At 55.5% G+C, this 43,752-nt stretch carries 46 protein-coding genes; 33 read left to right on the top strand and 13 right to left on the bottom strand.

Annotated elements, in window-relative coordinates:
• Nucleotides 1-405: 405 nt before the first annotated feature.
• The 28 genes from VB780_RS13175 (at nucleotide 406) to VB780_RS13310 (ending at nucleotide 24,116) form a co-directional block, all read left to right on the top strand.
• Nucleotides 406-600 (top strand): hypothetical protein, encoded by a 195-nt coding sequence (locus VB780_RS13175; protein ID WP_323351619.1) that lies wholly within the window; start codon nucleotides 406-408, stop codon nucleotides 598-600.
• 244 nt (nucleotides 601-844) lie between these two features.
• Nucleotides 845-1,789 carry a metallophosphoesterase gene (locus tag VB780_RS13180; RefSeq protein ID WP_323351620.1) on the top strand — a complete coding sequence of 315 codons (945 nt, stop codon included), beginning with the start codon at nucleotides 845-847 and terminating at the stop codon, nucleotides 1,787-1,789.
• Nucleotides 1,790-1,819: 30 nt separating this feature from the next.
• Nucleotides 1,820-1,987: an SDR family oxidoreductase gene (locus VB780_RS13185; RefSeq protein ID WP_323351621.1), complete on the top strand. Its 168-nt coding sequence runs from the start codon at nucleotides 1,820-1,822 to the stop codon at nucleotides 1,985-1,987.
• Nucleotides 1,988-2,733: 746 nt separating this feature from the next.
• A complete protein-coding gene (locus VB780_RS13190; RefSeq protein WP_323351622.1) occupies nucleotides 2,734-3,777 on the top strand; it encodes an aldo/keto reductase in 1,044 nt (347 codons plus the stop codon).
• 102 nt (nucleotides 3,778-3,879) lie between these two features.
• Nucleotides 3,880-4,575 carry a type 1 glutamine amidotransferase domain-containing protein gene (locus VB780_RS13195; RefSeq protein WP_323351623.1) on the top strand — a complete coding sequence of 232 codons (696 nt, stop codon included), beginning with the start codon at nucleotides 3,880-3,882 and terminating at the stop codon, nucleotides 4,573-4,575.
• A 3-nt stretch (nucleotides 4,576-4,578) separates the two neighbouring features.
• Entirely contained in the window at nucleotides 4,579-5,286 is a 708-nt protein-coding gene (locus VB780_RS13200; RefSeq protein ID WP_323351624.1) for an SDR family oxidoreductase, read from the top strand.
• 86 nt (nucleotides 5,287-5,372) lie between these two features.
• The gene (locus VB780_RS13205; RefSeq protein ID WP_323351625.1) at nucleotides 5,373-6,209 is read left to right on the top strand and encodes an alpha/beta hydrolase; all 837 of its coding nucleotides are present in this window, start codon (nucleotides 5,373-5,375) and stop codon (nucleotides 6,207-6,209) included.
• Between the two features lie 123 nt (nucleotides 6,210-6,332).
• A complete protein-coding gene (locus VB780_RS13210) occupies nucleotides 6,333-7,226 on the top strand; it encodes an AraC family transcriptional regulator (RefSeq protein ID WP_323351626.1) in 894 nt (297 codons plus the stop codon).
• Between the two features lie 234 nt (nucleotides 7,227-7,460).
• Nucleotides 7,461-8,225: an SDR family NAD(P)-dependent oxidoreductase gene (locus VB780_RS13215; protein ID WP_323351627.1), complete on the top strand. Its 765-nt coding sequence runs from the start codon at nucleotides 7,461-7,463 to the stop codon at nucleotides 8,223-8,225.
• 33 nt (nucleotides 8,226-8,258) lie between these two features.
• Nucleotides 8,259-8,993 (top strand): SDR family oxidoreductase, encoded by a 735-nt coding sequence (locus tag VB780_RS13220; RefSeq protein WP_323351628.1) that lies wholly within the window; start codon nucleotides 8,259-8,261, stop codon nucleotides 8,991-8,993.
• A 29-nt stretch (nucleotides 8,994-9,022) separates the two neighbouring features.
• Complete coding sequence (locus VB780_RS13225) at nucleotides 9,023-9,901, top strand: NmrA family NAD(P)-binding protein (RefSeq protein ID WP_323351629.1); 879 nt, start codon at nucleotides 9,023-9,025, stop codon at nucleotides 9,899-9,901.
• 32 nt (nucleotides 9,902-9,933) lie between these two features.
• On the top strand, nucleotides 9,934-10,677 hold the full coding sequence (locus VB780_RS13230) for a 3-oxoacyl-ACP reductase family protein (RefSeq protein WP_323351630.1): 744 nt from the start codon (nucleotides 9,934-9,936) through the stop codon (nucleotides 10,675-10,677).
• A gap of 171 nt (nucleotides 10,678-10,848) precedes the next feature.
• Nucleotides 10,849-11,247 (top strand): RidA family protein, encoded by a 399-nt coding sequence (locus tag VB780_RS13235; RefSeq protein ID WP_323351631.1) that lies wholly within the window; start codon nucleotides 10,849-10,851, stop codon nucleotides 11,245-11,247.
• Nucleotides 11,248-11,460: 213 nt separating this feature from the next.
• Nucleotides 11,461-11,835 carry an ester cyclase gene (locus tag VB780_RS13240; RefSeq protein ID WP_323351632.1) on the top strand — a complete coding sequence of 125 codons (375 nt, stop codon included), beginning with the start codon at nucleotides 11,461-11,463 and terminating at the stop codon, nucleotides 11,833-11,835.
• A 46-nt stretch (nucleotides 11,836-11,881) separates the two neighbouring features.
• Nucleotides 11,882-12,229, top strand: a complete 348-nt coding sequence (locus VB780_RS13245; RefSeq protein ID WP_323351633.1) for a nuclear transport factor 2 family protein — start codon at nucleotides 11,882-11,884, stop codon at nucleotides 12,227-12,229.
• Between the two features lie 373 nt (nucleotides 12,230-12,602).
• A complete protein-coding gene (locus tag VB780_RS13250) occupies nucleotides 12,603-12,806 on the top strand; it encodes a hypothetical protein (protein WP_323351634.1) in 204 nt (67 codons plus the stop codon).
• Between the two features lie 178 nt (nucleotides 12,807-12,984).
• Nucleotides 12,985-13,872 carry an AraC family transcriptional regulator gene (locus VB780_RS13255; RefSeq protein WP_323351635.1) on the top strand — a complete coding sequence of 296 codons (888 nt, stop codon included), beginning with the start codon at nucleotides 12,985-12,987 and terminating at the stop codon, nucleotides 13,870-13,872.
• 406 nt (nucleotides 13,873-14,278) lie between these two features.
• Entirely contained in the window at nucleotides 14,279-15,019 is a 741-nt protein-coding gene (locus VB780_RS13260) for a type II CAAX endopeptidase family protein (RefSeq protein WP_323351636.1), read from the top strand.
• 85 nt (nucleotides 15,020-15,104) lie between these two features.
• On the top strand, nucleotides 15,105-16,058 hold the full coding sequence (locus tag VB780_RS13265) for a type II CAAX endopeptidase family protein (RefSeq protein ID WP_323351637.1): 954 nt from the start codon (nucleotides 15,105-15,107) through the stop codon (nucleotides 16,056-16,058).
• Between the two features lie 106 nt (nucleotides 16,059-16,164).
• Nucleotides 16,165-17,097, top strand: coding sequence for a zinc-binding dehydrogenase (locus VB780_RS13270; RefSeq protein ID WP_323351638.1), 933 nt, complete (start codon nucleotides 16,165-16,167; stop codon nucleotides 17,095-17,097).
• A gap of 246 nt (nucleotides 17,098-17,343) precedes the next feature.
• Nucleotides 17,344-18,084: a CPBP family intramembrane glutamic endopeptidase gene (locus tag VB780_RS13275; RefSeq protein WP_323351639.1), complete on the top strand. Its 741-nt coding sequence runs from the start codon at nucleotides 17,344-17,346 to the stop codon at nucleotides 18,082-18,084.
• A 187-nt stretch (nucleotides 18,085-18,271) separates the two neighbouring features.
• Nucleotides 18,272-19,363: an alpha/beta hydrolase family esterase gene (locus VB780_RS13280; RefSeq protein ID WP_323351640.1), complete on the top strand. Its 1,092-nt coding sequence runs from the start codon at nucleotides 18,272-18,274 to the stop codon at nucleotides 19,361-19,363.
• Between the two features lie 122 nt (nucleotides 19,364-19,485).
• A complete protein-coding gene (locus tag VB780_RS13285) occupies nucleotides 19,486-21,054 on the top strand; it encodes an alpha/beta hydrolase (RefSeq protein WP_323351641.1) in 1,569 nt (522 codons plus the stop codon).
• Nucleotides 21,055-21,450: 396 nt separating this feature from the next.
• Nucleotides 21,451-21,867: an NAD(+)--rifampin ADP-ribosyltransferase gene (gene arr, locus VB780_RS13290; protein WP_416349231.1), complete on the top strand. Its 417-nt coding sequence runs from the start codon at nucleotides 21,451-21,453 to the stop codon at nucleotides 21,865-21,867.
• Between the two features lie 439 nt (nucleotides 21,868-22,306).
• Entirely contained in the window at nucleotides 22,307-22,723 is a 417-nt protein-coding gene (locus VB780_RS13295) for a YciI family protein (RefSeq protein ID WP_323351643.1), read from the top strand.
• 130 nt (nucleotides 22,724-22,853) lie between these two features.
• A complete protein-coding gene (locus tag VB780_RS13300) occupies nucleotides 22,854-23,312 on the top strand; it encodes a hypothetical protein (RefSeq protein ID WP_323351644.1) in 459 nt (152 codons plus the stop codon).
• Nucleotides 23,313-23,427: 115 nt separating this feature from the next.
• A complete protein-coding gene (locus VB780_RS13305; protein ID WP_323351645.1) occupies nucleotides 23,428-23,976 on the top strand; it encodes a PLD nuclease N-terminal domain-containing protein in 549 nt (182 codons plus the stop codon).
• Nucleotides 23,976-24,116 carry a hypothetical protein gene (locus VB780_RS13310; RefSeq protein WP_323351646.1) on the top strand — a complete coding sequence of 47 codons (141 nt, stop codon included), beginning with the start codon at nucleotides 23,976-23,978 and terminating at the stop codon, nucleotides 24,114-24,116. The genes VB780_RS13305 and VB780_RS13310 overlap by 1 nt, the downstream gene beginning before the upstream one ends.
• 130 nt (nucleotides 24,117-24,246) lie before the next feature.
• On the opposite strand, the gene VB780_RS13315 is transcribed toward VB780_RS13310, so the two are convergent.
• From VB780_RS13315 to VB780_RS13375, 13 genes are all read right to left on the bottom strand, one after another.
• Nucleotides 24,247-24,636: a VOC family protein gene (locus VB780_RS13315; RefSeq protein WP_323351647.1), complete on the bottom strand. Its 390-nt coding sequence runs from the start codon at nucleotides 24,634-24,636 to the stop codon at nucleotides 24,247-24,249.
• 54 nt (nucleotides 24,637-24,690) lie between these two features.
• Complete coding sequence (locus VB780_RS13320) at nucleotides 24,691-26,025, bottom strand: MFS transporter (protein WP_323351648.1); 1,335 nt, start codon at nucleotides 26,023-26,025, stop codon at nucleotides 24,691-24,693.
• A 97-nt stretch (nucleotides 26,026-26,122) separates the two neighbouring features.
• Nucleotides 26,123-26,449: a hypothetical protein gene (locus VB780_RS13325; protein WP_323351649.1), complete on the bottom strand. Its 327-nt coding sequence runs from the start codon at nucleotides 26,447-26,449 to the stop codon at nucleotides 26,123-26,125.
• A gap of 509 nt (nucleotides 26,450-26,958) precedes the next feature.
• A complete protein-coding gene (locus VB780_RS13330) occupies nucleotides 26,959-27,351 on the bottom strand; it encodes a VOC family protein (RefSeq protein ID WP_323351650.1) in 393 nt (130 codons plus the stop codon).
• An 18-nt stretch (nucleotides 27,352-27,369) separates the two neighbouring features.
• Nucleotides 27,370-27,780 carry a VOC family protein gene (locus VB780_RS13335; RefSeq protein ID WP_323351651.1) on the bottom strand — a complete coding sequence of 137 codons (411 nt, stop codon included), beginning with the start codon at nucleotides 27,778-27,780 and terminating at the stop codon, nucleotides 27,370-27,372.
• Nucleotides 27,781-27,814: 34 nt separating this feature from the next.
• Nucleotides 27,815-28,594 (bottom strand): helix-turn-helix domain-containing protein, encoded by a 780-nt coding sequence (locus VB780_RS13340; protein ID WP_323351652.1) that lies wholly within the window; start codon nucleotides 28,592-28,594, stop codon nucleotides 27,815-27,817.
• A gap of 372 nt (nucleotides 28,595-28,966) precedes the next feature.
• A complete protein-coding gene (locus VB780_RS13345; protein ID WP_323351653.1) occupies nucleotides 28,967-29,479 on the bottom strand; it encodes a DUF1579 domain-containing protein in 513 nt (170 codons plus the stop codon).
• A 248-nt stretch (nucleotides 29,480-29,727) separates the two neighbouring features.
• Entirely contained in the window at nucleotides 29,728-30,129 is a 402-nt protein-coding gene (locus tag VB780_RS13350) for a VOC family protein (protein ID WP_323351654.1), read from the bottom strand.
• Between the two features lie 181 nt (nucleotides 30,130-30,310).
• On the bottom strand, nucleotides 30,311-30,475 hold the full coding sequence (locus tag VB780_RS13355; protein WP_323351655.1) for a VOC family protein: 165 nt from the start codon (nucleotides 30,473-30,475) through the stop codon (nucleotides 30,311-30,313).
• A complete protein-coding gene (locus VB780_RS13360) occupies nucleotides 30,424-30,753 on the bottom strand; it encodes a hypothetical protein (protein ID WP_323351656.1) in 330 nt (109 codons plus the stop codon). Before VB780_RS13360 ends, VB780_RS13355 begins: the two co-directional genes overlap by 52 nt.
• A gap of 82 nt (nucleotides 30,754-30,835) precedes the next feature.
• A complete protein-coding gene (locus VB780_RS13365; RefSeq protein ID WP_323351657.1) occupies nucleotides 30,836-31,381 on the bottom strand; it encodes a GNAT family N-acetyltransferase in 546 nt (181 codons plus the stop codon).
• A gap of 58 nt (nucleotides 31,382-31,439) precedes the next feature.
• Entirely contained in the window at nucleotides 31,440-31,883 is a 444-nt protein-coding gene (locus VB780_RS13370) for a DUF6463 family protein (RefSeq protein ID WP_323351658.1), read from the bottom strand.
• Nucleotides 31,884-32,000: 117 nt separating this feature from the next.
• On the bottom strand, nucleotides 32,001-32,615 hold the full coding sequence (locus tag VB780_RS13375; protein WP_323351659.1) for a GNAT family N-acetyltransferase: 615 nt from the start codon (nucleotides 32,613-32,615) through the stop codon (nucleotides 32,001-32,003).
• A gap of 584 nt (nucleotides 32,616-33,199) precedes the next feature.
• Here VB780_RS13375 and VB780_RS13380 point away from each other — a divergent pair.
• The 5 genes from VB780_RS13380 to VB780_RS13400 form a co-directional block, all read left to right on the top strand.
• Nucleotides 33,200-33,901: a TetR/AcrR family transcriptional regulator gene (locus VB780_RS13380; RefSeq protein WP_323351660.1), complete on the top strand. Its 702-nt coding sequence runs from the start codon at nucleotides 33,200-33,202 to the stop codon at nucleotides 33,899-33,901.
• Nucleotides 33,902-34,001: 100 nt separating this feature from the next.
• Nucleotides 34,002-35,576, top strand: a complete 1,575-nt coding sequence (locus tag VB780_RS13385; protein WP_323351661.1) for an efflux RND transporter periplasmic adaptor subunit — start codon at nucleotides 34,002-34,004, stop codon at nucleotides 35,574-35,576.
• 2 nt (nucleotides 35,577-35,578) lie between these two features.
• Nucleotides 35,579-38,785, top strand: a complete 3,207-nt coding sequence (locus tag VB780_RS13390; RefSeq protein ID WP_323351662.1) for an efflux RND transporter permease subunit — start codon at nucleotides 35,579-35,581, stop codon at nucleotides 38,783-38,785.
• 220 nt (nucleotides 38,786-39,005) lie between these two features.
• Nucleotides 39,006-43,103: a PAS domain S-box protein gene (locus VB780_RS13395; protein ID WP_323351663.1), complete on the top strand. Its 4,098-nt coding sequence runs from the start codon at nucleotides 39,006-39,008 to the stop codon at nucleotides 43,101-43,103.
• A gap of 15 nt (nucleotides 43,104-43,118) precedes the next feature.
• A partial coding sequence (locus VB780_RS13400) for a response regulator (protein ID WP_323351664.1) occupies nucleotides 43,119-43,752 on the top strand: 634 nt, incomplete at its 3' end.

A 43,752-nucleotide genomic window follows, 5' to 3' on the forward strand; every position in this document is an offset into this window, starting at 1 on the left:
CTGCGGTTAAGCCCGCTTTTCGGATTGAGGACCAGTCGCTACCGAAGGGCTTATGCTGTCACTTCATCACCTGAAGGGAGGGAATCGCACCCTCACCATCCTTGAGTTGTCAGGCTTACCGAGGCAAACCTGCCTCTCATCCCTGGATGCTAGATCCATTTCGAGAGAACGAATCGCACGCTAACCCCGCAAATCTCGACAGCAGATTGCGAGGCTAGGGAGATCGTACCCTAGTCACTCCAGTTTGCACTTCAACTGCGGGTGGCTGGGGTTTTCGCGTTCTGTCTTCCTCAACCCAAAAAAGGAAAACAGAACCGATGTTTGAATATCTTGAACCCGACGCCTCTGGCGCGTCAAACCTGACCCCTTGCCCAGCCCGCCCAGCCCCATCCCCGCCCAGAGCGCTTGCGCCATCTGCTCTACGGCAGCCGGGCAGCCATAGACCGCACCATCAAAATCCTCCACGCCTACGGCTACGCCGACCCCAACGATTGGAGCGATCCCATTCCTGTGCCCTCATCGTCCAGCACAGTCGTTGAGACCGCTGCCCCAACAGGGATGACGTGGATGGTCATTTTGACCAAAACCATCCTGCTGTAAGCCGCCAACTATCCCCGCTCGGCGCTGCGGTTGGGCGGGGCATAGAGCGCTTTTCGCCCCGAGTCTGCTCTAGCACGAGCAAGCTTTTGGCCATGGGGCGATCGCCCTGTCTCAACCGGGGGCCATTAACCCGGCATGAAGAACATGAAGAATAGGAGATCTCTCAAGGATCTCGCTTGACTAAATAGGGTTCTCGCCAGAGCATAGACACTCGATATTGGTAGCGTTAGCGGAGCTAGCAACCTTGAAACGTCGAGCACTATTGGCCTTAGGCCTCGGTGGTTTTACCGCAGCGGTAGGGCGGCGCTATTGGCCTCAAGCCCCTGCGAGCAACTATTTAGCCAACACTGCCGCAGGGAATGATGCCCTGATTAACTTTATGGCGGCAGGGGATGTGGGGACAGGGGAACGAGCACAGCATGCCGTAGCCCAGGCCATGATTCAGCATCAGCGGGTGACCCCTTCTCCCCTCGTTTTGCTCACGGGGGACAACATCTATGAAAATGGAGAAATCGAGAAAGTTGGTCGGGTTTTTGAGCAGCCCTACGCCGAACTGCTGCGGCAAAATACAAAGTTTTATGCCGTCTTAGGCAACCACGACGTGCGCACCAACCACGGGGAAGACCAGCTTAACTATCCCGGCTACAACATGGCCGGGCGATACTACACCTTTACTCAGCAGGCGGTGCAGTTTTTTGCCCTAGACACCACCCAGGCCCTCGATAGCGACGACAAATCGCCCTGGCGCACCCAACTCGCCTGGTTTGAGACTGCACTGCGGCGATCGCAGGCTCCCTGGAAAATTGTGTTTGCCCACCATCCGGTCTATTCTTCGGGCCAGCATGGCTCCCAACAGCCGCTGATTGACGATCTCTCGCCCCTGTTTGCCGAGCACGGCGTACAGCTCTATATCAACGGCCACGACCACAACTACGAAAGAACCGAGCCGATCGACGGCACCACCTACATCACCTCGGGCAACGGCGCGAAGCTGCGCTCGGTGGGCCGCTCTGACTGGACGGCTGCCGCCAGCTCTCAGCTCGGGTTTACCGCCTTTAGCGTCTATGCCGACCGCATTGAGGTCAACGCCATCGACACGAACAATGCCGCCTACGATACAGTCTCGATCGCCATGACCGGGGCCCAGGGGGCTTTTGCGCCGGGGGCGCGATCGCTAAGCCTAGCATGAGCATTGGAGGCCAGCGATTCCCCCACCGGTATGAATCCTGCAGATGGAGACCTTGCTGCAGTCATGACCCAGGCGATTGCCCTCGATCGCTACGGACAGGGCTACGAGGTGGCTGGCATGGTCTCTTATCTCGCCAATCCTGAAGCCGCTTTTGTCACGGGCGCGAGCCTCAACATTAATGGCGGCTTTACCGCTTGAACGAGACGTATTTGTACTTCCTGAACTCGATTAGAAAACCAGACGTTGCTGACTCAATGTATGAACCAAACGCTGTAGATTTTGCAGACTCATTCAGAATTCCGCGCAATCGTACCGCCATTCGGCAACGCCGAAAACCACAGTGGCGCAAAAACTCTCGTACCAAATCCTAACTGAATACCCCCGATTTGTAGGGGCATAGCATGCTACGTCCCTACGGGGTTCCTGATTATGAATCGGGGTTTCCCAACTCAGATTTCGTATCAAACAAAGTTGCGCTTGCCACGGGCGGCACCAGCGAAATCGGCCTTTCCCCAACCAAGCGACTTGTCGCTGAAGGTACCTAAGGCCTTACCACAGGTCGTCGTCAGCCTGAACTTGATGCCGCCGTGAACAAGATCGGTAAAACCGTTACGGGAATGTCAAAGGGTCTACTTTTCACTATGCAGAAGACAATGCGCCGCTTAAGAATCTGATAAATCACCATAAGAATCCGAAAGAAATCGAGTATTGGAATCTATCAAACTTAAGTTAAATCAGACCAGAATCCGACGCAGGATTCATCGGAGATTTCAATGCCCTACGTTACTGTCAGTCAAAACAATTCTGCACCCATTGAACTCTACTCCGAAGATCTTGGGACAGGTCAACGGAGTAAACCATGTGCCTGGCAGGGCCACACGGCGGCTACAGAACTAGCGGCGTGATCGACGTGGCGGGCGGCCTGGGAACCTAGAGGAGAAGACATGACTAATCAGAATCAGATTGGGAAAATGCCCATGCGCAAGCTGGGCGACAGCGGACTGTTCGTATCCGAACTCTGCTTCGGTGCCATGACGTTTGGGGGCACCGATGGAATATGGGGGCAGGTCGGCAAGCTCGGGCAAGACGAGGCTGATGTCTTGGTCAAGTCGGCCCTCGAATTAGGCATCAATTTCTTTGACACAGCCAATGTCTACGCCGACGGTCGAAGCGAGATCATGCTCGGTCAGTCGCTGCGCAATCTCGGCGTGCCGAGGGATGACGTCGTGATCGCCACGAAGGTGGCCTCCGCCATGGGCGAAGGGCCAAACAGGCGCGGCACCTCGCGCCGCCACATCCTGAGCGAGTGCCGTGCCAGCTTGAAACGGCTCGGCCTGGAGCATATTGACCTCTATCAGATCCACGCCTTCGACCCCTCGACGCCGATCGAGGAAACGCTCGAAGCTCTGGATGTCCTTGTTCGCGCCGGTGATGTCCGCTATATCGGCCTGTCGAACTGGGCCGCCTGGCAGGTCATGAAGGCACTTGGGATCGGCAGAGCCAGGGGTCTCGCACCCATCGTCTCGCTGCAGGCGTATTACACGCTGGTAGGCCGAGACCTGGAGCGCGAGATCGCGCCGATGCTGACCTCCGAGCGGGTCGGCCTATTGGTGTGGAGCCCCCTGGCTGGTGGCTACCTGACCGGAAAATATTCCGGGGGCGGTGACGGCACGGGCGGCAGACTCAAGGATCTGGACTTTCCGCCGATCGATCGCGGGCGTGGCGAACCGCTGATCGCGGTTCTCAAGACCATCGCTCAGCGGCATGGTGCCACTACGGGCCAGATCGCCATCGCCTGGCTCCTGCATCAGCCGGTCGTAACCGCAGTCATCCTCGGTGCAAAGCGGGTCGAGCAACTCACCGAGAACGTGCAGGCGACCAGCATCCAGTTGAGCGATGACGACCTCGCACAACTGGATGCCGCCAGCAGGCTACCGGTTGAATACCCCGGGTGGCTGCTGGAGAGTCCAGGCGATCGGCGTTCCTGAGCGCGATCGCATTGCAACACCGGAACCGGTCTATGTCCCCAGGCTTCCGTCGCGGATCTGAGTAGAAAGCACGCCCTAATCACTAGCGAAAGGAAAATGAATATGAAAGTTCTGATGGTTCTGACGTCTCACGACCAGCTTGGCGACACCGGTCGCAAGACCGGCTTCTGGCTCGAAGAGCTGGCCGCTCCCTATTATGTGTTCAAGGAGGCTGGCTACGAGATCACGCTCGCCTCTCCGAAGGGCGGCCAGCCGCCGCTCGATCCGAAGAGCAACGAGCCCGACTTCCAGACCGACGACACCCGTCGATTCGAGGCAGACGCCGAGGCTAGCAAGGCACTGGCAAACACCGTGAAGCTCGCCGACGTCGCTGCGGACGACTTCGACACGGTGTTCTACCCCGGCGGCCATGGTCCGATGTGGGATCTGGCCGAGAGCAAGGACTCGTCCGCCTTGATCGAGAGTTTCATCGTGGCAAATAAGCCAGTCGCGCTGGTCTGCCATGGGCCGGGCGTACTGCGCCACGTGAAAACCGCCGAGGGCCGGCCGCTGGTCGAGGGCAAGCAGGTGACCGGTTTCACCAATACCGAGGAAGCTGCCGTAGGACTGACCGAGGTGGTGCCGTTCCTCGTGGAGGACGAACTGAAGGCCAAGGGCGGCATCTATTCGAGTGGTCCGGACTGGGGCCCCTACGTCGTGGAGGACGGCCTGCTGATCACCGGCCAGAACCCGGCCTCGTCGGCCCCGGCCGCCCAGCGCCTGGTCACCCGCGATCGCCACCCTCAAGAAGTTAAGTAGCTTATGAAGGTCTTCATCATCGGCATCGCTGGCGGCATCGGTCGCCGAGTGGCGAAACAACTTGCCGAGGCGGGCGACGAACCCATCGGTCTCGTGCGGCGACCAGAGCAGGCAGAGGCGCTTGCCTTGGGCGGGATCCAGACGGTGCGGGGCGATCTGGTGGCGATGTCGGTCGAAGACCTGGCTGCAACCATGCGCGGCTGCGATGCGATCGTGTTTAGCGCCGGCGCGGGTGGCAAGGAGAACGACGAGGCGACCACCCGCGTGGACGGCGACGGGCCGAGGAAACTGGCCACCGCAGCGGAACGCGCCGGGGTGCGTCGCTTCATCCTCGTCTCGGTCTTTCCCGAGGCATGGCGCGAGCGGCGCATGGATGCGTCGTTCGAACACTATATGGTCGAGAAGAAGAAGGCTGAGACGCAATTAGTTCTGACCGACCTCGACTGGTTGATCGTGCGCCCGTCCGCACTGACAAACGAGCCTGGGACGGGACGGGTTGACCTGGGCCTCGCCAAGTTCCACACCGAAATCGCCCGCGACGACGTCGCTGCGACCATCGTGGAGCTTCTGCGAACCCCTGGCCTCAACCGGTTGATCTTGGAGCTGACCGGTGGAGGCATGGCGATCAGCGAGGGGATTGGTGCTCTGGCCTTTGACTCGGCTGCGGCAGCTGAGAAACTTATTGCGCGAGATTCTGACAAAACACCCTAAGAATCTGAAAGAAACCAAGCATTAGAACTCACTACGCTCAGGTTGAGTCAGACGAGAATCTAATGCGTTATCCATAGGAGCTTGCAATGCCTTACGTTACTGTCGGCCAAGAAAATTCTGCAACCATCGATCTCTACTACGAAGATCTGGGAGCAGGTCAACCAATTGTTCTCATTCACGGTTTTCCCCTCAGCGGCCATTCCTGGGAAAAGCAGGTCTTAGTGCTGCTGAATGCAGGATATCGAGTGATTACCTACGATCGCCGAGGGTTTGGTGCTTCCAGCCAACCTTCGTCTGGCTACGACTACGATACCTTTGCAGCGGATTTGAACGCGCTGATGACCAAGCTTGACTTGCAGGATACCGTGCTGGTCGGCTTCTCAATGGGAACAGGCGAAGTCACGCGCTATCTTGGCAAATATGGCTCAGAGCGGGTGCAGAAGGCCGTGCTGATGGCCCCAGTGCCGCCCTTTTTGCTGAAGACCGATGATAATCCTGAAGGCGTTGATCAAAGCGTTTTCGACGGCATCATGAAAGCGATTGTTGAAGACCGACCAGCCTACTTTTCTGCATTTTTTAGAGAATTCTTTAATGTGGATGTGCTGCTGGGCGATCGCATCAGCAATGAAGCCATTCAGGCAAGTTGGAATGTGGCCGCAGGGGCTTCTGCTAAAGGGACTTTGGACTGTGTCCCGTCTTGGCTGACCGATTTCCGCGACGATCTGCCCCGCATTGATGTACCAACCCTGATCATTCATGGCGATGCCGATCGCATTTTGCCGCTTGAGTCCACCGCAGCAAGACTGCCAAAGCTGATTAAAAACAGTCAGCTTGTGGTTATTCCTGGCGGGCCGCACGCCATCAATTGGACTCACACTGACCAGGTTAATCCTGCGTTGCTGGACTTTCTTCAGCCGGAATAATCAGTGACTTGGTTCATTTCTAACTTATGGAAAAACTCTGTGATTCATCCGTTGAGTTAGGCTCACACACTAGCCTAGGCAGGATTTTGCAATTCAACGAGTTAAGTTTTAAGGACAAAGCTGATGGCAAGTACCCTGCTTGGAGCGAGCGAACTTATTCAACGGTTGAATCGAACTACGGTGCTATCCAGTCAGCAAATGGGCTGGGATGGCATCTTGGTTGAGCAGCATCAATATTCTTCCCCAGAAAAAACAGAAGAGAAGGAACTTCCTGCCCTGTCTGAGCATTGGCTGATTTTGCCGCTGGGACATCCTACTTATATCAGTCAAAAGTCAGACTATTGTTTGCATGAATCCATCTTTCAACAGGGGGATAGTCTTTTAGTTCCGGCTGGGCAACCAAGCCACTGGTGTTGTCCAAGAAGTGAAGCACGCCAAACAGAACTATATATTCACCTGCAACCGAGACTCGTCAAACAAGTTGCTGAAGCTGCTGAAGTGGATACAGAGCGGCTCGATCTAGTGAACCATTTTGCCAAGCAAGACTTGCAGCTTCAGCAAATCGCCATGCTGCTGCTAGCTGAACTGCGCTCAGATAGCATGATGGGTAAATTGTATGTCGAATCGTTGTCTCAAACGTTGGTGATTCATCTGTTGCGCCACTATTCTGGGGTGGTAAAAATTATCACGCCTGATAATAGAAGCTTAGCTTACAAACAGGTGCAGCAGGCAATCGATTACATTCACACTTACCTCGAACAAGATTTATCGCTAACTGAACTGGCAAGCGTGATCAATATCAGCCCAACTTACTTTGCCAGCTTATTCAAACAGGCGATAGGAACTTCGCCGCACCAGTATGTGATTCAACAGCGGGTAGAACGGGCGAAAATGATGTTGAAGCGAACGGATCTGGCGATCGCAGATATCGCCCTACAAGTCGGCTTCTCTAGTCAAAGTCATCTGACACAACACTTTAAGCGCCTGACTGGACTGACCCCCAAGCAGATTCGCTGACAGCATAAGAATCTGACAAACCGCTGTAAGAATCTGAAAGAACTTGAGTGTTGAAACTTATTACGCTCAAGTTAACTATCGTAGATGGATTTGAAGCATGGTGGAAATAACGGCGCAGTGGAAAAACGGCGCAACCCAAAAAAGTTGGTAAAGCCATCACGGTTCAACGGTCTTTTCCTGCGAGAAACTTCTCCACAGATTCATTGAATTACTAACTTCACAACGAGAATAAGCATGACAAATCATACAAAGATTGCATTGGTCACAGGGGCGAGCCGAGGCCTGGGCAAAAATACGGCTTTGGCCCTTGCCAAAAAAGGAGTCGATGTGATCGTGACCTATCGCAGCAGCGAGGCAGAGGCAATTCGTGTTGTCTCTGAGATTGCAGAAATCGGCGGTAAAGCCGCTGCCTTGCAATTGGATGCTTCTAGCACGAAACCCTTTGATGAATTTGCAGCAGAGGTCAAACAGACGCTTCAAGACAAGTGGCAGACCGAGCAGTTTGATTTTCTGGTAAACAATGCAGGCATTGGTATCCATAAGCCGTTTACTGAAACCACCGAGGACGATTTTGATCAACTGATAAACCTCCAGTTCAAGGGCGTTTTCTTTCTCACCCAAAAGCTGTTGCCACTGCTCAAGGACGGCGGGCGGATTGTGAATCTTTCCTCAGGTCTTGCTCGCTTTACGCTGCCGGGCTACTCAGCTTACGCCAGCATGAAAGGCGCGATCGAGGTGCTGACTCGATATATGGCCAAAGAACTAGGAGACAGACAGATTGCCGTAAATGTTGTGGCTCCGGGCGCGATCGAAACAGATTTTGCGGGCGGTGCAGTCCGTGACAATCCAGAAATCAACGACTTCCTCGCTTCGCAAACCGCGTTAGGTCGTGTAGGTCTTCCCGATGATATTGGAGGTGCGATCGCATCTTTGCTCTCTGAAGATAACCGCTGGGTAAATGCTCAAAGAATTGAAGTCTCTGGCGGCATGTTTCTTTAATTAACACTGACTAAAAAAAAAGGAAAATTCATCATGTTGAATGTAGAAAACAAAGTGATTACTATTACTGGAGCCAGTAGCGGTATTGGCGAAGCCACCGCGAAGCTGCTTGCCCAAAATGGTGCAAAAGTCGTTTTGGGGGCACGGCGGACAGACAAGCTAGAAAAGCTAGTTAAGGAAATTCACGCATCCGGTGGCACAGCAGAATTCAAAGCGGTGGATGTCACCGATCGCGACGATGTGAAAGCATTTGTTGAATTTGCCAAAGACAAATTTGGTCGCGTCGATGTCATTTTTAACAATGCAGGCGTGATGCCCCTATCGCCGATGAATGCCCTGAAAGTCGAGGAATGGGACAACATGATCAATGTAAATATCCAGGGCGTATTGAATGGTATCGCGGCGGGGCTACCGATTATGGAAGCACAAGGTAGCGGGCAAATCATCAATACTGCGTCTATTGGCGCCCATGTGGTCGTGCCCACTGCGGCAGTTTACTGTGCAACCAAGTATGCGGTTTGGGCAATTTCTGAAGGACTGCGGCAGGAATCACAACATATTCGCGTCACCATCATATCTCCAGGTGTCGTTGACACTGAGCTTGGCTCCGATATCACCGATGAGTCATCCAAAGGCTTGTTAAAAGAATTTCGCAAAACTGCACTTCCCTCAGAGGCGATCGCCAGAGCCGTTTTATACGCTGTCTCCCAGTCGGACGATGTTGACGTTAACGAAGTGGTTGTCCGCCCAATCAGCCAGACCATGTAAACCCATCATGGAGTCAAGAGGAAAATCTTGTGTATGTAATTTTCGGTGCGACTGGACAGACGGGTTCTGCGGTTGCTGACGCTTTGCTTGAAAAAAATCAGCTGGTGCGCGTCGTTTTGCGCTCGGACAAAACCGCTGCCGCCTGGCGGGCGAAAGGCGCAGACGTTGCTTTTGCAGACCTAAGCGATTCAGCAGCGATGACCAACGCGATGCGGAACGCGGATGCTGTTTACGCGATGAACCCGCCTGCCTACAACCTCGCTAATATGTTCGCGGTGGCGAGAGGAATCGGTGAGCGTTACGTTACCGCCATCAAAAATTCTGGTGCGCAGAAAGTCGTGTTGCTGTCTTCGGTCGGCTCACAACAGGCTTCAGGCACGGGAAACATTTTGACGACGCATATTTTGGAGATGCTTTTCAGCGACTTGAACATTCCCGTCGCTTTTTTGCGGGCGGCGGCGTTTATGGAAAATTGGAGCAGCGTAGTGAAGGTTGCCGCTGAGCAAGGCATTTTGCCGAGTTTCTACACGCCGCTTGAGCGCAAGATGCCGATGGTTTGCGCCGCAGATATCGGACGTGCCGTGGCCCAGGCGATGACCGAAGATTGGACGGGCAAGCGCATCATCGAACTGCACGGTGCAGCAGACTATTCGCCGAACGATGTTGCTGCCGCATTTGCCGCTGCTCTCAGACGCGACGTGCAGGCGATCGCTGTCCCCGAAAGCGAGTGGCAGGCAACGATTTCCAGATTCGGATTCTCGCCTGAAGCCGTCAGCAGTTACAGCGAAATGATGCGCGGCTTCAATTCTGGTCACGTTGTTTTTGAAGGGGGCAGCCACGTTCAAACAATCCAGGGGCAAACGATGATTGCAGATGCCGTCGGCAAACTGATCGAAGCACAAGCTTGAATCAAAAATTTCACCCATATAAGGAGTACATCATGACAACAACGCTTGCGGGCAAAGTTGCAATGGTTACGGGCGGTTCACGCGGTTTAGGAGCGGCGATCGCTAAACGTCTCGCTCGCGATGGGGCAACCGTTGCGCTCACCTACACCAGTTCACCCCAAAAAGCGGATCAGGTGGTGCGAGATATCGAAGCAGCAGGGGGAAAAGCTCTGGCAATTCGGGCTGACAGTGCTGATGTAGAGGCGGTAAAACATGCCGTCGCTGAGACCGTCAACACCCTCGGTCGTCTCGACATTCTCGTCAACAATGCAGGCGTTGCGGCTCTAGCACCGATCGACCAGTTCTCGATGGAGGAATTTGACCGATTGGTGGCGGTGAATATCAAAGGCGTTTTTGTAGCCACTCAAGAGGCAACTCGCCACATGGGCGAGGGAGGGCGAATCATCATGCTTGGCAGCGTCAGCAGTGATTTCACCCCCTTTGCCGGTCTCTCGGTCTATGCGTTGACGAAGGGAGCGATCGCCAGCTTTACCCATGGTCTTGCCCACGATCTAGGGACTCGCGGCATCACGGTCAACAACATCCAACCTGGGCCGATCGATACCGATATGAGTCCCGCAGATGAGGACTCTGCTCAAGAAATAACTAACATCATTGCTCTTGGTCGCTATGGAAAAGACAGTGAGGTGGCTGGCATGGTTTCCTATCTTGCCAGCCCTGAAGCCGCTTTTGTCACGGGTGCGAGCCTCAAAATTGATGGTGGCATAGCTGCTTGAACTAGACGTAATCAGGTTTGTAATTCCTAAACTCAGCCAGGAAAACACGATGTCACAAAAACTCTCAGAAAAAGTTGCGCTGGTTACGGGTGGCACCAGCGGTATTAGGCTTGCCACTGCCAAGCAATTCGTTCTGAATGCCTCAACTACTTCTATAAGGATTTAGAAACAATGAGAAAGCAACTTGTTAATCCGCCACAACGCTATGATGGCAAACCGCACGGATTGTCCCACGCTGTAAACGATACCGCAGCGGGTGTCGTTTACATTTCTGGTCAAGTTGACTGGGACATGAACTTCCAAGTCTCGTCCCATACCGTCGAGGGGCAACTAAAGAGCGTGCTGAATAACCTGACGATCGTCCTAGATGCAGCGGGAAGCTCTGTAGAAAATTTGCTGAACCTTCGCATCTATATCCGCGGTGAATTTGGAGAATTCTTTGAGGATGTTGCACCCATTCTCGCGCAATATCTGGCAGACTCCCGCCCCGCGATTACTGGCATCGGCGTTGCCTCGCTCGCCTCTCCAGAAACATTAGTTGAGATTGAGGCAATAGCAGCCCTTAAGTAACTGTCTGCTTACTGGGTTAGCGAAATCTCTCCAAGGATGCGTTGGGTTAAACGCACAACTCGTGCGCCACTAGCAAAAGCGACGGGTTCGCTAAACACCATAAGAATGCGAAAAACTACCATAAGAATCTGGGAGAAATCCAGTATGGAGACTTGCTACACTTCAGATTTATGGAACATTACATAACTCGAAGCTACGGATTTATCTCACATTATGGAGCAAACACTGAAGCAGAATAAAACATTTGTTCACAATCATTTTGAAGAGATTGTAAACCGCAAGAATTCTGCCATTGTTTACCAGAACTTCGCACCTGACTTTATAGATCATGAAGAACCTTTTGCAGGAATAGTGAGTTCTGAGCTAGTTAAGCAAACGATGGAGAAGGCATACATAAAGTATCCCGATTTACACGTTATAGTCGAGGACACGATCGCTGAAGAAGACAAGGTTATGGTGCGGTGTCTATGGCGCGGAACTGATTCTTCTACAGGAAAAAAGATGGAGTTTAAGGGCTTTGTACTTTGGAGGCTAGCAGATGGCAAGCTTGCTGAACGTTGGGCAACGATTTCACCGCCACTCATATAAAGTATCCTTTTTACTAACCCAAGGCACAAACGCAGGAGAAACTTAGATGTCAGAGAAAAATAAAGCCATCTTAGAAAAGGCCAATGCGGCGATCGCTAAAGGCAACAATGAAGGATTCTTATCGTTCTGCGCCGACGACATCGAATGGACGTTTGTAGGCGACAAGACCATTAAGGGCAAAGAAGCCGTTCGCCAATGGATGGCAGCGACATACGTAGAGCCACCAAAGTTTAGGGTCGCCAACTTAATCGCTGAGGATGATTTCGTCGCAGCACTCGGCGACATCACAATGAAAGACGAAGATGGGAAGGCGGCTGATTACTCGTACTGCGATGTCTGGCGCTTTCGCGGCGATAAGATTGTCGAACTAAAAGCCTTCGTCGTCAAAACCTAGGCCAAGGATGAAACCATCAGTGCAGCATAAATACTCTGCAAAAGTCACGATGTAGTCTTGCAAAACACGATTGAAATCAAATGGGCAAGATTCACCAGCATCGCATGGATCAAGGACGAATTTGGCTTTTCTGCACCCGTTTCCCTGAGCCGAAACAGGACACCGCATCCCAAGCGGGCCTATTCAACTATGCCGTCTATTTCCACACACTCGGCACACCCCAGGCACAGTATCGGCTGGTCTATACAACCCCAGATCAACCGACTGATGAAGTTCTTCCCCACAACAGCCAGGGACGCGGCGCGCATCAAGGTAGTGACGAGAGATCTTAATCCAGTCGATTACAAATTAGTATTTCATTGAGAATTATCCGATGACGCATTCAATATTGCAACGCGAGAATAATTCTGAGCATGAGATTACACCTCAGACTGATTTTCTCCATGACTCTAACGTTAATTATGCCCTAATTGCGATCGCGCAAGAAGTTGCTGAGTTGCTGAAACAATCCTACCCAGTACAAGTCGATGGAATCGATGGCCTGGAATCAATAGCCGGGAATAGTTCTGCTGAATGATCGGCTCCTGGCGGAGTTGGCAAAGTCTATCTAAGGAGAGAAGTATCGATCGCTAGCCTGTGTTTTTATACTCTGGTCACTATTTTGTGTTCCTGACTGATGAACGCTTTTGCTGCGCCACAACCGGGCTGAAAAGTGTTTGTCTTGCAACGGCAAGCAATCGGTGAGAGCAAGCTCCATGGCCAGCAACCTGCTCAACTCGCTCGAACTCAGCCAACGATTTAATAAACCACTGATGCTCTCCAGTCGTCAAATGAACTGGAATGGCGTTTTGGTTGAGCAGTGTCAAAGCCCTGTTGCAGATTTTGAGGCAGAACTCCCAGCTCTCTCAGACCATTGGCTCAGCTTGCACCTGGGGAATCCTGCCCCTATGATTCAAAAACGGGACGATCGCCTGCATGAATCAATCCTTCACGAAGGGGACAATCTCTTTGTCCCGGCTGGACAACCAAGCTACTGGCGTCGAGATAAAAGTGGTGTCGGCTGCGCTCCGCTATTCATTTGCTTAAAACCGGAATTTATTCAACAAGCTGCTGAAGCCTGTGATGTTGATTCAAACCGGTTCGAGCTTGTACATAGTTTCGGTCAGCAAGATTTGCAACTTCACCAGATTGGCATGCTGCTGTTTGCTGAGTTGCGATCGGGTGGGATGATGGGTCAACTATATGTCGAATCACTCACTCAAGTCCTGGTGATTCATTTACTGCGACACTATTCGACTCTGGCTCAACCGATCGCATCGCAAAACAGCAGCTTCACTCGTATCCAGTTGCAGCAGGCGATCGATTATATTCACACTTACTTGAATCGAGATTTATCTTTGGCGGAACTAGCCAGTGTCGTTAACATCAGCCCAACTTACTTTGCCAGTTTATTTAAGCGAACAATGGGGATTTCGCCCCATCAGTACGTGATTAAGCAGCGCGTTGAACAAGCGAAATTGATGCTGTCAAAAACGGATTTGGCGATCGCAGACATCGCCCTAGAAGTTGGTTTCTCCAGTCAAAGCCACTTAACGCAACAGTTTAAGCGCCACACTGGCTTAACTCCCAAACAGGTTCGCTAACACCATAAGAATTTAACAAATCATCGTAAGAATCTGAAAGCAGTCAAGCATCGGAACTCGCTACACTTTAGATAGTAAGACCAGTGGTTGTGTCGCAAAATTAATAATTTCGGCGTTTGATCGCATTTCTGCGGGAATTTGCAATGAGAGTTTCAGGTACCCCGGAACCTTATCCTTCGCTGCCACAAATACACAGTCAATTCATTGCAAACAGTAAATGAGAGTTCAATTGGACAGTTTTGGGGAGCGTGGCTAGCGATCAAGTCTGCGCTCAACTATCAACTGCATCTCAAGGGCTGGGTCATTTCAAATATTAGTCACAGCGCTGCTTGAGCACCTGCGCACGTTGTTCTTATCTCACTGCGCCGCGATCGCCTTACCCGTTGCCCTAAAGGAGTTTATTGCTATGTCTCAAGTTCCTTCTAACCACCCGCAGGAGTCAGAAAAGACCGCCGCAACGCCCTCATTCCTACCCAACAAGGCTTCACGTCCTCGCTTACCCGAGGGCATTGTTGGCCTTGTCGTCTTTATGGTAGTTGGGTACGGAGTCGGCTCGCAGCTCTCGCGGCTCGGACTCGACCCCGTAGTCTACGGCCTGGTCTTCACCGCGCTCTCCGGCATCGCTGGCATCGCCGGGTTTGCCGCTGCTGTGCTGCTCCGCATCCGATCCCTCAGCCCCTTCGGCGTCCGCCCGGTCTCTCGGCGGTGGCTGCTGATCGGGGTCGGAGCCGGACTCGTTGCCTTTATGGTCAAGGGGCTGGCGGTGCTGGCCTACATCGCCATCACCGGGGATAGCTCCACCCCTCAGACCGTATACGCCGAAGGTGGCAGTGGCGGGGTGCTGTCCTTAATCCTGGCGACGCTGTTTCTTGGTCTCCTCACACCCCTGGGCGAGGAGCTACTCTTCCGGGGCGTCATCGCCAACGTGCTGCTGCGCCACGGGCGGCCGTTTTTTGGGGTCGTGGGCAGTGCCCTGATCTTCGCCTTTATGCACGGCGTCAATATTGTTTTCCCTGCCGCCTTGGTGATGGGTCTCGTTGGTGCCGAACTGCTGCGCCGCAGCGGCTCGGTCTGGCCCGCCGTCGTCGTTCACGTCGTCTTCAACCTGCCCACGGTTCCGGTCATGGTGCTGGCTGGCATGGGCTGACCCGCCGCCAAATCTTGAAACTATCGGCAACTATGATCAGCAACCCGAGCCAAGCACCCCATGCACACCCGTAGAGGAAACGGAGATGAAGATGCAAAATACCGCAAGAACGCAGGAAATCATCGCAGAAGCGAAAAAAGTTACCTACGTGGAGGCTGCCCGGTGGGGTAAGTATCGGGGGTGGCGGTATGTTCTGGGGCTGATGATCATCCTCTTTGCGTGGCTGATCGTCGGTAGTGGTGCCAGCGTACTCGTCGCGTTCGCGCTCGGCGGCCAGGCAGACCCCTCGGAACTCGGGCTTGTGGAATACTACCTGTTTGTCATGGCGAGTTTCCTGTGCTTCCTCGCGGGAGTCCTGATCGCTGTCTCCCTCGTCCACCGCCGCCACCCCCGGACGCTCGTCACAGCGCGGGAGCGGATAAACTGGCATCGAGTCGGTCATGGATTCGTGGCGTGGTTTGTGCCGTACTGCCTGATCGGTGGGCTGGGGCAGTATCTGTTCTACCCGGATACCTTCTCCTTTAACTCCGACCTCTTAACATTCGCTCTCTTCATCCCGATCGCACTGCTTTTCACTGCGATCCAGACGACAACGGAGGAGCTTTTCTTTCGCGGATACGTTGTGCAGGGCGCGAGCCTGGTTTGGTCTAACCGTATCTTTCTGGCGATCGTGCCAGCCGTGATCTTTACCCTGCCGCACCTCCTTAACCCGGAGGTGTCCGCAGGCGGATGGCTTACGGTCTTCGTCACCTACTTCCTCGTTCCGGGTCTGCTGTGGACTGTGGTCTCGTTGATTGACGGCACCACTGAACTCGCCATCGGCGTACACTTCGCGAACAACATCGGCGGGGTACTCCTGTTCAACATCACTGGAACTGCCTTGCCCTCACCCGCTCTGTTCACCATCAGCGAGTATCACGCGACCTACGGGGCGCTAGCGGTGCTGGTTGCAGTACCCGTGTTTCTGGCGATCGCCTACGGAGTGTTCAAGCGTAAGACCCCAACCCGTTTTCCAGAGCCACCGCAAGATCGTGGGTGATCTCGTCAGTTCGCAAACCTATCAGCAAATGAACCCAAGACTGTCTTCATTCACTCGGCGCGTTCAACCGCGTCATTGACTCATACATCTAATGAACGGAGTTGACATGCTTGCACTCATTGTCGATCACTCAACCGCCCACGGTCTTCGATTGGGCGAGATTCCGCCCCCCGAGCCCGGCCCACACGAGGCGCTGGTGCGGGTCGTCGCCGTGTCGGTCAACTTCGGAGATCTACAGGACGGCGTTGCCGGGGCACCCGACGGTACTGTACCGGGGTGGGAAGCAGCCGGCATCGTCGAGCGCGCCGCTCTTGATGGCAGCGGTCCTGCAGTCGGCACGCCGGTTGTCAGCTTGGCACTCAATGGCGGTTGGGCTGAGCTCCGCGCTGTTACGGCCCGTACCCTCGGGGTTGTACCGGACAGTGCTGATCTGGGGGCGGTATCAACGGTGCCCGTGGCTGGGGTGAGCGCTCTGTCCGCGCTCGACCGGATCGGTTCGTTGCTCGGGCGGCGAATCGCCGTGACCGGTGCGACTGGTGGTGTGGGACGGTTTGCGGTTCAGCTGGCGCATCTTGGTGGAGCGGAGGTGATCGCGGTGACTAGCGATCCCAAGCTCTATGGAGAGGCACTTCGGGCGTTGGGCGCTGACCAGGTAGTCGCTCCAGGCGCACTGCCGGATGGGCTGGACGGCGTCGTTGACACCGTCGGTGGGTCATTGCTGGTCGAGGCATTCAGTGCGCTCGCGGGCAACGGCACTCTAGTCTCGGTGGGTCATGTCACCGAAGAGCCCGAGGTGTTCCCCGTCGGTGCGCTGCTCAGTCGTCAGGGTCAGGACAATCGGTCGCTTGCGACGTTCTTCCTACTTGACAGTACCGACATCGATCGCGGCATCTCCTGGCTCGCGGGAAGGGTGGCCGCAGGTGTCATCGACCCTGGGATTGTGTGGCGCGGCAGCTGGCGTGACGTGGACGAGGTTGTAGAAGCCCTGCGAAGCCGTCGACTCCATGGCAAGGCCGTTCTGGATGTCGCCGCACGGTAAGCCGACGCTCTTCAGCCTGCTCCCAATCTTGCCGTGCACGCACAGGGGTTCGATGATCTCGAATCCCTGCCACAGTTTGACGAAGGGACGATCCGCACCCTATGACCACAAGATCTCGAAGGTTTAATAACATCGCAGATCAGTACTTTCATCCACTTGGCACGCTCGACCGCATCATTGACCCGTTCACGCCGATTCTAGAAGGAAGTTGAGAATAGAGTCATGGTTAAACATGAGGATAGAGTCATGGTTGAGCATAAAAACTCTAGGCTGCGACTGTTTGGGCTGCTGTGGTTGGCAGGCATGGCTGGGGTGATATCCCTGGTGTTGCTGCCGTTGCCCTTGCTCCCAGAGGGTGCCCCACCTGCCGCCGTGGTCAGACTACTGGTGCTGGTGCAGCCCACGATTTTGCTGTCGGTGGCGGTGCTGATAGGCGTGCTCTTGGCCCACCGGCTAGGGCTAATGGCACCGGGGGCAGAGGCGCTGGCCGTGGGGCGATCGTGGCGGCAAGCCATGGCTCCTCAACTGCTGCCCGGCGTGGTGGGTGGGTTGATCAGCGGCGGACTGCTGACGGCGATCGCCCTACTGTCTCGCCCGCTGCTGCCACCCGCCTACGGGGCGGCTGAGCCCACGCCGCTGCCAGTGCGATTTCTCTACGGCGGTATCACCGAAGAAATTCTGATCCGCTGGGGCCTGATGACGCTGCTGCTATGGCTGGGCTGGCGATTTGGGCAGCAGCGCCAGGGTAAGCCCCAGAGCCGATGGGTGGTAGTCGCTATTGCCGTCTCCTCCCTGGTGTTTGCCGTGGCCCACTTGCCCTATGCGATCGCCCTAGGACTGCCGTTAACCCCAGCCCTACTGGGGTTCTTGCTGATTCAAAATTCTTTGTTTGCAGGGGTTGCGGGGTATTTATTCTGGCGCTACGGGCTAGAGACCGCAATGATCGCCCACCTGATAGTTCATGCCGTGCTGGCCCTCATCGGCTGAGGCCCCTTCTGGCTCACGGGCAGGGTGGCTGCGGGTGTCATCGCCCTTGGGATCGTGTGGCGCGGCAGATGGCGTGACGTGGACAAGGTTGTAGAAGCCCTGCGAAGCCGTTGACTCCACGGCAAGGCCGTTCTGGACGTCGGCGCGGACTGAATCTTCAGCACCTGGATGAAAAGAATCGATCACTATGAAAGTTTTTTCTGATCCCCCGCGAAAACGCAACCTGAACCAAGCAATCGAGTCCGATCAGTCTCGGTCAGACTTCCCTCGTAAGCGATCGCCCCGAATCACCTTCAGTATCCTCGTCACAGTCGTGACCGCCGTTGTTATCGGCACTGCGGCGTTCCAGTTCGGCCTGCCCTGGTGGATGCAGGCGGGAGACCACAATCACCTGTACGAAAGCGATGCCGGTTCTCTGCGTTATCAGGTTCACCTGCCGCCTCAGCACGATGGCATGACTCAACTGCCGGTGATCATGGCGATTCACGGCTGCGGCATGACGGGTTATGGATGGAATTCGATGAAGGCCACGACGCAGTTCAACAGTTTGGCCGACCGCGAAGGTTTTATCGTCGTCTACCCAACGCAACGGATGTTCCGCAGCGCGTTTAACTGCTGGAACTCGGCTGACCCACGGCAGCAGCACCGCTACAGCGGAGAACCTGCGCTTCTCGCTGGCGTGGCCCGACAGGTGGTCGAGGTGTACAACGCAGACCCAGCCCAAGTGCATGTTGCTGGGGCCTCATCGGGTGAGGGGGCCGCCGTTATTCTCGCTGCGACCTACCCCGATGTCTTTGCAACGGTGACATCGATCGCAGGTGGTGAGTATGGTCTGAACCAGGTGAACCCCGACGATCCTGACTCCACACCACCGAATTACACCGCACGTCAGGCGTGGGCTCAGATGGGCGATCGGGCGCGGCAGGTGCCGCTGCTCGTTATCCAAGGCGAGGATGATGCCGTCGTTCCGCCCATCGTCGCCACTCGTCTGGTTGCACATTGGACTGCGGTAGGCGACTTCGTTGATGACGGCCTGCTTAACGACAGCCTGAACCGAGTCGAAGAGACGACAACGGTGCCTTCAGAACAGGGTAGGCATTCGTACACCCACACCACTTTCACTGCGCCGGACGGTACGTTTCTCATCGAGTCGTACCTCGTCCAGGATATGGGGCACGCCTGGCCAGGGCCTACCGGAGAAGGCATTTATATCGATCGCGCCGGTCCCGATGCCAGTGCCATTGCCTGGGAATTCGCCAAGCGCCATCCGAAGTCATAGCCGATCGAACACCGTCTTAAAAGGAGTTCGTCATCATGCCTCACGTGTCTTCTAACAACCCACGAAATCGTGACCGACTCACACACGATTCAATACCAACAGCTTCCCCTAGGAGGAGAATGATGCGCGTTCCCAAGACCTACACCCGACGCTTACTAACGGCCACAGCGGTGATATTGCTTCTCCTAGCTGGAGCACCTTTCGCGTCTACCCAGTCTGCCCAGAAGCCAGCGGCGGAACTGGAGCGATTCTACAACCAGGAACTGACGTTCGGCTCCTGCCAAGGCTTTGCAACCACTGCGATCGAGGCACAACTGTACGTTGATCCGTTTGAATGTAGTCGCCTGGAGGTGCCGTTAAACTACAACCAACCTGAGGGTGAGACTATGCAAATCGCGGTGCTGCGGCTCCCGGCCCAGGATGAGCCGGACCAGCGGATCGGTTCCCTGGTGCTTAACCCTGGCGGGCCTGGCGGCTCGGGCCTGTTTACCACCCCCCTCACTGCGGTGGGTCTGAAGGAGACCCCGATTATTCAGCGGTTCGACCTGGTTGGATTCGACCCTCGCGGGGTCGGAGCCTCGACCCCGGCCATCAGCTGCTTCACCGACGCAGAGAGCGATCGCGGCGAGAACCAGACGACGTTGTTGGGTACGTCGGGAGAATGGACTGCCGACGACACCCGCGAGCTGATGGAGCAGTGCGCCGAGGGATCGGGGGGTGAACAGGTGCTTGCCGCCGTCGGTACCCGCAATGCAGCACGGGATATGGACGTGCTGCGCGCTGCGCTAGGGGATGAGAAACTGACCTTCGCCGGGCAGAGCTACGGTACTCGGCTCGGCGCGGTCTATGCCGAGATGTTCCCGCAGAATGTGCGGGCCATGGTCTTCGATGGCGTGATCGACCCCCGGCAGGGCAGCGCGGAACGCCGCCTGTCGCTCCACGCCGGATTCCAGCGATCGTTCGATCTGATGGCTGAGTTCTGCGCCCAGAGCCCAAACTGCCCGCTAGGCAACGATCCCGAGCAGGCAACCGCTGTGTTCCAAACCCTGGTTCAACCGCTGATCGATAATCCGGTACCCGCCGGAAACGGACGCACGCTGAACTTCTTCCAGGCCACGGGTGGCGTCGGTGCCGGACTTTACACCGCTGAGGCATGGCCGCAGGTGATCGATGGCATCGCCCAGCTCAAGACCGAGGGGCGCGGCGACCAGCTGCTCACCATCAATGATAATTTTATCGGTAGGGATCCTAACGGCCTATGGAACAACTTTATCGATGCCAACCTCGCCATCAACTGCAATGACGAGGAGCGCCGCACTCCCGAGCAAGAGGCCGACCTGCGCCGCCAGATATTCGACGTGAACCCCTTCCTCGATACCGGACGCGACGTCGAGGGCGTCACCCGCGACGCCTGCGAGTTTTGGCCTAGTGAGCCGACCCTGGGTTTCCCCTACGCTCAGGATGTCGAGGGTTTACCCGACACGCTGATCATCTCCATTACTGGCGACCCCGCCACTCCCTACGGCGCTGGGGCCAGTCTGGCCGAGGCTCTTGGTGGTACCGTGCTCACCGTCGAGGGAGAGCGGCACACCGTCGCCATGGAGGGCATCAGCCCTTGCGTCAATGCGATTGTCGCTGACTACCTGATCAACCTTGAACTCCCCGCAGAGGGCGATCGCTGCGTCCTCTAACCGCCCCAGCGCCAAACCCAAGGATTTAGAAACCCCCATCGACCCTATCGACAAATGAAAGCTTTGGGCACCAACATGGCATAAACCTCAAGATAGATAATACGCCAAACAAGTATTCATCCATGACAGCGCTAGCATACGCGACAACGTCTTACACCTCATCCCCTGAAATGATGGAGACATGGGCAAAGCAGGCTATGTTCTCAAGCGAGTGCTGGAGCGGTACAACATCACCCGTAATTGCGTAACTAGGTTAACGGGTAGCTGCTCCTGAGAGAGGGCGATCGCCCCCATAGCCCCTATCAATATCCTCATGGTCACGGGTGATCGATCTATGATCTATATAAGATCAGTGCGTTCGGCAGTTTAATTCCCAAAAGTATGAGGAATAAACCGATGACAGCGATCGACGACCTCAGTTCGCAGCAGTTCTACCACGGCACAAAAGCCGATCTGAGACCAGGGGATCTGATCGTGCCCGGCTATAGCTCTAACTACGGCAAGCAAAAGAAAGCGGCCTACGTCTACCTGACCGCCACCTTGGATGCGGCCATCTGGGGGGCCGAGTTGGCCCTTGGCGAAAGCACCGGCAGAATCTACATTGTGGAACCGACCGGCCCGATCGCCGATGATCCGAATTTGACGGACAAGAAGTACCCTGGCAATCCGACAAAGTCATACCGCTCTCAGGATCCACTTCGGGTCACGGGTGAGGTCACAGAGTGGCAGGGGCACTCCCCCGAACAGCTCAAAGCCATGCAGGAAAACCTTGAGCGACTTAAGCAACTTGGTATTGAGGCGATCGAGGACTGAGTCCGGCTCGTCCATAATGTCTCACCACCTTTCCTCAAGGGGTGGTCGCGCCTTTCCTGTCGCAAAACTTTCCAGCGATTCCTCAAATCTTGAAAAAAATATGGCCACCCTGTCGATCTGCCGTCTCGCGGCTCGACTACTTCACACAGACAGGGTTAAAGGTTGACGCCTAGCCCGCTGACAAGCCATCCATGGAGACTTACAACTATGACCACAACCGTGCTAGAGACCCCAATCACCCAGCGGCGCAGATGTGGCTGCGAGTCACCGCTGGTTGCCAACGGCAAGGGGAGCAATAGCAGATTATCCACGAGCATGCCTCGGTGCTCTTTGTGCCCGACAGCAGCTCTGATTGCACCCACGCCTGAGCTAGGCCCGACTTGAGCAGCCGCTTTTTTGTCATCCCAGAGATAAACACCAATTAACTAGGAGATTTGCAATGAGAGTTATGGTTTTCGTCAAAGCTACTCCCGAGTCTGAAGCCGGGGTCATGCCCACCGAAGAACAATTGACTGAGATGGGGCAGTTCAACGAAGAACTGGTCAACGCGGGCGTGATGCTGGCGGGCGAGGGGCTGCATCCCAGTTCAAAAGGGGTGCGGGTAGCCTGCAAGGGCAAAGCACGCACCGTCACCGACGGGCCGTTTATTGAAACTAAAGAACTGATTGCCGGATTTTGGATCTGGCAGGTACAGTCGATGGCAGAGGCGATTGATTGGGTCAAACGCAGCCCTTTTCAGGCCGACGAAATTGAGATTCGCCCCGTTTTTGAAGCAGACGACTTTGGCGAAGCCTTTACTCCAGAACTGCGGGAACAGGAAGATCGTCTGCGAGTTGAATTAGAAAGAGGGAAATGATGTGATTTTGCAGTGCACAGGTTCAAATCTGATCCTGTGCATTTTCCTTCAGGTCAAGATGTGGCGATACAGGTAGCCTGTGGAATATGGCTAAAGCTTACGGGTTTCGTTTACTTTATAGTGCTAGACCATGCCACCCTACCCACGTCAGAATTATCTAGACAAAATAGATGCTGTGTGTATACCCGCAGCTTTTTTGTTGGCGCTGTTGTCATTTTTTGTCGGCCTATTTTTAGGTGTATATTCTTTGGCTGTATCATCTACAGAAAGCTCGAATTTTTACTTAGTCATCACACCTGTTTTAGGAATAATCTTAGGCTCAGCTGGCTATGGCATAAGCAGAATTATCATCTCGGCTTGGAATAAGCTAACTGCAATTGAAAAGATTTCATATATTTTAATTCAAATCGTTGCTGTATTGATGATTTTGCTGGGCCTCCGGGCAACATTTTTTGGCCTTTTTGGTTCTCGCCTCGTTCTTGAACAAGATTTTAGCGGACTTAAAGGAGCCCTATCAGGTGGATTTTTGCTATTTTTTAGCCAAAGAGTTATAAGTCTTGCGTTTATTAGCCAAAGAGATCGACTGTAGCTACTGGCAATTTTCTGGCAGAAACCTTTAAAGAATAAAGCATAGACAGCCTGTAGACAGTTTTAGGCAAAATACTTAATTTTACCGAAGATCGGCAGTTCAATCAAAAATAACCATGAGCATGGTGGATTATCAAAATAAGTATAGACAGCTAAAGGTAGCCGCTCATTTTAGACTGGTTAGTCTATTGATCGTAGTTTTATTAATTGTGACTGCATGTGTCGAAAGATCTCCATCGACAATATGGAGCTATAACCAGTTTGTTCAGGCTATCAAACAGGGTCAGGTAGCGGCGGTTGACTTAGATGCAGAGCGATCGCAAGCGATCGCCCACACCAAAGACGGTGAAATTATCGCCGTCGAACTACCCAATGATCCAGCTCTAGTGGATTTATTGACTCAGCATGACGTTGCGATTACTGTCGCCCCCCAATCGACCCAATTTGATCTGCAAGCCATAGTCTTTCCATTGATAATTGTTTTTTTAATCTTACTCGGCTTTCTATTTTGGCTCTGGGTTTTAATTGACTGTGCTACCCACGAATCTAGTGCAGGCAACACCAAGATCGTTTGGGTTCTGATTATCTTGTTTGCCAATGGAATTGGTGCGCTCGTTTATTTTTTCTTCAGGCGTCCCCAGCGCCGCCGAGAATTGGGACAGTGATGATTGTCGGCTCACTCGCTGAGGCTAAGGGGCGATCGCTCACCAACCACCAATACCGTTCACCTGAGGATCTTTGCTGGGCCGACGATCCCGATATCCCGATCATGAAGCGCGATCTATCCTCTTCCGAATCGTCGTGAATTGAGAATAGTACCCATAGAGCTATCTGGCTCGGTGCTTGCCCACCCCATTGCTCGACCGATTGTGGCTCCAAACGGCTAACAAATTTTTGGTATGGACAAGTCGCCTAAATTACGTAGAATTCAAGATTCAACATTGCTGTCGAGCATAGCTGACGGTTAAGAGTTCCCATTGGTGGCCGTCGGGCTCGTTCCAGTAGATCATCCGCCCGCCAAACTGAGTGCTAATTTTCCTGTCTATGCTGCCTCGCAGGGTGCTGCGATAGTCGATTCCACTGGCCTTGATGCGTTCGAGAATGGCGTCAAATTCTGTTTCTGTGACCCGAAAACAAATGTGATAGATGGGGAAATCATCATTGGTCGATTGGAAGTCAAGGGTTAGCCTACTGTTGATATAAACGGGTGAAAAGGGGCCAATACTCTTCTCTGTCCAGGGAACCCCAAGCAGCTCAGCTAAGCACTGGGCCGACTTTACCTGATTGCGGCAGGGCACAATGGTGTGATCAAGTTCTATGGTCATAGACAGGCTCCTAGCTAAGGGCAATCCTCTCGCCCAGGTTACGTTGTGAACGCCTCATGATGGCTTTGCCGCTTCAATGCGGAGATTACTGGCGTGGCGTCGTTGATAATTCACGAATAGGCTTCGGTAGGCGCGCGATCGCATCGCTAGCACCGTTACCACCAGCCCCACCAGGCCCGTCAGGGTAAACAGCAGCGCAATGCCGCGATCGCTGCCGGTGCCAAACCAGGGGCCAAGCAAATCGACCCCGGCCCCGGTGGTCATAAAGGGAATAAACAGAAAGTGAGCGATCGGGCCAATCATAAAGGCGGTAAGCGGGGCGGCGGCCTGCTCAATACTTTGGGCAAAACCAAATACCCGCCCCTGGCGCTCTAGGGGAATCATGGTTTGCAAGATCAGTTGCTCGGAAGCTTCGACCACGGGAATCAAACACAGGTACACAAATAAACCAGCCGCCAGCAAAATAATTGACGGCTGAATCGTAAACCCCATGGCCACGATCCACATCACAATGTTGGCTAGAAACATGGTTTGCAGAGGGCTTTTGCCCAGGCCAAACCTGGCGATCGCCAAACCACCGACAATAAACCCTAAACTCAAGACCCCCCAGACAATGCCCCACACCTGTACCGAAACCAGGGAAAGCCCGTAGGCATCCATCAGCGATATAAAGACGCCGCCCAAAAAGTTGTTGAAGCAGTTGAAGAAAATCAGCGCAAATAGCCCCGGCACCAGCCGAATCACCTGAATTGTGCCTCGAATATCAATGTGGTTGGGTTTCGCCTCGCTCTGGATAATGCGCTGTTCGGGAATGGCAATGGTACACAAATGGAGGATGCTCAGGACAGTGAGCGCGATCGCAATCACCAACATCCAGTACATGCCTAAAAACCCAATCGCCAGCCCGCTCACAATAGAAGCCGCTAAAAAAGCTACTCCATTGACGGTGCCCACCAGGCCATTGGCCCTGTCGCGCTCCGCTTCAGGAATCAGCACCGTTACCAGGGTTGGCAGGGCAATGGTGCGCAGGTTTCCAGCGATCGCCCCCACCAGCGCCACAATGATAAATCCCCAGAGCACAATGCTAGACGCGTCGGCAAAAATCGCCGCTGGCGTAGATAGATAAATTAGGTAGGCAAACGCGTACAGCACCAGCGACCCAATGCTAGAAATCAGCAGGGCGGTTTTTTTGCGGTAGCGATCGACCAGCGAGCCCAAGAAAAAGCCAGAAATGGCGACGGTGACTAGATATATTCCAGCCATCACCGAGGTCGCCAGCACCGACTGGGTTTGCAGGTAAACCCAAAACGTGACCCCAAACCAAACCAAGGTGTTGGTTAGGGTGGCCACCAGTGAGTTAGCCAAAATGATATAAAAAACGGGTTTCATTCAATTTATTCAACACTACGGCGTAGAAAACTGGGTGAATGGCACTGGTTTAACGGTGGGCGGTGCCCACCCTACGGCTGGTTAAACAAGTTTCCAGCTATCGCAGCCAGCGCTGGCGATGGTACGTCCAATCTAGATCAGGGGGGCAAGTATGGCGGTAATAGCGCTGGTCTAGCCAGATTCTGAGATCGGTTTCTGACAGAAAGATATGGTGCTGGCTGGTGGTGCGATCTTGCACAAAAAAGAGTTTATTACTATTGCGATGGCCTTCCAGACCGGTCTTTAGACCATCGCGCCCCTGCCGAATAGACAGCTCCTCGGTTGAGAGCAGGCGCTTCAAAAATCTTTGAACAGGCCGAATATGCCCCCATCCATATTTCTCTAGGTAAATATGTTTGCTGTGAAGATATTTTTTATAATCCATAGACTTTCCTTCAATTTTTGAGGTCGTAAAGTCAGCCTCAACACTTCATTAGCCAAAGATTTAGGATTCATTTCGTGTGATCAAAAAATTAGCCCGCTACCCCATAGGCTGGGTGTCGCGCTAGCAGATCCCAGCAGAACTCGTGCTAGAACTGGGTTGCACTTTGCTCTACCTATCTATGCTTCAAAATTTGCTCGGCAGAGCTGTCTTTAGGGTTGGCTCAATTAAAACAATGGACAGGGCACAGGCCGCTTGCCCTAGGGATTGGATTTAATCAACCGAGAACTAAGGGGTTGGGCTAATTCAAATGTAGGATGGGTTAGCGATAGCGTAACCCATGCGGGTGTTGGGTTTCGTGCCTCAACCCAACCTACATCGTCTTGTGTTTTATTGTGCCTTCCTACTTAGCATTCAGCCGCTCCTAATCTGGGCTTTGCGGATCTGAGCATCAACGACAGAATTGTAGTGTACATACTACAACGTAGTGCAGCAAGCTTTTATTCATCAAATCACTGGAGCGGGAGGGTCATCCACTGCACCAGCTGAATCACGACCCCGTTGGGGTCGCTTACCTGAAAGAACCGTTCGCCCCAGGCTTCCGTCTCAATCGGGGTGGTAATCGGCACCCCTGCGGCCTGGAGTCGGGCGTATTCGCGATCGATGTCGTCTACGACAAAGACAATCAGCAGCCCATCGGCCCGATGCCCGCGCATAGAAGCTGGTTTGAACGTTTTGAGTTCCCGATGCAAAAAGATTAGGTTAAACCCGGCATCGGGCCGCGAGAGCGAGACAAATCCATCGGCTGACATGTCTTCTTTAAAGCCGAAATGGTCTGTGACAAAAGCCGCCGATGCGGCCACATTGTCAACGTTGAGCGAAATTGCTGAAGCCGTAATTTCCACAAGTTTTCCTCAAATGGGTTAACGGTTGAGGGTAAGCTCAGCACCTTCGGGAGCCGATGCCTGGGGTAGCTGGTGCTGCACAATATCAACCCCAATGCCGTTGGGGTCGATAACAACAAAGTGGCGATCGCCCCAGGGTTCATCGCGCAGCTCCACCTCAATTGATACCCCCAGTGCCGCAATGCGCTGATACTCAGCCTGGGCATCATCGACATCAATGGTTATCCACGCGCCTTTGCCCCCAAAAGCTGGCCGAAAAATAGGTGCTTGAGCCTCAAGATTTGGCAACATAAACCCCAGTTCGCTCTGCCCTGAGCGCAGCAAAACAAACCAGTCACTGTCATAAATCACCTCACAGTCAAACAGCCGACGATAGAATGCTTTCGAAGCTTCAAGTTTTTCGGTGATGATACCAAACCACAGCTTCATAGACAGATCTCCTGATACTGATGAAACGAAGGGCCTAGTGTAAAACAGCGTCGCGATCAGGGTCTTGTAAAAAAGCGACATGGCTCTGAATAAACTGCCTGGGCGATAGCCCCGCCAGACGCTTAAAGTCATGGCTCATGTGGCTTTGGTCAGAATAATTTAGCTCAGCGGCAATATAGGCCAGCGATATTTTGCTTGGGGAAGCCAGCAGTCTAGTCGTATGCTGAAAGCGAATGATTTTGGCAAATGTCTTAGCAGGCACCCCTACAGTTTCTAGGAAAACTCGCTCAAATTGACGATGGCTTTGCCCAAACACAGCCGCTGCTTCACTAACGGGCACAGCACCGTAGGCTGCTTCAAGCAAATGAATAGCCTGATCAATCGGTTGAAGACTAGGCGACAGCTGAGCTAAGTGGGTTTCTAAGACCCGATTAAAATGCTGTACGATATTGCCCATTAGCACAGCTTCGGTTAGCGGCCCAAGCGAAAACTTGAGCAACCCCTGGGTTGCCTCATAGGTATCGGTCAACTCATCGGCACTGGCTTGAATAAAATGACGGCTTTGCCCCGGCCTAAAGCGAATACTAAAATAGTTACCCCCCTGCTCTAGGGGGATATCAACGCGGGCGGTAGTGGTGCCATAGACCCTGCTATATATAGCATCACCATGAAATTGAAAGACGAGATCGACGGCCCCATCGGGCAACGCCACATACATCGAATTAACGTTATTGAGGCATAGCCAATAGTGGCTAACCACATCTCGCAGTGCCGAAGACGGCGGCACAATAATTCCTTGCGCATTAAAGACCATAGCTGATCAGAAAAGGGGCAATTAAACAATGTTCAATAGTTCAATTTAGGTAAACTTAACCTCCTCGGCTATCAATTTCCTGTGCTGCTGTCAAAATCTTGCGATCGCGTCTTCCTGTCCACCGATAGAAATAATTCAGGGCAGTTGCGTGCCAGGGGTTTCTAGCAAACCAAAATCTAAAATAATAAAAGCTAAGGATATTGCTGAATTGAAGCATGAATTTGGGCCGGGGCAAACGATTCGTTTGCCCCTACGAAAGGCATTAAATGCTTGATTCATACCTACGTTCAACAACCCTAAGCTAAGTAACGGCGCTCATTGGGTGCCTCAAGCCAGAGGATGACGCACCCAATGAACTTGTATAGGCCGCCTCTACTGACGGTGGTAGTTGGCGGTCATAAACTGCTGCCACTGGCCGTCATCGCCCAGGCAAAAAGAGGTCAGCACCCGGTGATCGCTGCTCTTGAACTCGATCACATCCTTGTACTGAGCCATTTGGCCCTCGCCAGCCATAGACGGGCCTTCAGAATTCAGGGTAAGCACCCGCTCAGCGGCGTCAAGTTCGCCATCGTAGATCCACAGGTGGGTCATTATCGACCCCATCCAGGTGCCGACAAAGCGCTGCTTTTGGGGGCTGTAGCCGAGGGTCATAGTGGTGGTAGCCATAGCGCCACACATTTCGCCCTGGCCTTCGGCGACTATCCAGAGGCCGCCAACAGATCTAACGCTTTCTGTGCCGGTGGAGGTTTCCATGGGTTGGTTGGGCTCTGCCATGCCCTCAACCTCATAGGTCCACTCGCCTACGAGTTGCTGAAGCCACTGGTGTTCTTTTTGGGGCTGTTCTACTGCGGGTTCGGTTTGTTGTAGGTCAGTTGTAGTAGTCATGGGGTTTCTCCTTGAGGTTTTGTCTTAGAGCGTCGTCTTAAGGCGTTAATCTCTGCCTAGCACGGCTCGGCAAAGCATTTCTCTATCACGTGAGGTCACTATTGATGCGATCAGATCCCCCCTAGTCTTTTGCCGTACATGATGCACTCGATCCCCCCTTTTTAGGGGGACAGGGGGGATTCCTGCGTGCATCTCATGGGTATGAAAATGCTGTATGAGATCAAAAAATCCGGTTTTTCGAGCTGGGTCTATTCGCAGTTGATCATCCAGGGAATGCCAAATTTATCGGTTGCCATACCAAACCGCTGGGCCCAGAAGGTTTTTTCGAGGGGCATTTGAATAGTGCCGCCTTCGGATAGGGCATGAAAGATATGCTCGGCCTTGTCTGGATCAGCAATTTGCAGAGAAACCGAGAAGCCTTTGGGTGCATCGTACTGCTCAGGGGGGCAGTCAGACCCCATGATCGCCTCGTCACCTAAGGTCAGCTGGGTGTGCATGATTTTGTTGACAAATTCGGCGGGCACTTCACCCTCGGCGGGGGAACCGGCGAAGGTGATCATGTCACCTAGCTCTCCGCCTAGAACCTGGTGGTAGAACCTGAAGGCGGCTTCGCACTGACCATTGAACATCAGGTAAGGGTTAACTTGCATAACAGTCTCCTTGAATAACTGAGTTACATCGAACGCATGACAACGATTTAGGAACGACTCCTGGGCTGTTTCCAGCGCGGTCGGGGCAACACTCACCCCTGGCTCTATGCATTAGTCGAACGGCAGCACGCAAAATCGACAGGACGGCGAATGTTTACTGCAAATAATTGATGTCTACTGCTTACACCTGTTGTGGTGCGGCAATCCAGGGGTCGTAGGTGCCAAAGTTCCACAGGTAGCCTTCGGGGTCGCGGCAAGAATAGTCGCGCCCGCCGTAGTCTTGGTCTTGGAGCTCTATAACGATTTCGGCCCCGGCGGCGATCGCAGTTTCGTAATGCCGATCCACCTCATCCACCACGATGTAGGGCTCTGGGTAACGACATCTCCTTTTTTGCTGAGGGGCTGCTGGAGTCGAGCAAAGGGAGTGTCACGCAACGAACTCAGCATGATCATGCCGTTGCCAAAGGTGAGTTCGGCGTGGGTAATGGTGCCGTTTTCGCCAGGCACAACTAGGTGCTGCGCAAAGCCAAAGGCTCCGCAAAGCCACTCCACCGCCGCTGCCGCATCGTTGTACAGCAGAACTGGAATGACAGTAGCCACCGTTTTTTTGGGCGTGCTGGTCATATTAGCTACCTCATCAAATGAAACTTATTTAGCGATCCAATGAGTCAACCGGATGCAAAGTTAGTCACGGTTGTGGGATGGTTCAAGAAGAGACATCGGCAGTGCTCTCCACGGATGTGCCACTGACCCAATCAGTGCGCTCTAGGCGATAGACCGCGCAGTCGTCGTCGCCAAAGCGGCGGTGCTCTAAAAAGGTGAACCCCAGGCGCTGGTAGAAGCGGTGGGCGCGGGTGTTGCTGGTCAGTGGGTCAATCAGTACGGCAGTGACGGCGGGGTCGGCAAAGCAGCGGGCCAGGGCCAGCCGCATCATGGTGGTGCCGTAGCCTTTGCCCAACTCGGTGGGTTCGCCAATCCAAATGTCGATCGCCCGCAAATTGGCGGGCACATCACCCCAGTAGTGGCTGTCTTCCTGGGCCGGGTCAATAATTTGAATGAAGCCGATGGGGCGACCGTCTAGCTCAGCGATCAGCTGCTCGCGCCAGGCGGGGGTGCGGGCCAGCTCCACCTCCCAGCCCCAGTCGTCGTTGGGGTCGGCGGCGATCACCTGGGGTTGCTCGTCCCAGTGGCGCAGTAGATCGACATCGGCAAGGGTAGCGGGTCGCAAAATAATGTCGTTTGGCTCAGTCATGGTTGTCACCGGCTGGTTCAACATCGGCTAACCGCCCAATCATTATGGTTCTCTTGTACTATTTTGTGGACAGACGAAATGAATCTTCAAGGCCGTGTTGGGATACCAGTGATTTGTCTGGCAACGTAGCGCTAGTTCGCGAGGCTACTAGGATATTTATAGCTACAGGCAGTACCAGCCAAAAGCCGGTATCTAGATCTAGCCCAATGCCGAAGAGTGCGATCGCCAGCAGGGCCCACCCTACAAAAGCTGGTAAAACGCGGTTGAGGCTATGTTCAACCCAATGGCATAGACCACCACAAAGTACTAGAAAAAATCCAGCTAGCAGGAACCAGTAATAGCCCCAAATGCGGAGAGCCTCTGGTTTGGCTGCATCAACGACTCCTATATCCGCAATATCTTGCCAGATGCCCTCAAATCCAATCAATCCTGGCAATGTTAAGCCGATCAGGCTGTGGAGCAGGGCGATCGCAAGGAGAGCAAATCCACTGATCTTCGACATCGTCTTTTCTCCATTGATCTGCTTAGAAATTGGTAGTGCAATTCAGCAAACTAGACTGGCGGCCGCGTAGTAATTAGTTTCCATCTAGACATGTTTTTTCTCCACTAGATGACGGGGTCAAGCAACCTGCCTGACACATAGATCACTCACCGCGCGGCCCGATGGTCGATCTCTACGGGCTGGGCTTGAGCGATCGCGATCGCCCACCAGCAAGCCATACAGATCAGAATCTGACACTTCGCCGCTGATCATCCAGCGATCGCGCAGATGCCCTTCCCTGAGAAAGCCCAGACGATCTAAAGTTTTGGCAGAGGCTTGGTTTCTGGGGTCAATTTCGGCCTCAATGCGGTGCAGGTTGAGTTCGGCAAAGGCATAGTCAATCAATGCCGATAGCGCCTCATGCATAAAGCCTCGTCCCCAGGCCGAGCGCGCCAGGGCATAGCCCAACTCTGCCCGCCGACACTGATGGTTGAAGTTAAACAAAGTACAGGTGCCAATCAGTTGGGCATCGGCAATTTTCTCAACGCCAAGCTGTAAAGAGTTGCCGGTACGACGAGCTTCAAAATCGTTAGCGATCGCATCCCGTGCCTCACCGACATGCTCCCAGGGTGCAGTGTTCCAATAGCGCATCACCGCTGGGTCAGAAAAGATGGTGTAGAGTGCCTTCACATCGGTTTCGCAGAGCGGGCGCAGCACCAGCCGCTCGGTGTTTAAGGTTATGTAAGGGATCATAAGACCTCCCACTAAATCGGTTCCAGATTTTGCATACTGTCTGGCACTATCTAATTGCCTGACTCTAATTTTGTTACTGAGCTTCTATAGCCATCCGAATTCTTTAACGCAGGCAGAACTGGCATCTTACTTGTATAGGTGAGACGCCTGCCCTACAGATTTTCACAATCCATATTGGATCGCTACAGCAGTTTCCCAAAGCATCTAATCGCTCCCAAACTGTATTTTTCCAAATCTAGAGAACCATCGACAGCAAGCTTGCACCGAGCATACTACATTGTAGTATGAAGGGCGATTGCATGTTTCATTACGAGTCGGAGGTGCCGTCCACTGCACCAGCTACATCACGCCTCCGTATGCTCACTCAGCAAGGGTTTTAGTGTAGAGCGGAGTCAAGGCAGGGGTCTTGTAAAAAAGCGACATGGGCGCTAGAGCGCAATTACTCAACTGGGTTGACGGGCACCGGGCAATGAGCGAGGGTGAGCCTGACCCAAGCAAGTGGACGGTGACGGGGATATTTGCTAGGGTGTGACTACTCAGTCATATGACCGATCGGTCACACTGCGATTGTCGCTCACCCGCCTATGCCTAACGCCACATTTTTCAACCTGCCCGAGGCCAAGCGGCAGGGCATCATCGACTGCGCGATCGCAGAATTTGCCAGCACTGACTACGACAGCGCCTCGATTTCTAACATCACCAAACAGGCCAAGATCGCCAAGGGCAGCTTTTACCAATACTTTGAGGACAAAAAAGACCTTTACCTCCACCTGATTGACCTAGCCAGCCAGCAAAAAATTGCCTACCTCAAGGCCTCCCAACCGCCGGATCCTGACATTGGCTTTTTCGCCTACCTGCGCTGGTTATTTAGCGCCAGTACCCAGTTTGAGTTAGCCCACCCGGCCCTGAGTCAACTGGTCAATCGGGCCTTCTATGGCGAGCTCAGCTTCCGAGATCAGGTGTTACAAAGAACCCAGATGGCCTCATTGAGCTATGGCCGAGAGTTGGTGGAGCAAGGCATTGCCCAGGGCGACATTGACGCCAGCATTGATGTTGACTTTGCAGTGTTTATTCTCAGCACCCTGTCCTACCGGCTACGAGACTTTATTCCTCAGCAGCTGGGCCTAACGCCAGAACAGCTGGCTCAAAATCAGCTATCCCCGGAGGATTGTGCTGCCATCGAGCGGATCTTTGATGAGCTGGTGCGGGTGCTGGAGCACGGTTTAGGGCGATCGCCCGCTCCGGCCCAGTCCATCCCAACTAAAAGCCTGACCCAAGCCAACTAGTCCCGCCACCCACCAAAAGTTTTCCGAGATTTTGAAAGCGAGCCTCTGCCAACCAGAGGTTCACCGTTTGTCCTGCTGATGTTTCTGCCCTTTAACCCCTATGGTTTCTCAACCCTATTCCTCCAATTCTGCTACCCAAGACCCGACGGAGCTAAACTCGCCGCCGCTGGCTGTCGCCAAGACTGCCAGCCCTGAGGCCCCCGCCTCTAGACCGTCTTCTAAATCGGAGCAACAGTCTCTGCTCAAGCGGTTTTGGTGGCTGATTCCACTGGTGGGGGTGGTATTTACCGTCGGCGGTATCTCGGTGGTGCGCCTGCGAGATGCCGCCAGCGAAGCGGCTGTAGTGGCGGCCCCCGATCCCCTAACGGTGCAAACGGTGACCGCAGAGCGCGGCTCGATTCAGGCCTGGGTGTCGAGCGAGGGCACGGTGCAGGCGGTGCGGTTTAAGCACCTGGCCTTTGATGTCGATGGCGACATCACCTACTTGGCCAACCGTGAGGGGCGCACCCTACGGGCGGGCGACCCCGTCCGCCAGGGAGAACTGCTGGCCCAGATCGACGATCGCACCCTCCAGGCCGACATCAACCAGGCGGAGGCTGCGGTGAATGAGGCCCAGCGACAGCGCGGAGCCGCGACCGCCAACGTGGCCCAGATGGAGTCGCAGGTGGCCTCGGCCCGCGCCCAGGTGGCCCAGGCCGAGGCCCAGGTGGCCCAGGCCCAAACGGCGCAAAATCTGGCCCAAACCGAATTGCAGCGGTACCAGCAGTTGTTTAGCCAGGGGGCCATTTCTGCCAGCGATCTCGACAATCGGCGCGGCACCGTGCAGGATGCGGGTAGCCAGGTGGCGGCGGCCCAGGCCCAGGTGCGGTCGGCCCAGGCCCAGGTCAGCACCGCCCAGGCCCAGGTGCAGTCGGCGCGGGAGCAGCTCCAGGCCACCGATTCGCAGATTGCCACCGCCCAGGCCCGACTCAACCAGGCCCAGGTGGCCCTCGAAGGCACCCGGCTCTACGCCCCCTTTGACGGCATTGTCGCCTACCTCAACATTCGCGAAAACGAGTACTACAGCCTCCAGGCGGTGTCGTCGCAGCTGGGCAACTACCAGGAGCTGCTGAGCCGGGTGCCGATTGTGGTGATTGACCCCAGTGAGTTTGAGGTGGTGGCCGACCTATCGGCGGGTATGGGCGATCGCATTCGTCCTGGCCAGACGGCCCTGGTCACCGCCGGTAATGGCGCGACCCAAGATCAAATCCAGGCCGGGGGCAACCTAATCGACAGCGCCCAGGCCCAGGGCAGCGTCTATGCGGTGAATCCGGCGGTCAGCCCCGGCAATCGGGCGATTCAGGCGACGGCGCGGATGGCCAGCGGCTCCGGCAATCTTCAGCACGGGGCCAGCGTCAACCTGTGGATTGCCGCCGCCGAGCGGAGCGATACCGTAGTGGTGCCGCTGAATGCGATCGCCTTTCGCGATCAGGGGGCCTACGTTTTTGTGGTCAACGAAACCACCAGCACCGTCGAGCAACGGCCCGTAGAGCTGGGCCTGGAGGGGTTTGATCAGCGAGAGATTCTCAGCGGCCTTCAGGCCGGAGAACAGATCGTCACCGTGGGCCAAAACGGTCTGGCCGACGGGGCCACCGTGCGCGTGGTCGGCGATCGCACCACTCAAGGAGGGCTATAGCCATGGCTGCCCATAATGTCCCCGTACAGAACTCCGTCCCTGAACCCGACCCGGCTCCCCTGGGCCAACCGGCGCAATCGGCTTCTCCGTTGACCCGCTTTTTCTTTCTGCGCACGGTGTTTGGCATTTTGCTGACCCTGCTGATGGTGTTTGGCGGGCTGCTGGCCTACGGCTCGATGGTCAAAGAGTCGAACCCGGATATTGCCCTGGCGATCGCCACCGTTACCACCACCTGGGGCGGCGCTGACCCCGAGACCATCGAGCAGCAGGTCACCAACGAGCTAGAAAAAGAAATTCAGTCGGTGGAGGGGCTGAGTACCCTAGACAGCGCCTCCTTCAGCGGCTTTTCGCTGATCAACGTCGAGTTTCGGGCCGATGCCGATGCCGATCAGTCGATTCAGCGGCTGCGAGACGCCGTGTCTCGGGCCGAGCCCAACCTGCCTCGGGAGGCCGATCAGCCCTCGGTGCAGTCGATTTCGGTGACCGATGCGCCCATTCTCACCGTGGCGTTGTTTGGCGACCTCGACTCGACCATTCTCAGTCAGGCGGCCCAGCGGCTCCAAGATCGGCTGGAGAAGGTGCCGGGAGTGACCGAGGTCGACCTGGGCGGAGCCCGCGACGAAGTGGTGCAGGTGCTGATGAACCCTAACCAGCTCACCAGTCTGGGCATTTCGCCCATGACCGTGGCCAATCGCCTGGGCACCGCCAACAGCGACATGCCCCTAGACGAAATTGAGAGCGATGCCATTGGCACCCAGGTGCGCTTCTACGGTCGGTTTCGGCAGCTAGAGGAATTGCAGACCTTGCCCATCACCCGGCTAGATGGCCGCGTGGTGCGCCTCTCAGAGCTGGCCGACATTCGCCGCGAGCTGGAGCCTGAAACCAGCGTGGCGGCGATCAGCATCGCCGGGTCAGCCTATGAGTCGGTGGTCAGCGTCTCGATCAAAAAGGTGCCGGGGCAAGACACCATTCAGGTGATCGACAGCGTGCTGGCGGATCTAGAGGCGGCCCGGGTTGACCCGGCCCTGTGGCCCCCAGGCATGGACTACGCGGTGACGGCGGACGACTCAGAGCTGATCTGGGAGCAGCTCGGCAACCTGTTTAGCAACGCCATTCAGGCGATGATCGCGGTGTTTGTGGTGCTGTTTATTGCCCTCTCCTGGCGGGAGGCGCTGATTGCTGGGCTCTCGATTCCGCTGACCTTTTTAGGCACCCTGGCGGTGCTGTGGCTGATGGGGTCAACCCTCAACAACATGGTGCTGATCGGCATGGTGCTGGCCCTGGGGATGCTGGTGGATGTGTTTATTTTGATGATGGAGGGCATGCACGAGGCGATCTTTGCCTCGGGGCTGAGCTTTAACCAGGCGGCCCTCAAGACGGTGAAAACCTACGCCGCCCCCGCCTTTGCCGGGCAGCTGACCACCATTTTGGCGATGACGCCGCTGCTGGCCATCGGCGGCACCATGGGCAAGTTCATTCGGCTGCTGCCGCTGACGGCGGTGATCTGTCTGCTGATGAGTTTTGCGATCGCCCTGCTGATCGACATTCCCCTCTCCCGCTATCTGCTCGGCAACATCAAAGACCGCCGCAAGTCTCGGGTTGATCGCCTCAGCGAAACCGCCTCGGCCCGCTTTGTTCGCTGGAGCCTGCGCTACACCGTGCGCAGCAAAACCACCGCCCGTGCCTGGACGCTGTTTGCCCTGACGCTGTTTGTCACCGCTACCCTGGCCTTTACCCAAATTCCTACGGTCTTCTTTCCCGAAGAAGACAGCGTTAAGCTGAGCATCAATGTCGAACTGCCGCCCAACACTACCCTGGCGGTGTCGCAAACCGTGGCCGACGATCTGGGGGAGACCCTGCGCCAAAAAGACTACTTCGACAACGTGATCAAATACGCGGGCCAGAGCAGCACCCTGGTCAGCACCGGTACCCTCCAGCCCACCACCGGCAGCTACCTGCTGGGGTTCTCTGGCATTTTGGTGCCCGAAGGCGATCGCAACCAAGTCTCCCAAGACATCGCCAACGACCTGCGGATGGAGCTGAACCAGTCGTTGGCCCAGTACCCCGGTGCCACCCTGCTGGTGAGCACCGAAAGCTCCACCGGGGCGGGCGACCCGATTCAAATCGAAATTACGGGCAGCGACATGACGGAGCTGCGCCAGCTCTCCAACCAGGTGCAAAACCTGGTGCGGCAGGTGCCGGGGGCCACCGACGTGCGCGACAACTTGGGCAACCTCCAGTCTGACCTGCGGCTGCTGCCCCGGCGAGAAGAGCTAGATTTCTACGGTCTCGACGAGGACGACATCGCCATGCAGGCCCGCTACTACATGACCGACACCGAAGTTGGCCAGTTTGTCATCGGCGGCAATCAGGAGGATATCGACATTCACCTGAGTACTGCCTGGCCCTCGCGCCAGGGCACCGTCGGCGGCCCAACCCGCCGCGATGAGCTGTCGCTGGTGCGCTTCTTTGGCAACAACCCCGACCAGCCGGTGGTGCCCGCCGGGGCGGTGGTAGAGGCGGTGCAGGGCCAATCGCCCCTGTCAATCACCCACCGGGGTGGTCAGCGCACGGTGACGGTGCTGGCCAAAAACGCCAACCGCACCGTGGGCGAAATTCTCGCCGACGCCGAGCCGCTATTGACCGACAGCCAGGCCACCTGGCCCACGGGCTATACCTACGCCTTTGCCGGCGAAGCCGAAGACCAGGCCGAAACCTTTGGCTCGGCGGGGCAAGCTCTGGTGCTGGCGATCTTTTTGGTGTTCGCCGTGCTGGTCTTGCAGCTCAACTCCTTTAGCCAGCCGATCATTATTTTGATGACCATTCCCCTGGCGCTGATTGGCACCTTTGGCGGCTTTTTCCTGGCCTGGATTCCGTTTTCGTTCTCGGCCTTTATTGGCATCATCGCCCTGGTGGGAATTGTGGTGAACAATGCGATCGTCATGGTCGATACGATGAATGCCTATCGCCAAGACGGCATGACGGTGCAAAAGGCCGCCGCCCACGGGGTGTCCGATCGCCTGCGCCCGATTCTCACCACCAGCATCACCACCATCATTGGCCTGATTCCCCTGGCCTTCAGCTCACCCCGGTGGATGCCCCTCTGTAGCACCATCATCTTTGGCCTAATCGCCGCCACCGGCATTGCCCTAATCGTGATTCCCTGTCTGTATTTGCAGTTTACGCCCAAGCTGGAAGAGAGAGCCTGAGGGGAGCGAGGGGGAACGTGCGACTCGGGGCCAGCCATGCCCTGCATCTAATTGTAGGGATGGGCAAACTGTATCCTCTTTGCAGCAGCAACAATAATTAAGCTCGCCCAACTCATCGACCTACAGGGTTTGCCGACTGAGGACGGGTACTCTATACCCAAGCGTGGGTTAACCCCTCTAGCACCCCAGGCGGTTTGTCTTCAAACATTGTGGAGACAAGATGACTGAAGTCTTAGCTGTTCTAATTGTTGACGAGATTGAAGATGATGCGCTGCTGATCGTTGAGAGCCTGCGTGGGGATGGCCTAGCGGTGACCTGGGAGCGGGTACAGACCGCCGCAGACCTGCGCCCCATGCTCTCGACTCGCCGCTGGGATGCGGTTATTTCTAACCACCACCTGCCGGGGATTGATGCCCCAACGGCGCTGGCCATCGTGCGCGAGCAGGGGTTAGATGTACCCTTTATCGTTGTCTCTGGATCCTCTGGTGAACAGCAGGCGGTGGCTCTGATGAAGGCCGGTGCCCAGGACTATCTCGTGAAAGACAACCTGGCTCGCCTGCCTGTGATCCTGCGCCGGGAGGTGCGAGAAGCCCAAAATCGGCGCGATCGCCAGCGGGTAGAACAGGCTTTGCAGCGCAGTGAGGCCCGGTTTCAAAAGCTGGTAGAGACCCAGCCGGGCATTGTATACACGGTTGTGCAGCGGGCCAGCGGCGATCGCGCGTTTACCTACCTGAGCAGCACCGGAGCCAATCTCTTCGAGATTCCCGTGGAAATCGCCCTGGCCGACTTCAGCGCCATGGCCGCCCTGTTGCACTCAGAAGACAGAGCTGGGGTAGATGCGGCCATGGCCCACAGCGCCGCCACCCTGACCCCCTTGCACCACGAAGGGCGCATCGTTACCCCCTTGGGCAAGACCAAATGGATCCAGATCCATGGCCAGCCCGAGCGCCTGCCCAATGGCGATGTGCAGTGGTTTGGCGTGGTGCTGGAGGTGAGCGATCGCAAACAGGCCGAGCTGACGGTGGCCCGCCAGCGCGACCTCAACCAGCTGATGATGGAAGTGACCCAGCGTTTTGTAGAGGTGAGGGCCGCCCAGTTTGACACCGAGGTAACGCGCGCCCTAGCCCAAATTGGAGCCTATATTCAGGCCGACCACGGCCATGTGGTGGCCCTGGCTGACGTCAATGCCTCGCAGGGTGGGACGATGCGCGTCACCCACCAGTGGTACCGCCCCAACTGCCGAGTGGTGCGTCAGATTCCCAATACCATTCCGATGGTGGCGTTTCCATGGGCTACGGCGGCGCTGCTTCAGCGGGAGGTGATCAACGTGCCCCATGTGGGGGCTCTGGCCGCCGACTGCGCCACCGATCGCACCCGTTGGCAAGGGTTTAACGTCGAGGCGGTGCTGGCTGTCCCGCTAATTCAACAGACTCGGGTCGTCGGTTACGTGGGGTTTCTTACCCTGGGTCGGCCCACCCGGTGGGATGACAATGCTCAGCAGATGGTGCAGGTGCTGGCCCAGACCATTGCCTCGGCCCAGGGGCGGCTTCAGGCCGAGCGCCTACTGGCCCGCCGCGAGGCCCAAAGTTGGGCCATGCTCTCGGTCATGCCCGATCTGCTGCTTCGGGTGGGGGCCGATGGCCGCTACCGCGAAGTGCTGAGCCAAAATCACCCCTTGGATATTGTTGCCTCCTCCCGGAGCCGGATCGGTCGCCACGTGTCGGAGTTTTTGCCCGCCGATCTGACGGAGCGCAAGCTCCAGGCTATCCACCAGGCTCTGGCCACCCATGAGGTGCAAACCTACGAGCAGCAGATTTCGGTGGGCGATCGCCTCCAGCAAGAAGAACTGCGGGCGGTGCGGTGCGGCGAGGATGAGGTGCTATTTTTAGTTCGCGACATCAGCGAGCGCAAACAGAGCGAAGCCGAACGCCAGCGCACGGAGTTAGCCCTTCAGCAGAACGAAGCCCACCAGCGGGCGTTGCTGAAGGCCCTGCCCGATCTACTGGTGCGGTTGAGTAAAGATGGCATCTACCTAGAGTTTGCCGCCAGCCCCACCTTCCAGGTGGTAGGCCCGCTGTTGGACTTGGTCGGCACCCATGTGACCGAATCGTTGCCGCCAGTGGCGGCCCAGCAGCGTCTCGATGCGATTGCCCAGGCCCTAGCCACTAAAGCCATCCAGTTTTATGAGCAGGATCTATCCACAGCCGAGACATTTCAGATTGAAGAAGTGCGCGTGGTGCCCTACCGAGACGATGAGGTGCTAGCCCTGGTGCGCGACATCAGCGATCGCAAACAGGCCGAACACCAGCTCAAGGAACTCAACCAATCGTTGGCCCAGCAGGTAGACGAGCGCACCGCTGCCCTGGAGGAACGCGAAGCCCGCTATCGGGGACTGATGGAGGGGGCCAGCGACGCCATTGTGGTGGCCGATATGGAGGGCCATATTCTAGAGGTGAATCGCCGGACGGAGGAGTTGTTTGGCCGCTCCCGCGATCAGTTGATCCAGATGCATCAGTCTCAACTGCATCCGCCAGATCACCGGGCAGAGCTGAGCGCCATCTTTCAGAAGTCTATTGATCTCCCCCATTTTCAGACTTTGAACGTCCTCATCCTGCACGCCGATGGCCAATGGATTCCGGTGGATATTACCGCGACCACCATTGCTCTGGGGGCGACTCGGGTGGTGCAGGGCATTTTTCGCGATGTCAGCGATCGCCAGCGGATTGAAGCCGAAAACCAGCGCCTGCGCGATCGCCTGGGCTTTTTGCTCGGCTCCAGCCCCGCCGTTATCTACAGCGCTGAGCCCACCGCCCCCTACCGACCCACGTTTATCAGCCAAAACCTGGCAGACATCTTGGGCTACGAGTCAGAGGCGTTTATCGCCAACTTTGCCGATTGGCGCGAATACTACCATCCCGACGAGGCCGACGACATTTGGGCCGGTATCCCCGCCATTGTCGAGCGCGGCTGCTATGCCCTGGAGTATCGCTTTCGGCACCGAGACGGGCATTACCGATGGGTACAGGATGAGGCCCGCCTGGTCTACGATGCCCAGGGCCAGCCCCAGGAAATCATTGGCTACCTAGCGGATATCACCGATCGCAAGTGTGCCGAGGAGAGACTGCGGCAAACCAATGCCGAGCTGCTCCGCGCCACCCGCCTCAAGGACGAGTTTCTCGCCAATATGAGCCACGAACTGCGCACCCCCCTGAACGCCATTTTGGGCATGACTGAGGGGCTGCAAGAGCAGGTGTTTGGCGCTATCAACGATCGCCAGCTCAAGGCTCTCACCACCGTCGAGACCAGCGCCTCCCACCTGCTGGCGCTGATCAACGACATTCTCGATATGGCCAAAATTGAGTCGGGCCAAATTACCCTACACCTGACCCCCACGGCGATCGCCCCCCTGTGCCATTCAAGCCTGACCTTTGTGCTGCAGCAGGCCTACAAAAAACGCATTCAGCTCATGGATTGCATTCCTGCCGACCTGCCTGACCTGGTGATCGATGAGCGGCGCGTGCGCCAGATTTTGATCAACTTGCTTAGCAATGCGGTCAAATTCACCCCCGAGGGCGGCCGCGTCAGCCTGACTGTCGCGTCAGAATTGTGCCAAGACGGTGACAAGATTCAGGCCGTGATGCGGTTTACCGTCCAAGATACAGGTATTGGCATTGCCCCCGATGACCAGCAAAGACTGTTTCAGCCCTTCATTCAGATCGACAGCGCCCTCAACCGCCAGTACGAGGGCACAGGGCTGGGCCTCACCCTGGTGAAACAGTTCACCGAGCTCCACGGTGGCCAGGTGGGGCTGATCAGTGAGGTCGGTGTCGGCAGCCGCTTCACCATCGACCTGCCCTATGAGCCTGGCGTAGGTCAATTGACAGCCAGTCCGGGTACAGCTGTCGCCAGTGCCCCAGAGACTCCGGCGATCGCTCCCCCAAAGCCCCTGATTTTGCTGGCGAGCGACCAGGAGGCCACGATCAGCACCGTGGTTAACTACCTGACCGCTAAGGGCTACCGTCTGCTGGTGGCCCGTCGGGGTGAAGCGGCCACAGCTCTGGCAGAAAATCCCGATCTGATTGTGATGGATATGCAAGTGCCGGGGATAAATGAACTGGCGGCGATTCGCCACATCCGCGACGATCCGCACCTGGCCGATCGCCCGATCATTGCCCTCGCCGAGGTCAGCGCGGCGGGCGATCGCGATCGCTGCCTAGCGGCCGGGGCAAACCAACACCTGGGCAAACCGCTGAAACTAAAGCAGTTGGCCGCTGCCATTCAGCACTTGCTCACCCCCCTTGTGACCTCCACCCTGTAACTCACCCGCCGACCTATGCCATCCCCCTCCATCTTGATCGTTGACGATGACCCCAATAACTTTGATGTGATCGAGGCCCTGCTGGATGCCCAGGGTTATCAGCTGCACTACGTCAGCACGGGGGAAGCAGCGATCGCCGCCCTCGACCACCTGGCCCCCGACCTGATTTTGCTCGATGTCATGATGCCCGGTCTCGATGGATTTGAGGTCTGCCGCCAGATCAAGTCTTCGCCCGCCTGGGCCGCCCTGCCGGTGATTATGGTGACGGCCCTGAGCGAAAAACAGGATCTCGCCCGCTGCTTTAGCGCCGGGGCCAACGACTTTATCAGCAAGCCGATCAACCGGCTAGAGCTGATCGCCAGGGTGCAATCGATGCTGCTGCTGCGGCAGCAGTACCGGCAGCTAGAAACCTTTAACGCCCAGCTCGAAGCCAAGGTGCTCAAGCGCACGGCCCAGCTCCAGGCGGTCATTTCCCACGATGCCCTCACCCAGTTGCCCAGCCGGGCCGCCCTAAACCAGACTCTGGCTGAGCTGCTTCAGGCTGAGAATTCGGCCTTTGCGGTCATTTACCTCGACTGCGACCAGTTCAAGCTGATCAACGGTTCCTTTGGCTACACGCTGAGCAACCAGCTGCTCAAGGCGATCGCCG

The sequence above is a fragment of the Leptolyngbya sp. CCNP1308 genome, from assembly GCF_034932455.1.
In the GTDB taxonomy this organism is placed as follows: domain Bacteria; phylum Cyanobacteriota; class Cyanobacteriia; order Phormidesmidales; family Phormidesmidaceae; genus Nodosilinea.

Bases quoted from the DNA above. Each gene is read 5' to 3' on its own strand.
- VB780_RS13270 (WP_323351638.1), top strand. From the start codon at position 16,165: ATGCTTGCACTCATTGTCGATCACTCAACCGCCCACGGTCTTCGATTG.
- VB780_RS13315 (WP_323351647.1), bottom strand. From the start codon at position 24,636: ATGACCATAGAACTTGATCACACCATTGTGCCCTGCCGCAATCAGGTA.
- VB780_RS13195 (WP_323351623.1), top strand. From the start codon at position 3,880: ATGAAAGTTCTGATGGTTCTGACGTCTCACGACCAGCTTGGCGACACC.
- VB780_RS13275 (WP_323351639.1), top strand. From the start codon at position 17,344: ATGGTTGAGCATAAAAACTCTAGGCTGCGACTGTTTGGGCTGCTGTGG.
- VB780_RS13215 (WP_323351627.1), top strand. From the start codon at position 7,461: ATGACAAATCATACAAAGATTGCATTGGTCACAGGGGCGAGCCGAGGC.
- VB780_RS13200 (WP_323351624.1), top strand. From the start codon at position 4,579: ATGAAGGTCTTCATCATCGGCATCGCTGGCGGCATCGGTCGCCGAGTG.
- VB780_RS13380 (WP_323351660.1), top strand. From the start codon at position 33,200: ATGCCTAACGCCACATTTTTCAACCTGCCCGAGGCCAAGCGGCAGGGC.
- VB780_RS13295 (WP_323351643.1), top strand. From the start codon at position 22,307: ATGAGAGTTATGGTTTTCGTCAAAGCTACTCCCGAGTCTGAAGCCGGG.
- VB780_RS13220 (WP_323351628.1), top strand. From the start codon at position 8,259: ATGTTGAATGTAGAAAACAAAGTGATTACTATTACTGGAGCCAGTAGC.
- VB780_RS13235 (WP_323351631.1), top strand. From the start codon at position 10,849: ATGAGAAAGCAACTTGTTAATCCGCCACAACGCTATGATGGCAAACCG.
- VB780_RS13260 (WP_323351636.1), top strand. From the start codon at position 14,279: ATGTCTCAAGTTCCTTCTAACCACCCGCAGGAGTCAGAAAAGACCGCC.
- VB780_RS13210 (WP_323351626.1), top strand. From the start codon at position 6,333: ATGGCAAGTACCCTGCTTGGAGCGAGCGAACTTATTCAACGGTTGAAT.
- arr (WP_416349231.1), top strand. From the start codon at position 21,451: ATGACAGCGATCGACGACCTCAGTTCGCAGCAGTTCTACCACGGCACA.
- VB780_RS13345 (WP_323351653.1), bottom strand. From the start codon at position 29,479: ATGACTACTACAACTGACCTACAACAAACCGAACCCGCAGTAGAACAG.
- VB780_RS13310 (WP_323351646.1), top strand. From the start codon at position 23,976: ATGATTGTCGGCTCACTCGCTGAGGCTAAGGGGCGATCGCTCACCAAC.
- VB780_RS13325 (WP_323351649.1), bottom strand. From the start codon at position 26,449: ATGGATTATAAAAAATATCTTCACAGCAAACATATTTACCTAGAGAAA.
- VB780_RS13300 (WP_323351644.1), top strand. From the start codon at position 22,854: ATGCCACCCTACCCACGTCAGAATTATCTAGACAAAATAGATGCTGTG.
- VB780_RS13245 (WP_323351633.1), top strand. From the start codon at position 11,882: ATGTCAGAGAAAAATAAAGCCATCTTAGAAAAGGCCAATGCGGCGATC.
- VB780_RS13230 (WP_323351630.1), top strand. From the start codon at position 9,934: ATGACAACAACGCTTGCGGGCAAAGTTGCAATGGTTACGGGCGGTTCA.
- VB780_RS13185 (WP_323351621.1), top strand. From the start codon at position 1,820: ATGAATCCTGCAGATGGAGACCTTGCTGCAGTCATGACCCAGGCGATT.
- VB780_RS13280 (WP_323351640.1), top strand. From the start codon at position 18,272: ATGAAAGTTTTTTCTGATCCCCCGCGAAAACGCAACCTGAACCAAGCA.
- VB780_RS13250 (WP_323351634.1), top strand. From the start codon at position 12,603: ATGACGCATTCAATATTGCAACGCGAGAATAATTCTGAGCATGAGATT.
- VB780_RS13285 (WP_323351641.1), top strand. From the start codon at position 19,486: ATGCGCGTTCCCAAGACCTACACCCGACGCTTACTAACGGCCACAGCG.
- VB780_RS13240 (WP_323351632.1), top strand. From the start codon at position 11,461: ATGGAGCAAACACTGAAGCAGAATAAAACATTTGTTCACAATCATTTT.
- VB780_RS13375 (WP_323351659.1), bottom strand. From the start codon at position 32,615: ATGATCCCTTACATAACCTTAAACACCGAGCGGCTGGTGCTGCGCCCG.
- VB780_RS13265 (WP_323351637.1), top strand. From the start codon at position 15,105: ATGAAGATGCAAAATACCGCAAGAACGCAGGAAATCATCGCAGAAGCG.
- VB780_RS13305 (WP_323351645.1), top strand. From the start codon at position 23,428: ATGAGCATGGTGGATTATCAAAATAAGTATAGACAGCTAAAGGTAGCC.
- VB780_RS13335 (WP_323351651.1), bottom strand. From the start codon at position 27,780: ATGAAGCTGTGGTTTGGTATCATCACCGAAAAACTTGAAGCTTCGAAA.
- VB780_RS13370 (WP_323351658.1), bottom strand. From the start codon at position 31,883: ATGTCGAAGATCAGTGGATTTGCTCTCCTTGCGATCGCCCTGCTCCAC.
- VB780_RS13390 (WP_323351662.1), top strand. From the start codon at position 35,579: ATGGCTGCCCATAATGTCCCCGTACAGAACTCCGTCCCTGAACCCGAC.
- VB780_RS13350 (WP_323351654.1), bottom strand. From the start codon at position 30,129: ATGCAAGTTAACCCTTACCTGATGTTCAATGGTCAGTGCGAAGCCGCC.
- VB780_RS13385 (WP_323351661.1), top strand. From the start codon at position 34,002: ATGGTTTCTCAACCCTATTCCTCCAATTCTGCTACCCAAGACCCGACG.
- VB780_RS13255 (WP_323351635.1), top strand. From the start codon at position 12,985: ATGGCCAGCAACCTGCTCAACTCGCTCGAACTCAGCCAACGATTTAAT.
- VB780_RS13205 (WP_323351625.1), top strand. From the start codon at position 5,373: ATGCCTTACGTTACTGTCGGCCAAGAAAATTCTGCAACCATCGATCTC.
- VB780_RS13190 (WP_323351622.1), top strand. From the start codon at position 2,734: ATGACTAATCAGAATCAGATTGGGAAAATGCCCATGCGCAAGCTGGGC.
- VB780_RS13365 (WP_323351657.1), bottom strand. From the start codon at position 31,381: ATGACTGAGCCAAACGACATTATTTTGCGACCCGCTACCCTTGCCGAT.
- VB780_RS13360 (WP_323351656.1), bottom strand. From the start codon at position 30,753: ATGACCAGCACGCCCAAAAAAACGGTGGCTACTGTCATTCCAGTTCTG.
- VB780_RS13395 (WP_323351663.1), top strand. From the start codon at position 39,006: ATGACTGAAGTCTTAGCTGTTCTAATTGTTGACGAGATTGAAGATGAT.
- VB780_RS13340 (WP_323351652.1), bottom strand. From the start codon at position 28,594: ATGGTCTTTAATGCGCAAGGAATTATTGTGCCGCCGTCTTCGGCACTG.
- VB780_RS13320 (WP_323351648.1), bottom strand. From the start codon at position 26,025: ATGAAACCCGTTTTTTATATCATTTTGGCTAACTCACTGGTGGCCACC.